Raw genomic sequence first — 43725 nt, 5'->3', positions numbered from 1 at the left:
ACCTTCTTCGTAGTTGAGGACGAACTGCAGCGCCACGCGCGCGCCGCCCGGCCAGCGGGCGTGCGGCGGGCGGGCGCCGTAACCGATGAGATCGCGTGGATAGTTATCGTTTGTCATGTGTCGTTGCTTGCTTCAGGAAACCACCCGGCACCGCCGTCCCGCTGCAGGCGCCGATCGTCACGCAATGAGCATGCCAGTCGCGCCGGCGGCGGTGCCGGTCTGCATCCGGGAACCGGACCCTTGCGGGGCCGGCCCTGCGTTGCCGGTACTTCGATTACTCGGTGCCGTGCGAGTTGGCCGCGGCGTTGCGCATGGCCTCTTCGCGCGACTGGATGCCGTTGTAGAACAGGTTCAGCGCCACCGCCACGATGGTGCCGAGCACGATGCCGCTGTGCGTGAACGGGTCGGTCCACTTGGGCAGATACTGGAAGAACGTCGGCGCCAGCGTCGGGATCATGCCGAAGCCGATCGAGATGGCGACGATGAACAGGTTGTGGCGGTTGCGGTTGAAATCGCACGAACCCAGGATGCGGATGCCGGTGGCGGCGACCATGCCGAACATCACGATGCCGGCGCCGCCCAGCACGAACTGCGGCACCGAGGCCACCACGTGGGCCATCTTGGGAAACAGGCCGAAGGCGATCAGGATGATGCCGCCGGCCGCCGCGACGTAGCGCGAGCGCACGCCAGTCACCGTCACCAGGCCCACGTTTTGCGAGAACGAGGTGTAGGGGAAGGTGTTGAAGATGCCGCCGATCACCGTGCCCAGGCCGTCGGCGCGCAGGCCGCGGGTCAGGTCCTCGTTGCTCAGCTTCTTGCCGGTGATGTCCGACAGCGCCAGGAACATGCCGGTCGACTCCACCAGCGTGATCAGCATGACGATGCACATCGACAGGATCGCGGTCACTTCGAAGGTCGGCATGCCGAAATGCAGCGGCGTGATGACCGCGACGAAGCTGGCTTCATCCAGGCCGTCGAACGACACCTTGCCCAGGCCCATCGCCACCAGCGTGCCGATGATGATGCCGAGCAGCACCGCGCAGTTGGCGACCAGGCCGCGGCCGTACTTAGTCAGCAGCAGGATGGTGATCAGCGTCAGGCCGGCGATGCCAAGGTTGGCCAGGTCGCCATAGGCCAGGTTTGGCACTTCCTTGACGACGCCGTCGATGACGGCGCGCGTGGTGGGCTGGCCACCGGCCGACCAGTTGATGGCCACGCGCATCAGCGACACGCCGATCAGCGTGATCACGGTGCCGGTCACCACCGGCGGGAACAATCCCAGCATGCGTCCCATCAGCGGCGCGATCAGGATGCCGAAGATCCCTGACGCAATCACCGCGCCATAGATGCCGAGCAGGCCGACATTGGGATCGGTGCCGATGGCGATCATCGGCGCCACCGAGGCAAAGGTCACACCCATCATCACCGGCAGGCGGATGCCGAACTTCCAGAAGCCGATCGCCTGGATCAGCGTGGCCAGGCCGGCGGCGAACAGGTCGGCGTTGATAAGGAACGCCAGCTGGTCCTTGGGCAGCTTGAGCGCGCCACCCACGATCAGTGGCACGGCAACCGTGCCGGCGTACATCACCAGAACGTGCTGCAACCCGAGCGCGAGCAGGCGCCCGGAAGGCAAACGCTCGTTGGTGAGGTCCGTCGGGACCGTGGTGCTTGCGGAATTCATTGGTGCGTCTCCTCTCCTTTGGTTTGATGGGAACGCCACGTCCGTGCCGGCAGTTTGGTCGGTGTTGTTATGGGCCCGTCGTCGCCGCGCTCTCGTTTGCACTGCCTGGGCGCGGTACTGACGACGGGCCTGCTGCCTTCTTCTTGCGGGGGCGTGACGGGAACACCGTGCTAGGTGGAGCGGCCCAGCACGCTGCGAAGATCGAAGCTGCCCGGTTCGTCCGGCTGCACGCGGTCGGCGCAGGCGCCAAGGTGGTGCGCCATGCGCGACTGGGCCAGTGCGGCATTGCCCTGTTCGAGGGCGTCGAGGATTTCTTCGTGCTCGTCGAACGAGCAGGCGTTGTTGCCCGGCGCTTCCACGCTGGCAATCATCAGAGTGGTGCGCGACACCAGGCGGCGCATCATGTTGACCAGCAGCGCATTGCCCGACAGTTCCGCCAGCGCGGTGTGGAATTCGGCGGACAGGCGGATCCACTTGGGACGGTCGTGCGTCAGGAAGGCCTGGCGCTCATTGGCCACCATCTGCCGCAGCGGCGCGATCACGGCCTTGACGTCAGGCATGGCGGCCAGCTTTTCCAGCACCGCGCGCTCCAGCATCTGGCGCAGCTCGAACATGTCGTGCGCCTCGTCGGTCGACGGGCTGGCGATAAAGGCGCCGCGGTTGGGCTCGAGGTCGACCATGCCGTCCGCCGCCAGGTGCGACAGCACCTTGCGCACGGTGTGGCGCGCGGTGGCATAGATCTCGCAAAGCGAATGCTCGGTGAGCTTGGTGCGCGGCGGCAGCCGGTGCTCCATGATCGCGTCGTAGATCTCGTGGTACATGCGCTCCTCGACCGAGCCCTTGCGCGCGGGCTTGGCGGGCTTGGCCGGGATCTCGGTCGGCGCGCCGAGCTCGGATTCGGCCTTGGATTCGGCGTTGGCGGCAATCAGCTTCAGGCTCTTGGACATCGTGGCACCAGCAGGTCAGGCAGGACACCGTAAATCCTGCGTATCAGGGTACGGTGATCCAAAAATTGTTGACAATTATTTGGTTACGGCCTCAATATTGTCAACAAAACCAACTCAGGTTTTCGACAACTCAGGGAAATCCCTGAATTGCCAACGGGGAAGTGCAGGCGCATTGTCGCCACGCACCAACCCAGCGCCGGGATGCGTTACCAGACGTACCGAGCGGGCACCATCCCACACATGGTGCTAGTGAAGGCAGCGGCGCCCCTCACAACCCAATCGCAAAAGGACAAATACGATGGGACGCTTGACCACCCATGTTCTCGACACCGCTGCGGGCACGCCCGGGCAGGGCATGTCAATTACTCTCCATAAAATTGTCGACAATCGTCGCGAAACCCTCAAGACCGTGGTCACCAACCACGACGGCCGCTGCGACCAGCCGCTGCTGGAGGGGGCCGACCTCGCCGCGGGCGTCTACGAGCTGGAATTCGCCGCCGGCGACTATTTCCGCGCCCAGGGCGTGAAGCTGCCCGAGCCGGCCTTCCTGGACGTGGTGCCGCTGCGCTTCGGCATTGCCGATGTCAACGCGCACTATCACGTGCCCCTCCTGGTTTCGCCCTGGTCGTACTCGACCTACCGCGGCAGCTGACGCGGTGGCATAGGGAAACAGGAGACAAGACATGGAAGGCTATATCGTCGACTGGGCCAATATGCTGCTGCGGTGGGTGCACGTCATCACCGCCATCGCATGGATCGGCTCTTCGTTCTATTTCGTGTGGCTGGACAACAGCCTGACCAAGCCCACCGCGCCGGACCTGAAGGAAAAGGGCGTCGACGGCGAGCTGTGGGCGGTGCACGGCGGCGGCTTCTACAACCCGCAGAAGTACCTGACCGCGCCCAAGTCGCTGCCGGAGAACCTGCACTGGTTCTACTGGGAGTCGTATTCGACCTGGATGAGCGGCTTTGCGCTGCTGGTGGTGCTGTACCTGTTCAACGCCAGCACGTTCCTGATCGACAAGAACGTGTTCGACATGTCGCCCGGCGCGGCGGTCGGCTTCGCGGTGTCGTACCTGCTGATCGGCTGGATCGTCTATGACAGCATCTGCCGCCTGTTCAACAAGAACGACCGGCTGGTCGGCATCCTGGTGGCGATCTACATCGCCGCCGCCGCCTACGTTGCGTGCCATATCTTCTCGGGCCGCGCGGCGTTCCTGCTGACCGGCGCGATGGTGGCGACGATCATGAGCGCGAACGTGCTGGCATGGATCATCCCGGGCCAGCGCAAGGTGGTTGCCGCACTGAAGGCCGGCCAGCCGGTGGACCCGATCCACGGCAAGCGTGGCAAGCAGCGCAGCGTGCACAACACCTACTTCACGCTGCCGGTGCTGTTCGCAATGCTGTCGAACCACTACAGCATGACCTACGCCCACAAGTACAACTGGGTGGTGCTGATCCTGATCATGCTGTCGGGCGTGCTGATCCGCCAGTTCTTCATCCTGAAGCACAAGGGCAAGATCAACGTGCTGTGGCCTGCCGCCGGCGTCGCCGCGCTGGGGGTTGTCGCCGTGATGATCGCGCCGCAGCCGCGCCCGGCCGTGGCCAAGGCCGATGGCGAGGCCGCCACGGCGGTCAGCTTCGCCAAGGTGCAGGAAGTGATGAACGCGCGCTGCGTGCAGTGCCACGCCGAGCAGCCGAAGATGATGCCGACCGCGGCCAAGGGCATCAAGCTCGAGACGCCCGAGGACATCAAGGCTCACGCCCAGCTGATCTACCAGCAGGCGGTGCAGCAGAAGGCGATGCCGCTGGGCAACGTGACGCAGATCACCGACGACGAACGCGCACTGCTGGGGCAGTGGTTCGAAGGCGGTGCCAAGACTACGAATTAACGTGTTTCTGAACTGAGAAGTGGTGGGGCTGGCTCTTGCAGAGCCGGCCCGAGAAATCCGAGCATCGGTGATCGACGGTCCGGAGGGTTGAGCGGTTGGCGACTGGTTGTACCGGACCGGCGAGGGTTTGGACGGGGCCTTGTGCCCCGTTTTTTTTTTGCCTGGTGTTTTATCCGCCAATATTCAGCAGCGCCAGCACCCCCAGCACCAGGAAGATCCCGGCCGCAATCTTGTGCACCAGCCCGATCGGCATCTTGTTGGCAAACCTGTCCCCCAGCAACACAGCCGGCGCATTGGCGACCATCATGCCGAAGGTCGTCCCCATGACCACCGCCAGCACCGCATCGCTGAAGCGCGCCGCCAGCGCTACCGTGGCGATCTGGGTCTTGTCGCCCATCTCGGCAAAGAAGAAGGCAACGAGGGTGGTGCCGAGGATGCCGATGAAGCCCTTGACCGGCTTGGCCTGCTCGGCGTCGTCCAGCTTGTCGGGGATCAGCATCCACGCGGCCATCGCGATAAAGCCCAGGCCGAGGATCCAGCGCAGCAGGCTTTCGCCGACCACGTGGGTGATCCAGCCGCCGAGCGCGCCGGCGAAGCCGTGGTTGAACAGCGTGGCGATCAGGATGCCGAGGATGATGGGCGCCGGCTTGCGGTAACGTGCGGCCAGCACCAGCGACAGCAATTGCGTCTTGTCGCCCATTTCTGCAAGGGCGACGATGCCTGTGGAGACGAGGAAGGCTTCCATATTGGTCTTGTGGGGTAACCGGGCCGCAATGCATCGCGAGATGCCAATGACGCAACCCTTTCCCGGCCCGGCCAGAAAGGGATGGTCATCGGTCTCGCCAGGCATGGACGCTGCCTGTGCCATTCTGGCCAGGCGGGTCCGGAGCTGCGCACGCCATAACCGCAAGCGGTCAAGTCTGTTGACGTACGCCCCTGTCTGCCGAAGTCCGCATTGCGCGGCGCGGTGAGAGCAGGGCGGCTACTCCCCAATGGAAGCAGCGATTATAACCGCGGCGGCGGTGGCTCGTCCACCGCCGCTGGCGGCCGGCAGGGCGCTCAGGCCGGTACCGGCGCGTTCTCGCTGGTCTGGCGGCCGCGGAAATCGGTCCAGCACAGCGCCTTGAAGTCATAGAGCTTGCAGCGGCGCGCGGTGTCGAAATACCAGCGCCAGGAGAAGTTCTCGATGATGATGCGGCCCGGCAGCGCGTGCTCCAGCAGCGCCTGCGCGCGCTTGAGGCGGTACAGCGGCACGCTCATGTCGACGTGGTGCGCGGTGTGTTCCATGATGTGGTGCAGCGCCGCGCCGATGCCATGGCGGAAGCGCAAGTGCACGGTGGTCGAGACGAACGGCTGGGCCCGGGCCCACATGGTCTTGGTGTCGTACCAGGCCACGCTGGTGTGGGTATGGTGCACATACAGCACGAAGCCGACGGTGACGTTCCACACCAGGAAGGGCAGCACGAAGCCGGCGCCGATCAGCATCCAGACGGACTGCTGCGTGGCCAGCGCCAGGCCGACCAGCGCGCCGATCCAGGCCAGCCCGAACGCCGCCACCAGCACGCAGTCGCCGGTGAAGATCGAACGGCGCGTGGCCATCTGGCGCTTGCTGGGGAAGAACAGCTTGCACCACCAGATCTCGACCAGGTAATACAGCCCCGGGCCGAAGCCGGTGCGGTAGATGCGCTCCATCGCGCGGCGCCAGCGCGGCAGCGCGTTGAATTCTTCCAGCGAATACGGCGCCCAGACGAAGTCGAAGCCCTTCAGGTTGGTGTAGCCGTGATGGACCACGTTATGGCCGACTTCCCACAGGCTGTACGGCGTCAGCGATGGCAGGAAGGTCAGCCGGCCCAGCCACTTGTTCAGGCCGCGGCGCGGGGTCAGGCTCTGGTGGCAGGCATCGTGGCCGATGATAAACAGGCGCGCGATCACCAGCCCGGCCAGCACGCCCAGCGCGAGCTTGGCGGCCCAGTGCGGCGCCAGCACCACGCCGGCCAGCACGGTGCCGAACAGCAGGTAATCGAAACCGAACAGCATCAGCGCGCGCGGCGTGCTGCGCTGGCCCAGCGGGATCAGCCAGCCGCGGATGATCTTGCGCGACGGCAGCGGCGCGTCCGGCGCGATCGGTTCAGGAAGCGGAGCCTGGTGCGGCGCATGGGCGCGTGCGCCGGCACGCGCCTGGGCGTGCCCGGGGGCGGGCTCGACGGATTGGGCGGATTGATATGCGGTCATGCAGAACCTTCTTATTGCGGTCGATGGGTATCTGTGCGCGGCAAGGCAGAGTGGCCGCGGCGAAACCGCAAGGTTAGAAGGCTTTGTCGAGGGCAGTCTTGACGGTCGTCAAGCCGGTGGGACGGCGGAAGCGGTAAAGGGCGGGCCCGCCGCGGGCGCGGCGGGCAACGGGATGCTGCCGTGTGGCGGATCAGGCTGCCGGGATGTTGGCGGCCTCGCCCATCACGTAGACGCTGTCGATCACGCGGTCGTCGCCCAGCATGGCAAAGGCGAACAGTTCTTCTTCCAGCGTTTCCGAGCGGTTGCTGCGGCGAGCGATCAGCGGCGTGGCCTTGGGGTCGAGCACGATGAAGTCGGCCTCGCAGCCTTCGCTGAAGCTGCCGACGCGGCCGGTCCAGCCCAGCGCCTCGGCCGCGGCGCGGGTGGCCAGGTAGAACATGCGCAGCGCGGTCAGGTAGTAGCCGCCCATGCGCGCCACCTTGTGCGCGGCGTTCATGGTGCGGAACATCGAGAACGAGGTGCCGCCGCCGACGTCGGTGGCCAGCGTCACGTTCAGGCGGTTGGCATCGGACTGGTGGAAGTCATAGAAGCCGCTGCCCAGGAACAGGTTGGAAGTCGGGCAGTGCGCCACCGCGGCGCCGCTGTCGGCCAGCCGGCGGCGGTCGTCCTGGTCCAGGTAGATGGCGTGGCCGTACATTGCGCCGGGACGCAGCAGGCCATAGCGGTCGTAGACGTCCAGGTAGCTGCGCGCGTCCGGGAACAGCTCGGCCACCCACTTGACCTCATCACGGTTCTCCGCCACGTGGGTCTGGATAAACGCGTCCGGATAGGCGCGCGCGAGTTCGCCGCAGGCGGCCAGCTGCGCCTCGGTCGAGGTCGGCGCGAAGCGCGGCGTGATCGCGTACGACAGCCGTCCCTTGTTATGCCAGCGCGACAGCAGGTCGGCGGAATCCCGGGCGCCGCTTTCGGCGGTGTCGCGCAGGAACTCGGGGCAGTTGCGGTCCATCATCACCTTGCCGGTGACCATGCGCAGGTTGCGCGCCTCGCTCTCGGCAAAGAGGGCGTCGGCCGAGGCCTTGTGCACCGTGCTCCAGACCACCGCGCTGGTGGTGCCGTTGCGCAGCAGTTCCTCGGTAAAGAAGCCGGCCACGCCGCGCGCGTAGTCGGGATCGGCGAAGCGGCGCTCTTCCGGGAAGGTGTAGGTGTCGAGCCAGTGTAGCAGCCCCGGCGACGGCGACGCGATCATGTCGGTCTGCGGGTAGTGCACGTGGGTGTCGATAAAGCCGGGCACGATCAGCTTGCCGCGGTGGTCGATGACCTCGGCGCCGGCCGGGATGCGCGCGGCCAGCTGGGCGTAGTCGCCGGCGGCGGCGATGCGCCCGTCGGTGACGATCAGCACCCCGTCGTCCCAATACTGATACGCGTCCTCATGGAATTGCGGGTCGCGCAGGAAATGCAGCACGCGACCGCGGATGGCGCGGGTACGGGAGTCAGTGGTGGGGTGGGTCGTCATGGTTTGTCTCTCGTGGCCGGCCCGCGCGGCACCGCATGGTGCAAGCAGCAGGCCGGGCTATTGGCATGCGCCGTGCTCAGGCCGCGGGGGCCGTCGCGGGCGGGGACTTGGGTGGAGCGGACCAGAAGTGGTCGACTTCCGCCAGGAACTCGGCCTTCTGCATGGCAGGCAGGAAGGCCGCTTCAAAACTGTTGCGGGCCAGCTTGTGCGCGTCGGCCGCGTCCAGCGGCAGCGCGTCGAAGGTGGCTTCCCAGTTCGCATTCATATAGCCGCCGAAGTAGGCCGGGTCGTCCGAATGCAGGGTGATGGCCACGCCCGCATCCAGCATGCGCTTGAGCGGGTGGTCGCGCAGGTCGGGATAGACCTTGAGCTTGACGTTCGACAGCGGGCACACCGTGAGCGCCACGCGCTCGCGCGCCAGGCGTTCGACCAGCGCGGCATCGTCGATGGCGCGCACGCCGTGGTCGATGCGCTCGGCCTTCAGGATGTCGAGCGCATCGGCGACGTATTGCGCCGGACCTTCCTCGCCCGCGTGCGCCACCAGGTGCAGGCCGAGCTCGCGCGCCCGGGCGAACACGCGCGCGAATTTCTCCGGCGGGTTGCCTTTTTCCGACGAATCGAGCCCGACGCCGACGAAGCGGTCGCGGTACGGCAGCGCCGCTTCCAGCGTGGCGAATGCGTCTTCCTCCGACAGATGGCGCAGGAAGCACAGGATCAGGCTGCTCGAGAAGTCGTACTCGGTGCGGGCCTGCGCCAGCGCATCGGCAATGCCGTCGATCACTACGCCGATCGGCACGCCGCGCGCGGTATGGGTCTGCGGATCGAAGAAGATCTCGGCGTGGCGGACGTTGTCGGCGACGGCGCGCTTGACGTAGTCCATGGTCATGTCGAAGAAATCTTCCTCGGTCAGCAGCACGCTGGCGCCGGCGTAGTAGATGTCCAGGAACGACTGCAGGTCGGTAAAGGCATAGGCGGCGCGCAGCGCGTCGACGCTGGGGTAGGGCAGAGCCACCTGGTTGCGCTGCGCCAGCCGGAAGATCAGTTCCGGCTCAAGCGTGCCTTCGATATGCACATGCAGTTCGGCCTTGGGGGTGCGGCGGATCTGTTCCGCGAGCGCGGCATCGATGGTCATGGGGGCCTCGTTTCTGGGCTTTTCTGTGCCGGCCGGCAGCACCGGCGGCACGGGTTCAGGGATGCACCGCCTCCGTGCGGCCCGCACGCAGCGCGGCAAGGCGCTGTTCGCGGACCTGGAGCAGCTGGGCGACGATGGCTACCGCAATCATAGCCGGAGCTTTGTCGGTAATCCCGGGAACCCCCATGGGGCATGTCATTTCCGCAAACCGGGCCGGGTCGATGCCGTGCTCGGCCATGCGGTGTTCAAAGCGCGCGCGCTTGGTCTTGGAACCGATCAGCCCGAAGTAGGCAAAGTCGGTGCGCTTGAGGATTTCTTCGCACAGGGTCTGGTCCAGCGCATGGCTGTGCGTCATGACCAGGAAGTAGCTGCCCGCGGGCGCCTGCGCCACTACCGCTTCGGGCGTGTCGCTGGCCTCGGCCTCGACATTGTCGGGCAGCCCGCCGGGGAACAGCGTGTCGCGCTCGTCGACCCAGTGCACGCGGCACGGCAGCGTAGCCAGTACCTTGACCAGTGCATGGCCGACATGGCCCGCGCCAAACAGCACCACGTGCATGGTGTCGGGCACCAGCGTGTCGGTCCAGCTGCCGTCCGCTTGCAGCTCCACGCCGGCGAGCACCGCGCGGCTGTCGCAAAAGGTCACCGCGCCGCGGGCCGGCACCTGCCGCTGCAGCGCACGCTGCGCGGTGAAATTGCGCTCGACCGCATCGAGCCAGGCCAGGTCGGCCTGGCCCAGCACTTCGAAGGCAAGCTGCACCACGCCGCCGCAGCACTGCCCCAGCGCCGGGCCCAGCGGAATGCGCTCGATCCGGCGCGGCTCGCCGCGCACCAGCATCTCGCGCGCGATGTCCATGCCGCGCCATTCCAGGTGGCCGCCGCCGATGGTGCCGACCAGGTCGTCGGCGCTGACCAGCATGCGGATGCCGGCCTCGCGCGGCGCGGAGCCCTTGACCTCGACGATGGTGACCATCGCCACCGGCACGCCGGTGCGCACCAGGCGGGCGGCGTCGGCGAAGCGGAAGGGTTTGAGCGGTGCGTCCTGCATTGTGGGGGCCTTTGGTGATGCGTGGTATTGCTTGGGTCAGAGGTGGCGCGCGCCTGCTTCTGCCACCGGCCCCTCGCCTGTCAACGCAGTCGAGGGGGGAAAGTCCGGGGCCTCCGCAGGCGCGCGCTTCCTTGCCACCGTTCAGGCTGCCTGCGCAGCCCGTTGCGCCGCCGCCGCGCGCACTGCATCGACGGCATCGAGGATCGCTTCGCTGGTGGCCGGGGCCTTCAGCGGCGGGTTGATGCGGTAGTCGCCCAGCGCTGCCACGGCGTCGCGGATGGCGAAGAACACCGAGAACGGCAGCAGCAGCGGCGGCTCGCCCACGGCCTTGGAGCGGTGGATGCTGTCTTCGACGTTGCGGTTCTGGAACAGGCGCACGTTGAATTCCTCGGGGCAGTCGTTGACCGTCGGGATCTTGTAGGTGGACGGGGCGTGCGTCATCAGCTTGCCGTCCTTGTTCCACCACAGTTCCTCGGTGGTCAGCCAGCCCATGCCCTGGATGAAGGCGCCTTCGACCTGGCCGATATCGATCGCCGGGTTCAGCGAGCGGCCGGCGTCGTGCAGCGCGTCGGCGCGCAGCAGCTTCCATTCGCCGGTGAGCGTGTCCACCAGCACCTCGGAGCATGCGGCGCCGTAGGCGAAGTAGTAGAACGGACGGCCCTGCAGCGACTTCTGGTCCCAGTGCAGCTTGGGCGTGGTGTAGAAGCCGTCGGACCACAGCTGCACGCGCGCCACGTAGGCTTCGCGCGCCAGCTCGCCGAACGACAGGCGCAGCTCGCCGGCACTGACCAGGTCATCGTTGAAGCGCACCTCGGACGGCTCCACGCCAGCCTTGCGCGCGGCAAACGCGGCCAGGCGCTCGCGGATCTGGCGCGCGGCGTCCTGGGCGGCCTTGCCGTTCAGGTCGGCGCCGGTCGACGCCGCGGTGGCCGAGGTATTGGCCACCTTGCTGGTGTCGGTCGCGGTCACGCGCACCCGTTCCATGCGGATGCCGAGCTCGTGCGCCACCACCATCGCCACCTTGGTGTTCAGGCCCTGGCCCATTTCGGTGCCGCCGTGGTTGACCAGCACCGAGCCGTCGTTGTAGACGTGCACCAGCGCGCCGGCCTGGTTGAAGTGGGCCACGTTGAACGAGATGCCGAACTTCACGGGGGTGATGGCGATGCCCTTCTTAAGCACCGGGCTGCTGGCGTTGAACGCGCGCGTGGCCTCGCGGCGGGCGCGGTATTCGCTGCTGGCCACCAGTTCGTCGATCAGCTCGTGGATGACGTTGTCTTCCACGGTCTGGCCGTAGGGCGTGACGTTGTTGCCGGTCTTGCCGTAGAAGTTGGCGCGGCGCACGTCGAGCGAATCCTTGCCGACCGTGCGGGCGATATTGTCGAGGATGTACTCGACCGCGAACGCGCCCTGCGGGCCGCCGAAGCCGCGGAAGGCGGTGTTGCTCTGCGTGTTGGTCTTGCCGCAGTAGCCGTCGATCTGCACGTTCGGCAGCCAGTAGGCGTTGTCGAAGTGGCAGATGGCACGGGTCATCACCGGGCCCGACAGGTCGGCCGAAAAACCGGCGCGCGACACCATCTCGACCTTGACGCCTTCGATATGGCCTTCGTCGTCGTGGCCGACGCTGTAGTCGAACACGAAGTCATGGCGCTTGCCAGTGATCATCATGTCGTCGTCGCGGTCCGGGCGCAGCTTGACCGGGCACATCAGCTTCCAGGCTGCCAGCGCGGCGCAGCAGGCGAACAGCGCCGACTGCGATTCCTTGCCGCCGAAGCCGCCGCCCATGCGGCGGCATTCCACCAGCACCTGGTGCGCCTGCCAGCCCAGCATATGGCACACGGCGTGTTGCATTTCGGTGGGGTGCTGGGTCGAGCACCACACTTGCATGCTGTCGTTCTCGCGCGGGGCCGCGTACGAGATCTGGCCTTCGAGATAGAACTGCTCCTGGCCGCCCAGGTGGATCGTGCCGCTGTCCTGGTGGGCCGCGCCGGCAATGCGCGCGGCCGGTTCGCCGCGTGTCAAGTGCATCGGCGGCAGCACATAGCTGCCGGCCTCGTGCGCGGCCTGCGGCGACAGCACCGGCGGCAGGTCTTCATAGTCGATCACGCCGAGGCGGGCGGCGCGGCGGGCCGCGTCATGCGAGGTCGCCACCACGATAAAGACCGGCTGGCCGACGAACTGCACCACGCCGCGCGCCAGGATCGGGTCGTCATGGATGATCGGGCCGCAATCATTGGTGCCGGGGATGTCGTCCACCGTCAGCACGTCGACCACGCCCGGCGCGGCGCGCACCTTGTCGAGCGAGACCGACTTGATGCGCGCGTGCGCGCGGGTGCTCATGCCGAGCGCGGCATGCAGCGTACCGGCCAGCTCGGGGATGTCGTCGGTGTAGGTGGCGGTGCCGGCCACGTGCAGGTGGGCGGATTCGTGCGGACGCGAGATGCCGACCTGCGGTACCTGTTCGGCGGCGGCGTCGAGCAGGAAGGGTTCGGTTTGCTTGTTCATGCCGATTTCGTTCCTTGTTCTCCGGCTCAGGCCGTGGCGGTTTCGTTGATGCCGGCGCCGGGAGCGCGGACATTGACGGCTGCGGCGGGCAGCGCGTCGGCGTTGGTTTCCAGCCAGAACCGGTACAGCAGGTTGGCGGCGCCGCGGCTGCGGTACGACGCGGTCGCGCGCATGTCGGACAGCGGCGTGTAGTCCTGTGCCAGCGCGGCCATGCCGGCGCGGGCGGTGGCTTCGTTCCACGGCTGGCCGGTCAGCACCGCCTCGGTGGCGGCGGCGCGCTTGGGCGTCGCCGCCATGCCGCCGAAGGCAATGCGGGCCTGCGTGACGATGCCGTCCTGCACGGTGATGCCGAATGCGGCGCACACGGCGGAAATATCCTCGTCAAAGCGTTTGGACAGCTTGTAGGTGCGGAAGTGCTGCGGGCCGGCCACCGGCACGCGCAGCGCGGCGACGAACTCGCCCGGCTGCATCGCCGTCTTCTGGTACGCCAGGTACAGGTCTTCAAGCGGCAGCGTGCGGCGCTTCTCGCCGTGCTGCAGCACCACTTCCGCGCCCAGCGCGATCAGCGCCGGCATCGAGTCGCCGATGGGCGAGCCGTTGGCGATATTGCCGCCCAGCGTGCCGGCATTGCGGATCGGCAGCGAGGCGAAGCGCTTCCACAGTTCTTCCAGCTCGGGATGTGCGGCGTTCAGCGCCGAGTAGGCCTTTTCCAGCGTCACCGCGGCGCCGATCTCGATCATGCCGTCGCGTTGCTCGACCTGGTTCAGGTCTTCCACCTGCCCCACGTAGAGCAGGTTGCCCAGCTCGCGGAACTGCTTGGTGACCCACAGGCCCACGTCGGTGCTGCCGGCCAGGATGCGGATATCGGGTTGCGCCGCCTTGATCGCGCCGAACTCGGCCGCGGTGCGCGGGGCGAAGAACTCCTGGCCCTGGGCGCGGTAGCGGAAGGTTTCGCCGCGCTTGAGGTTGCGCAGCGTGTCGGCGATCTGGCGCGGGTTGAGCTTGTCAGCGGTGGGGGCGGGCAGGGCCATCATGCGTTCGCCGGCATCGATGATCGGGCGGTAGCCGGTGCAGCGGCACAGGTTGCCGGTCAGCGCGTCACAGATGGCCTGGCGCGAGGGGGGCTCGGCGCCCGGCGTGTGCTGCTGGTACAGCGCCCACAGCGACATCACGAAGCCGGGGGTGCAGAAGCCGCACTGCGAGCCGTGGCATTCGACCATGGCTTCCTGCACCGGGTGCAGGTTGCCGTCGGCCTGGCGCAGGTCCTCGACCGTGATCAGGGCCTTGCCATCGAGCGTGGGCAGGAACTGGATGCAGGCGTTGACGGCCTTGAACTCGACGTCGCCGCCGTCCTGCAGCTCGCCGACCACGACGGTGCAGGCGCCGCAATCGCCTTCGGCGCAGCCTTCCTTGGTGCCGGTGCAGCGCGCGTCTTCACGCAGGTACTGCAGCACGGTGCGGGTAATTGGGGCGTCGGATACTTCCTTGACCTGGCCGCGGTGGAAAAAGCGGATGGTTTGCGTCTCCATGGTCTTCTCTCTCTTGGGGATGGCGGAAACATAGCATCGCTACGTTTCATGCAATATTCGACCCAGGTGATATGCGCCATCAGCGGGCACGCCCGTCGGTGCCCGGCCGCACTGAGCGGTATGCTGATTTGACCAATTGTGGGGTGCCTGTCATACACTATGCGCCGTTCCCATCCCCCACGCCACCCAATCCGGCCCCCGCCGGAGGGCCGCCATCGCCATGCACGGACGCGACCATCTCGATACCTATTTGCTGCGGGTGCTCCACACCCTGCTTACCGAGCAGAGCGTGACCCGCACCGCCGTGCGCCTGGGCCAGTCGCAGCCCGCCATCAGCAATACCCTGAAGCGCCTGCGCGAGATCACCGGCGACGCCATTTTGGTGCGGGGCAAAAACGGCATGGTGCCGACCGAGCGCGGCCGCGAGCTGCTGGCGCTGGCCGAGCAGAGCCTGGCCGCGATGGACCGCATCGCGCGGCCGCCGCAGCAGTTCGACCCGGCCACCACCACGCGCACCTTCCACCTTGGCGCGCCCGACTACCTGGACGCCTTCTTCCTGCCCAATATCGTCGAGCGCGTGCGCCGGCTGGCGCCCGGCGCCAAGCTGTTCGTGCACCCGATGACATCGTCGTCGGACTTCCTCGACGACCTCGAGCAGGGACAGCTGGATATCGTGGTCGGCAACTGGCTGTCGCCGCCGGAGCACCTGCATATCTCGCCGCTGTTCGACGACGAGGTGGTCTGCATGCTGGGCGCGCAGCACCCGCTGGCGCGCAAGGGGCTGACGCTCAAGCACTACCTGGAGATGCCGCACCTGGCGCCGGCGCCATACGCGTCGATGCAGCGCAGCATGATCGACCAGGCGCTCGCCGAGCAGGGCTACAAGCGCAATATCCAGGTCACGCTGCCGTACTTCGGGCTGGTTCCCTATGTGCTGATGAAGACCGACATGGTCTTCACCACCGGCCGGCAATTTGCCGCGCACTACGCGCAGTACCTGCCGATCCGCATGGTGCCGTCACCGGTGTCGTTCCCGCGCATGCGCTTCTACCAGCTGTGGCACGAGCGCTGCCATGCGGCGCCGGATGTGATGTGGATCCGGCGGATGATTGCAGAGGTGGCGGCGGATCTGCCGCAGTTGCCTAGGCTGGAGGCGGAGGCAGGATGAGGCGGCCAGATGTCCGAGGACGGCGCTGAACTGCTGCGGCTCGACCCTTCCGAGCTGAGCGGCGTCGCCGCGGAGCGCTTGTTCCGGGCGCTCCGGCGACGCCTTGCCGCGGTCCTGCCCGCCGACGCCGTCATTGAGCACGTCGGTGCCACGTCGGTGAGCGGCTGCCTGACCAAGGGTGACCTCGACATCTGCGTGCAGGTGAGCGAGGAAACGTTTGCCGAGGCCGATCGGGTGCTGGGCGCGCTATATGAAAGGAACCTGGGCTCGGTGCGTACGGCTGGGTTTTCTGCCTTCAAGCACGACGAACTACGGCCACCGGTGGGCATCCAACTGGTGGCGCGCGGCGCGCCCCTCGACGTATTCGTTCGCTTCCGTGATTGCCTCCGGGCCGATCCGGGGTTGGTCGACCATTACAACGCACTGAAGCGCAGCTACGACGGTGCGGCAATGAGCGACTACCGCGTGGCTAAATCGGCGTTTATCGAGCAGGTGCTGGGCGCAGCGGGCCAGGTGAGACCCTCTCAATAGGACGTCACTTGGCCTTGTAGTCCGGGAAGAACAACTGCTCCCCATCCACCTTGTACCCCGCAATCGCGTCCTGTCCTTCCTTCGACGTGATCCACTCCACCAGCTTCATCGCATCCTTGTAGTTGGTCCCCGGATGCCTGGCCGGGTTGACCGCGATGATCCCGTACGGGTTGAACATCTTCGCATCGCCCTCGATGGCGATCGCCAGGCCGGTCTTGGCGCGGTAGGCGCCATAGGTGGCGCGGTCCGACAGCGTATAGGCCGGCATCTGCGCCGCCATGGTGAGCACCTCGCCCATGCCCAGGCCGGCGTTGACGTACCACGGCTGGCCCTTGGGCTCGATGCCGAGCTGCTTCCAGTAGTCCTTTTCCATCACGTCGGTGCCGGAATTGTCGCCGCGCGAGATGAACTTGCTGCCGCTGGCGGCAAGCTTGCGGAAGCCGGCCAGCACGTCCTTGCCGCCCTTGACCCCCGCCGGGTCGCTGGCCGGGCCGACCACGATGAAATCGTTGTACATGACGTCGCGCCGGTTGACGCCGTAGCCGGCGGCGACGAAGGCATCCTCCATCTTGCGTGCGTGCACCAGCAGCACGTCGACATCGCCCATCTCGCCCATCTTCATGGCCTTGCCCGAGCCGACGGCGATGACTTTTACCGTGACGCCTGATTTGTGCTCGAAACGCGGCAGCAGGTACTTCAGCAGGCCTGAGTTCTCGGTGCTTGTGGTGGTGGCAAGCTTCAGCTCGCCGGCATGCGCGGCCGACAGCAGGCCGACGCAGAGCAGCGGCGCGACCAGGGGGCGCCAGAAGAGGTTATGGCGGGACATGGGCGATCTCCTCGATGTTATGTTTTTGTGAACATAATTGATTTTGCCTTCGAGTCTCAGCGAGAATGCGGCAAAACAACATAAGAAACGGGGTATTCATTGTGGTCCAGCCCAGATCGACAAGTAAATATGTAGCGGAGAACCTATGAGCTTCCGCTTCGACCTGTTTCCGGTGATCGCCCCGGACGACAATCCGCGCGCCAATGCCAAGGTGTTCCAGCTGCTCAAGGCGGTGCGCGAAACCGGATCGCTGCACCGCGCCGCGAGCGAGATCGGCCTGTCGTACCGCCACGCCTGGGGTGTGATGCGGTCGTGGGAAGAGATGCTTGGCCGCAGCATGCTGGATATGGAGCGCGGTCGCGGCGCCTCGCTGACGCGCTTCGGCGAGCGCCTGCTGCGCGCCGAGCTGCGCCTGCGCGACGCCATCGAGCCGGCAGTGCAGCGCGCCATGGCGGAGTTCATTGCCGACCTCGACGAGGCCCAGCAGCCGCAGACGTGCGTGCATTTCACCGGCAGCCATGACCCTGCGGTGGAAGTGCTGGCCGCCGCGCTGGGCGCGGCAGGAAGTCCGCTGCAGCTCGACACGGTGTTCTGCGGCAGCGTGGAAGGGTTGATCTGCCTGCAGGAGCGCCAGTCGGAGCTGGCCGGGTTCTATGTGTCGCCGGTGCAGACCGCGGGCTCGGTGGCGCACGTGACCTTGCGCAAGTGGCTGCGGCCCGGCGCGGTGCGGCTGCTGCGGCTGGCGTGGCGCGAGCAGGGCCTGATCCTGGCGCCCGAGCTGGCGCGCGAGGTGCACGACCTGCGCGGCCTGGCGCGCAGCCAGGCGCGTTTCGTCAACCGGCAGCGCAGTTCGGGCACGCGCATGCTGTTCGACCAGCTGCTGGCCGCCGAGGGCCTGTATCCCGACCTGGTCAACGGCTACGACGAGACCGAGTTCAGCAATGAAAAAGTGGCCGAAGCCGTGCACAGCGGCCGCGCCCAGGCCGGTTTCGGGCTGCGCATGAACGCCGAGGCCCACGGGCTGGCGTTCGTGCCGCTCACGCGCGAGGCCTATTACCTGGCGCTGCGCAAGAACGACCAGACCGCCGGCTGGATGGCCGCGCTGCTGGCCCTGCTGGCCGATCCGGCCTTTGCGCGGCGCATCGAGGCGCTGCCGGGCTATACCATGGCCGAGCCGGCGGGCATCCTGACCCCGCAGGAGGCGCTGCCGTGGTTCGGCCCGGACGGCAAGGAAGGCAGCTGAGCCAAGGCCGGGCTGGTCCCGGACCGGTCGGGCCGGTCCGTATTACACTGCCTGCCAGGGCGCGCCGGTCTCTGCGCCGGCCCGCGCCGGACCCTTGCAAGGAGCGCCATGCTGGAAACCGCCGCGCTGGCCGCGGGCATGTCCTGGGCCAGCGGATTTCGCCTGTATCTGGCCGTGCTGGCCGCCGGGGTGCTGGCGCGGCTGGGCTGGCTGGAGTTGCCGCCCGGGCTGCAGCCGCTGGAGTCCTGGTGGGTGATCGGCGTGGCCGCGGCGCTGGCCGTGGCCGAGTTCGTCGCCGACAAGGTGCCGGCCTTCGACACCGTCTGGGACGGCATCCATACCTTCATCCGCATTCCCGCGGGGGCGATCCTGGCCGCCGCCGCGTTCGGCCAGCTGGATCCGCAATGGGTGGTGGCGGCGGGCCTGGTCGGCGGCACGCTGGCCGGCACCGCGCATGCCGTCAAGGCCGGCACGCGCGCGCTGATCAACGTGTCGCCGGAACCGTTTTCCAACTGGACGGCCTCATTCACTGAGGACCTCACCGCCACCGGCAGCCTGCTGCTGGCCTTCTTCGTGCCGGTGCTGTTCCTGGTCTTGCTGGCGGTGTTCCTGCTGGGCTCGGTGTGGCTGCTGCCGAAGTTGTGGCGCGGGGTGCGCCGCCTTCATGCCAGCCTGCGCGGCGGAGCCCGGCATGACGCGCCGCGCTAGCGGGGCGGCCGTTCCTGCCAGCTTTTTTGCATTGCCCGACTGACCCGAGGCGCACCGGCGCCAGCAACCAAGAACCAACCAACCGATGCCCTCCGAGTCCGCCATCGACGTCCCGGCCACTGCCGCCCAACCCGCCGGACTGCACGCCGCCACCGGCGGCAAATTTTCAGCCTGGCGCCAGGCGCTGCGCATGGCCCGGCGCGACTGGCTGGCGGGCGAGCTCTACCTGCTGCTGTTTGCGCTGGTGCTGGCCGTGGCCGCGCTGACCAGCGTGGGCTTCATGGCCGACCGCATGCGGCTGGGCCTGGAGCGCGACGCGCGCCAGATGATCGCGTCCGACGTGCTGCTGGTCGCCGACCAGCCCTTCGATGCCGCCTTCGCGCAGCGTGCGCAAGCGGCGGGGCTGGCCGTGGCCCAGACCGTCACCTTCCCGAGCATGGCTACCGCCAACGGCAAGGCGCCGGCCGGCGGCGACGCCCCCAGCCAGCTGGCCGCGCTCAAGGCAGTGACCGACGGCTACCCGCTGCGCGGCAAGCTCAAGGTGGCCAGTGCGGCGGGGGCGCCGGATGCGCCCGCCGAAGGCATTCCCGCGCCGGGCACCGTATGGGTCGACGAGGCGCTGCTGGGCGCTCTCGGGGTTGCCGTGGGCGACACGTTGCAGCTGGGCAGCCGCAGCTTCCGCATCGACCGCATCATCACGCAGGAACTCGACCGCGGCACTGGCTTCATGAACTTCGCGCCGCGCGTGCTGATGCCGCTGGCTGACCTGGACAGCACCGGGCTGATCGGCTGGGGCAGCCGCGTGACCTACCGGCTGCTGGTGGCCGGTCCCGACGCCGCCGGCGCGGCCTTCCAGAAATGGGCCCAGGACGAGATCGAACGCCGCAAGCTGCGCAACACGCGGGTCGAGTCGCTGGAATCCGGCCAGCCCCAGATGCGCGCCACGCTGGACCGCGCCGAGCGCTTCCTGTCGCTGGTGGCGGTGCTGTCGTCGATGATCGCGGCGGTGGCGATCGCCATGTCGGCGCGCCGCTATATGCAGCGCCACACCGATGCCTGCGCGGTCTACAAGTGCCTGGGGCTGTCGCGCGGGCAGATCCTGCGGGCCTTCGGACTGGAATTCCTGCTGGTCGGCGCGGCCGGCGCGCTGGCCGGCGTGCTGCTCGGCTACCTGGCGCACTATGGGCTGCTGCTGTCGCTGGGCGGGCTGCTCAAGGTGTCGCTGCCGCAGCCGTCGCTGCTGCCGGCGCTGGTGGGCGTGCTGGCGGGCCTGGTACTGCTGGCCGGGTTTGCGCTGCCGCCGCTGCTGGCGCTGACGCGGGTGGCGCCGCTGCGGGTACTGCGGCGCGATATCGGGCTGCCGCCGGTGTCGGCCTGGGTGGCGTACGCGCTGGGACTGGGCGCCTTTGTCGCGCTGCTGCTGGTGGCGGCGCGCGACCTGCGGCTGGGGCTGACCACCGCCGGCGGCTTTGTCGCCGCGGGCGTGGTGTTCGGCGTGCTGGCGCTGGGCCTGCTGACGCTGCTGTCGCGGCTGCTGCGGGGCCGCCTGCGCGGGCGCGCGGCGATGGGATGGCGCTTCGCGCTGGCGGTGCTGGAGCGCCGCCGCGCGGTCACGGTGCTGCAGACCGTGGCGCTGGCGGTGGGGCTGATGGCGCTGCTGCTGCTCGGCATGACCCGCAACGACCTGGTCGATTCCTGGCGCAACGCCACGCCGGCCGACGCGCCCAACCGCTTCATCATCAATATCCAGCCGGACCAGCGCGAGCCGCTGCGCCAGATGCTGGCCGGCGCCGGCATCACCGACCTGCTTTACCCGATGGTGCGCGGGCGCCTGACCCATATCGGCGAGCGCACCATCCGCGGCGACAGCTTCGAAGACGGGCGCGCGCGCAACCTGGTCGAGCGCGAGTTCAACCTGTCCTATACCGATGCGCTGCCGGAGGGCAACCGCGTCATCGCCGGACGCTGGTCGAATGGGTCCGACGGCGCCGAGGCGGGCGCGTCGGTGGAAGAGGGCATCGCCAAGACGCTGGGGATCCGGCTGGGCGACACGCTGCGCTTCGACGTGGCCGGCCAGCCGGTGCAGGCGCGCGTGACCTCGCTGCGCAAGCTGGACTGGGGCTCGATGCGGGTCAACTTCTTCGTGATCCTGCCGCCGCGGGCGATGCAGGGCATGCCCGAGACCTATATCACCTCGTTCCACCTGCCGCCCGCCAGCGCCGCGCTGGGCAACCGGCTGATCGCCGCCTTTCCCAACATCACCGTGGTCAACACCGACATGATCCTGCGCCAGATCCAGGACATCCTGGACCAGGTGATCGCGGCGGTGGAGTTCCTGTTCGTGTTCACGCTGGCCGCCGGGGTGACGGTGCTGTACGCCGCGTTGTCCGGCGCGCGCGACGAGCGCATGCGCGACGCGGGCCTGCTCAAGGCGCTGGGCGCTTCCGCGGCGCTGGTGCGGCAGACGCAATATGCCGAGTTCCTGGTGGTGGGCGGGCTTGCCGGCCTGCTCGCCAGCCTCGGCGCGATCGCGGTGGGCTGGGGGCTGTCGCAGTTCGTGTTCGACTTCCCGTACCGCTTCAATGCGTGGATCGTGCCGGTCGGCGTGGTTTCTGGCATGCTGTGCGCTTTTGCCGGCGGCTGGCTGGGCCTGCGTGAAGTGCTGCGCCAGCCTGCGCTGGCGACCTTGCGCGATGCCTGAGCCAGCGTGCCGGCGCCGCCGCAGACCGAGTGTGTGATGAGTACTGAATCCGACGACAAGCCCGGCAATGCCGAGGTCACTGCCTTTGAACTGGTTGGCGGCGAGGCGCGCGTGCGCGAACTGGTCGACCGCTTCTACGACCTGATGGACCTGGAGCCGCAGTTCGCGGGGCTGCGCGCGCTGCACCCGCCGTCGCTCGACGGCTCGCGCGACAAGCTGTTCTGGTTCCTGTGCGGCTGGCTGGGCGGCCCCAACCACTTTATCGAGCGCTTCGGCCATCCGCGCCTGCGCGCGCGGCATATGCCGTTCGAGATCGGCGTCAGCGAGCGCGACCAGTGGATGCGCTGCATGGCGCTGGCGATGCAGGACATCGGCCTGTCCGAAGACCTGCAGCTGCGCCTGATGCAGGCCTTCTTCCAGACTGCCGACTGGATGCGCAACGTGGCGCGCTAGGGCGCCAAGGCTCCCGTTTCTACACCGAGAGGTTTCCCCTGCCGATGACAGCCCAACTGCCTGAAGACGCCCTGCGTGTGCTGGATTTCTGGTTCGACCGCCCCGGCTCGGCCGCCTGGAATACCGCGCGGCCGCAGTGGTTCACCAAGTCGGATGCGTTCGACGCGCAGATTCGCGCAAACTTCCTGTCCGACTGGCAGGTCGCCTGCGACGGGGCGCCTGACGACTGGTCGGTCACGCCCGAGGGCGCGTGCGCGCGCGTGGTGCTGCTGGACCAGTTCCCACGCAACATGTTCCGCAACGATCCGCGCAGCTTCGGCACCGATGCGCAGGCGCTGGCACTGGCCCGGCGCATCGTCGCCTCCGGCATGGACCGCGCGCTGCCCACCGACTATCACCGCATGTTCTGCTACATGCCGTTCGAGCATTCGGAGGCGCTGGAAGACCAGGACGAGGCGGTGCGACTGATGACGCAGTTGCGCGAGGCCAGCGGTGGCGCGGTCGACGTGGTGGAATGGGCCGACAAGCATCGCGCGATCATCGCGCGCTTTGGCCGCTTCCCGCATCGCAACGCGGTACTGGGCCGGCCCGTCACGGCCGAGGAACAGGCGTTCCTGCAGCAGCCGGGCTCATCGTTCTGAGCCGGGCCGGGAGGCCCGGCCGACGGGGCGCGCTCAGGTCTTGTCGCGCGCCTCCTGCCACTTGTCGACGGGCACGCGCGGCGCGGCGGCCAGTTGCGCCAGCAGGCCCGCGGGCGTGTCGCCGACGTGCAGCAGGTCGGCGTGCACCTGCTTCAGGAAGCCTTCGCGCACCGCGTGCGACAGGAAGCCCAGCATGCCGTCGTAGAACCCGGCCAGGTTCAGCAGGCCCACCGGCTTGGCGTGGTAGCCCAGCTGCAGCCAGGTGAAGGTCTCGAACAGTTCCTCGAAGGTGCCCACGCCGCCGGGCATGGCGACAAAGGCGTCGGCGCGGTCGGCCATCATCTGCTTGCGTTCGTGCATGTTGCGCACCACGTGCAGCTCGGTCAGGCCGCGATGGCCGACTTCCTTCTGCATCAGCGCTTCGGGGATGATGCCGACGGCTCTGCCGCCATGTTCGAGCACGGCATCGGCGACGATGCCCATCAGGCCCACCTTGCCGCCGCCGTACACCAGCGTCAGTTCGCTTTCGGCCAGGGTGCGGCCGAGCAGGCGCGCGCCCTCGGCATATTCGGGACGGTTGCCGGGGCTGGACCCGCAATACACGCAGACGGATTTCACTTGGCTTCCTTTGCCGCGCTGGCGGCGGCCTTGGCTGCCGCGTAGTCGCGCGCCAGCTGGTCGAATGCCTCCCGCGCCCGGCCGCGCAGATACGGGGCCAGGATCGAGAAGATGTGGTAGCTCGAGCCGTGCAGGTAGCCGCGGATCTGCTCGGGGTCGTTGTACTGGCGCGGATGCTGCACGAACTGGAACGACAGCCAGTAGGTGGCCACCACCACCATGTTGGTGCAGATGGCCTCGACCTGTTCGGGCGTGGCTTCCATCTCGCCGTCCTCGATGAACTGGCGGCAGATCTCGTGCGCAAAACGCTGCTTCTGCTCGACGATGCGCTTGAAGTTGGTTTCCAGCATCCGGTTGCGCGCCAGCAGGTCGTTGATGTCGCGGTACAGGAAGCGGTAGTTCCACAGGAACTCGGACATGTACTGCAGGTAGCCCCAGCTTTCGTCGAGGGTGGCCTTGTGGTCGTCCGGCATCTTCAGGCGGCGCTCCATCTCCTGCTCGAAGCGCACGAAGATCGAGTTGATGATGTCGTCCTTGTTGCGGAAGTGGTAGTAGAGATTGCCGGGGCTGATCTCCATCGCTTCCGCGATCGTGGTGGTGGTGACGTTGGGCTCGCCGACTTCGTTGAACAGGCGCAGCGAGACGTCGAGGATGCGGTCCCTGGTGCGGCGGGGGCCGGTTTGCGGTTTCGGTTCCATGGGCGTCCGGGCGATCGGTGCGATCGGTAAGTCGGGGCAGGGTAGCGATTATAAGCAATCGGCCTGCCGTGCCCATCCTGCGCCCCCCTCGGTCCGCCGCTGGCCGGCTCAGCCCGCCAGCGCCTGCAGCCACCGCGCCACATGCGGCCCGGCGATGGTGATCCAGGTGCCGCCGCACAGCACCAGCGCCAGCATCACCGCGGCGCTGCCGAAGTCCTTGGCGCGCTTGGACAGGCTGTGCCGCTCCAGCGAGATGCGGTCGACCGCGGCCTCGACGCTGGAGTTGAGCAGTTCGACAATCAGCACCACCAGCAGCGTGCCCAGCAGCAGGATGCGCTCGACCGCCGTCACCGGCACCAGGAAGGCGCACGGCGTCAGCAACACCACCAGGGTCAGCTCCTGGCGGAACGCGCTCTCCTCCAGCACCGCATAGCGCAGCCCCGACAGCGAATTGATGGCGGCATGCCAGGCGCGCGCCAGGCCCCGGTTGCTTTTGTGCGGATTCTGGTCGACGGAGTAGTCAGCGCTCTGCATGGCGGGCGGCGGCCTCTGCATTGGCGGGTCGGACGGCAGTTCCGGATGCGGTTTCGGCATGGGTTTGCGGGGCGGAAGGCTGGGCTGTGGCGGGTTGGGCCGCTGCGCCGCCCCGGCCTGGCCGGGCGGCGGCGAACGGCCGCAGGTGGGCCAGGAACTGCTCGGACGCGGCGCGCCACGAGAAGCGCTCGGCATGGGCCCGGGCCGTGGCGCGGTCGATGCGCAGCGCTTCCAGGCAGGCTTCGCGCAAGTCTTCGTGCATCACGCCGGCGGGGCTGTCGCCCAGCACGTCGATCGGGCCCGTGACCGGATACGCGGCCACCGGCAAGCCGCTGGCCAGAGCTTCCAGCAGCACCAGCCCGAAGGTGTCGGTGCGGCTGGGGAACACGAACACGTCAGCGGAAGCATACACCCGCGCCAGTTCGGGCTGGTTCAGCACGCCCAGGTAGTTGGCGCCGGGATAGCGCGCGCGCAGCGCCGGCAGCGCCGGGCCGTCGCCGACCACCCATTTGGAGCCGGGCAGGTCCAGCGCCAGGAACGCCTCGACGTTCTTCTCCACCGCCACCCGGCCCACGTACAGGAAGATCGGGTGGGCGGTGTTGAGCACATTGGCGCGCTGCGGCGTGAACACGTCGAGGTCCACGCCGCGCGTCCACAGCACGGCGTTGCCGATGCCGTAGCGGCGCAGGTCGTCGAGCACCGCCGGCGTCGGTGCCATTACCGCCTGGGCGGGGCCGTGGAACCAGCCCAGGAAACGATAGGTCCACGCCAGCGGAATGCCGAAGCGCGCCTGCACATATTCCGGAAAGCGGGTGTGATAGGCGGTGGTGAAGGGCAGCTTGTGGCGCAGCGCGTGGCTGCGCGCCGCCAGCCCGAGCGGTCCTTCGGTGGCGATGTGCAAGGCGTCGGGGCCAAAGGCCTCGATGCGCCGCCGCACGCGCGCGCCCGGCAGCAGCGACAGCCGGATCTCGGGGTAGGTCGGGCAGGGCACCGTGCGGAATTCCAGCGGCGTGATCATGTCGACCGTGTGGCCCAGCGCCTCCAGTTCGCGGCGCGTCGACTTGAGCGTGCGCACCACGCCATTGACCTGCGGTTCCCAGGCATCGGTGACGATCAGGATCTTCATGCGGCCTCCTTGGGCGCGGTGGAAGGGCAATGCGGATGGCGGGGGGGCGGATGGAGCCATGCAAAATCAGCGTGACCGGCGCGGCTCAGCCGGCCACGGCAGCGCGGCGCCGGCGGCGCAGGGCGGGCGCGGGCGCGTCGAGCAGCGTGGTCCAGTAGACGATCTTCAGTTCGCCTTCCAGGGTTTCCACCAGCGCCGACAGGCTTTCGACCCAGTCGCCGTCGTTGCAGTAGAGCTGCCCGTTGACCTCGCGGATCTCGGCCTTGTGGATATGGCCGCAGACCACGCCGTCGCAGCCGCGGCGGCGCGCCTCGTCGACCATCGCGCTCTCGAACGCGCCGATGTAGTTGACCGCGTTCTTGACCTGGTGCTTCAGGTACTGCGACAGCGACCAGTACGGAAAGCCCAGGCGCGCGCGCAGCCGGTTGAAGTGCCGGTTGAGCGCCAGGATCATGGTGTAGAGCGAATCGCCCAGGTAGGCCAGCCAGCGCGCGTGCTGCACCACGCCGTCGAACAGGTCGCCGTGCACCACCCACAGGAGGCGCCCGCTGGCGGTGACGTGGATCGCTTCTTCGCGCACGGTGATGTCGCCGAAGGCCATGCCATCGAACTGGCGCGCGGCTTCGTCGTGGTTGCCGGGCACGTAGATCACCTCGGTGCCCTTGCGCGCCTTGCGCAGCAGCTTCTGCACCACGTCGTTGTGGCTTTGCGGCCAGTACCAGCCGCGGCGCAGCTGCCAGCCGTCGATGATGTCGCCGACCAGGTAGAGCTGGTCGGATTCGTTGTGCTTGAGAAAATCAAGCAGGTAGTCGGCCTGGCAGCCGGGCGTTCCCAGGTGGATGTCCGACAGCCAGATGGCACGGTAGCGCTGGATCGGGTGCGGCTCGGGGGGATAGGTTTCCTGCGCTTCGCGCGGCGGCGCCAGCGCGGCGCCATCGAGTGCCGGCGCCATGAAGGCGGTCATCGGCGCGGCGGGGCCGCTGTCAGCGCCGCGGCGCAGCCATGGCGCCAGTTGCGAGGCCTTCGACAGATACCTGCGGGAAGATCGGATTGCTTGCACCATGCCAGTCCCGGTTGCGGCGATGGCTGCATTCAGCCAGCCAGCAATGACGCGACGGTGACGAAAACATGACTGACATGTGAATCGTTGCAGCTGCGGGACAACCGCTGCATGGGCCGACTCGCGGCCGGCTCAGCGGCCGCGTGCGGACAACTCGGCCAGTGCGTCGAGCACCGCACGCACCGCGGCGGGATGGCGCAGCAGCGACACATGGCCGATGCCGGACAGCGCGATGTGGCCGGCGCCATCGAGCCACCCGGTGCAGGGCGGCCCGGCGATCGAATCGTGCCAGCTGAAGATCGAGATCATGCGCGCGCGCAGCCGCGGAGTTTCCGCGGCCGCCAGCGCGCGCAGCCAGGGGCTGCCGCAGCGCATCTGGCGCGCGTTGTGGCCGCCGCCAAAGCGCGCCAGCGCGCTGCCGTGGTGCGGGCTGCCCAGCGTCACGATGCCGGCGCAGAGGTCTTCGTCGCCGGCCAGCTGCAGCGCGGCGCGCGCGGCCAGGCCGCCCATGCTGTGGCAAAGCAGCAGCGGCGCGCGCCCGCTTTCGGCGCGGATGCGCCGCATTGCGGCCAGCAGCGCGTGCGCGTAGTCGTCGATGTCGCCGAACACGGGTTCCAGGTCGATCCCGTGGCAGCGGTAGCCGGCGGCGGCCAGCGCCGGCTGCATGTCGAGCCAGATCGCCTGCCCGCAGGCGTAGCCGTGGACCAGCAGCACCGGCGGGGCATCGCGGCCGGGCCGGGCATGGTCGGCCGGCGCAAACGGCGCCCGCGCGCGGAAGGGTTGCAGCCAGTCGAACATGCGCAGCACCGCCAGGCATTCGGCGCCGTAGCAGCGCAACGCCTGCGCCAGCCGCAGCGGCTTGCGGGTGGCGGCAAGTTCAGCGGGCGGCGCGGGCGGGTGATCGCCGCGTGCGACCCACAGGCCGCGTCCGCTCAGCGCGAAGGCGATGGCGATGCCGGCGGCGAAGCCGCCCAGGATCAGCCCCGCGCCGGCGGCGAGCGCGCCGGGCCACGGCCATGCGGCGCTGCGTACCAGCGCCGCGGCAATGCCCAGCGCCGCGGCCGCCTGCACGGTCACCGCGACGCGGCGGATGCCGGCGGCGCCCAGGCTCATGGCTTGGTGCGCAGGTCCGTCAGGCGCGTGCCGGCCAGGCGGTCGTGCAGGAACTGGCGGCGCGGGTCCAGCCAGGCCAGCAGGATCCAGATCAGCAGGCCGGCGCACAGCACGCCGACGAACGGGCCCTTGACCAGCCCGAGCAGATGGCCGACGGCTGCCGACGGCGGCAACCACAGCCACGCCAGCACGTAGCGCAGCGCCGCCTGCGGCCAGCGCGGCGGCACGCCGGCGGCGTTTTCGACGCGCATGCGCCAGGTCTGCATCGCCAGGGTCTGGCCGTTGCGCTGCCAGAACCAGGTGAAATACAGCCCCATCACGATGAAGCTCCACAGCTGGATCACCAGCGGCCCGTCCGCGCCCAGTTTCTGCAGCAGCGGCCGCACCAGCAGGTAGGCGGCGGTCGAGGCGCTCAGCACGCCGAACAGCAGCACGCCTTCATAAAGCATGCAGGCGATGCGGCGGCGCAGCGGCGGGGCGGCTGGCGCGGACGCGGCAGGGGGTACGGGGTCGAGGGTGGCAGCGGGCATCGATGGCGTTCTGAACAGGGCGCCGGCGCGTGGCATGCGGATGCCGGTGCGGGCCTGGCGAAGCTGGCCCGCGTGTGGCGGCCAGCCTCAAACGGCCATTATGCCAAATGGCCTGCGAATTACTCGCGCACGGTCGCGTCGGACGCCGCGGCCGTCGCTTCGGTGGGAGCCTGGGCTGGCGCGGTGGCCGGCGCGCTGGCCGCGGGAAGCGCGGCGCTTGCGGACGTTGCCGGAGTGGCAGCGGCAGGGGCGGACGCCACTGCCATGGCAGCAGCCGCGGCTGCCGCGGCTGCGGGTAGCGCTGCGCCCTCGCTGGCCGGCGTACCGGCCGGATGGGCAGCGTGGCCCGCGCCCGTCTTGCGTTCATGGCGCAGCTGGCGGCCGGTGTCGCTGGGCAGGCGCTTGCCGCTGGGCAGCGCGCTGACGGCGCCGGGGCGGCGCGGCACGTGGTCGGTGGCGGCCAGCTTTTTCTTCTGCTCTTCGGGGAGTTGCTGGTACTTGTCCCAGGCCTCGGCCTTCTTCTCGGTCGGCAGCGAGCGGGTGATCTGGTAGTTTTCGCGCGCCAGCCGGCGTTGCTGAGGGGTCATCCGGACCCACTCCGCCATGCGCGCCTGCAGCCGGGCCTGCTCGGCCGGCGAATACTTCGGATAGCGCGCGGCGATGCGCAGCCATTTGTGGCGGTTCAGCTCCGGCAGGCTGTCCCACAGCGGCTGCAGTGGCGCCAGGATGCGCTGGTTGACCGGGCTCAGGTCGGCCCAGGCGGGTTTGGCGCCGACCGGCTGGGCCGCATGGGGGGCAGCGGCTGCGTCCACCGCGGAAGCCCCCTGTGCCTGCGCCGTGGCGGGAAGCAGCAGGCAGCAGGCGGCTACGCCCGCCAGCAGGGCGGCCAGCCGGCGGCGCAGGGAGTCGGGGTAGGGAAGCGGGGGCGCCATGCTATTGCCCGTGCTTCAGGAACACGTGGAAGCCCTCGTCGGCGTAAGCCGTGGGCGGCAGGTCGTCGAGCAGCATCGCCGCGTCGATATCGGCCAGCTCCTCGATGCGCTTCTGCTCCTGCCAGTGGTAGATGCCTGCCAGCCCGGCGCCCAGCGCGACCAGCGTCCAGACCAGCCCCAGCCGGCGCAGCCAGGCGCCGGCGCGGTGCAGCGGCGAGGTGTCGTCGTCGAACAGCGGCGCCTGCGCGCCCGGCATGGCAAGCTGCGGCACCAGCACGGGCGCTTCGGCCTTCTTGCGGGCAACCGCCATCCGGCGCGCGGCGGCGAGCCGTTCGGAAATGTCGGCCGGCAAGGCTTCGGCGCCGGCGTCGAGTGCCGCGCGAACCTCATGCGCGAACCGGCGTTCGCGGATTTCTTTGTCGTTTCTGCTCATAGTCGGACCCCCCGTGCGCGCAGGGCCTGCGCAAGTGTGTGCGTGGCACGGGAACAGTGCGTCTTGACGCTGCCTTCGGAACAGCCCATCACGGCCGCGGTCTCGGCGACGTCCATATCTTCCCAGTAACGCATCAGGAATGCCTGGCGTTGACGCGTGGGCAGGCGCTGGATCTCCTGCTCGATGATGTGCATGACCTGCGCGCGCTCGACCTTGTCGGCGCTGCTTTCGGCCGATTCCGAGCCGGCCTGGGCCTCGAGCGTCTCCAGCAGGTCGCTGTCGTCGCCACCGTCGCGGTCGTCGCGCAGGCTGGAAAACAGCGAGACCCAGGTGTTGCGCACCTTCTGGCGCCGGAACCAGTCATGGATGGTGTTCTGCAGGATGCGCTGGAACAGCGGCGCGAGCTCCGCGGCACCCTTGTCGCCATACTTCTCGGCCAGCTTGATCATGGCGTCCTGGACGATGTCCAGCGCGGCCTCGTCGTCGCGCACGGCGAACACGGCCTGCTTGAAGGCGCGCCGCTCGACGCTGGCAAGAAAGGCGGACAGTTCCTGGTCGGTTGCCATTCAGGCGGTTGGGGCTTGTTGCACCGGGACCAAGTGCCCGGTTTTGGTGAATGTGCTGCAGGGGGCGCGCAGGGCCCCAATGTGCTGCGATGCTAGCAAAATTTCGCCGCGCTGTACCGTTTTGTATGGCGGGAAATACATGGCAGTGCGGAAAACTTTTTTGCCGGTCCCGGGAACTTGCCGGCGCCGGCGGCGCAAACAACCGTAGACCGCGCTGGTGCATTGCAGTATCATCGACGGTTCACACGACATCAGTGGTTGTCTCATCCGGCCGCTTATGAGGCGGTCTTCCATGCAGACGCGCACCGCTTGAACCCGAGCCACAAGTTCGGCAGAGAGCATCCAAACAATTTTTTGCCGAAAATTGCAAAGGACTGAAATGAACATGCCCAGCGCGGAATTCTCCCACGCCGACAGCAATTCATCTGCCGCACCCGAAATGATCGGGGCGGAAATTCTCGTTCACGCACTTGCCGAAGAAGGCGTCGAGTACGTCTGGGGCTACCCCGGCGGCGCAGTGCTGTATATCTACGACGAGCTCCACAAGCAAACCAAGTTCGAGCACATCCTGGTGCGCCACGAGCAGGCCGCGGTCCATGCCGCGGATGGCTACGCACGCGCAACCGGCAAGGTGGGCGTCGCCCTGGTGACCTCGGGCCCCGGCGTGACCAATGCCGTCACCGGTATTGCCACCGCCTACCTCGACTCGATCCCGATGGTGGTGATCACCGGCAACGTGCCGACCCACGCCATTGGCCAGGACGCCTTCCAGGAGTGCGACACCGTCGGCATCACCCGTCCGATCGTCAAGCACAACTTCCTGGTGAAGGACGTGCGCGACCTCGCCGCGACCATCAAGAAAGCGTTCTTCATTGCCTCGACCGGCCGTCCCGGCCCGGTGGTGGTGGACATCCCCAAGGATGTCTCGCGCAATGCCTGCAAGTACGAGTACCCCAAGTCGATCGACATGCGCTCGTACAACCCGGTCAACAAGGGGCACTCGGGCCAGATCCGCAAGGCGGTGGCGCTGCTGCAGAACGCGGAGCGTCCGTACATCTACAGCGGCGGCGGCGTAGTGCTGGCCAATGCCAGCGATGAACTGCGCCAGCTGGCCGCGATGACCGGCCATCCGGTGACCAACACGCTGATGGGCCTGGGCGCGTTCCCCGGCACCCACAAGCAGTTCGTCGGCATGCTCGGCATGCACGGCACGTATGAAGCCAACATGGCCATGCAGAACTGCGACGTGCTGATCGCCATCGGTGCCCGCTTCGATGACCGCGTGATCGGCAACCCGTCGCACTTCACCTCGCAGGCCCGCAAGATCATCCATATCGATATCGACCCGTCGTCGATTTCCAAGCGCGTCAAGGTCGACATCCCCATCGTCGGCAACGTCAAGGATGTGCTGCAGGAACTGATCGCCCAGATCAAGGCCAGCGACGTCAAGCCCAAGCGCGAGGCCCTGGCCAGGTGGTGGGAGCAGATCGAGCAATGGCGCTCGGTCGACTGCCTGAAGTACGACCGCAGCTCCGAGATCATCAAGCCGCAGTACGTGGTTGAAAAGATCTGGGAACTGACCCACGGAGACGCCTTCATCTGCTCCGACGTCGGCCAGCACCAGATGTGGGCCGCGCAGTTCTACAAGTTCAACGAGCCGCGCCGCTGGATCAACTCCGGCGGCCTGGGCACGATGGGCGTGGGCCTGCCGTACGCGATGGGCATCAAGAAGGCATTCCCGGAGAAGGAGGTCGTCACCATCACCGGTGAAGGCTCGATCCAGATGTGCATCCAGGAGCTGTCGACCTGCCTGCAGTACGACACCCCGGTGAAGATCTGCTCGCTCAACAACGGCTACCTCGGCATGGTGCGCCAGTGGCAGGAGATCGAGTACGACAACCGCTACTCGCACTCCTACATGGATGCGCTGCCTGATTTCGTCAAGCTGGCCGAGGCCTATGGCCACGTCGGCATGCGGGTCGAGAAGACCTCAGACGTCGAGCCGGCGCTGCGCGAGGCGTTCCGCCTGAAGGACCGTACCGTGTTCCTGGACTTCCAGACCGATCCCACCGAAAACGTCTGGCCGATGGTCCAGGCCGGCAAGGGCATTTCCGAAATGCTGCTCGGCGCGGAGGACCTGTAATGCGACACATCATTTCGGTCCTGCTGGAAAACGAAGCCGGTGCGCTGTCGCGCGTGGTGGGGCTGTTCTCGGCCCGCGGCTACAACATCGAGACGCTGACCGTGGCGCCGACCGAGGACTCCTCGCTGTCGCGCATGACCATCGTCACCACCGGTTCGGATGACGTGATCGAGCAGATCACCAAGCACCTGAACCGCCTGGTGGAAGTGGTCAAGGTGGTCGACCTGACCGAAGGCGCGCACATCGAGCGCGAGCTGATGCTCGTCAAGGTGCGCGCGGTGGGCAAGGAGCGCGAGGAAATGAAGCGCACCGCCGACATCTTCCGCGGCCGCATCATCGATGTTACCGAGAAGACCTACACCATCGAGCTGACCGGCAACGGCGTCAAGCTCGATGCGTTCCTGGACGCGATCGACCGTACCGCCATCCTCGAGACCGTCCGTACCGGCGGCTCGGGCATCGGCCGCGGCGAGCGCATCCTGAAGGTCTGACCGGCCCCGGCTCGCCCAACGGCTTCACGCAGTATCCCCGGGGCGGCGCGATCCGCACGCACACGATGCGCGCGAGGATGCCGCTCCTCTCATACAAAAGACAGAGATTGAAGGAATCATCATGAAAGTGTTTTACGACAAGGACGCCGACCTCTCGCTGATCAAGGGCAAGAACGTCACCATCATCGGCTACGGCTCGCAGGGCCACGCCCACGCGCTGAACCTGAAGGATTCGGGCGTCAACGTGACGGTCGGCCTGCGCAAGAGCGGCGCGTCGTGGAACAAGGCCGTCAACGCCGGCCTGCAGGTCAAGGAAGTGGCCGAGGCCGTCAAGAACGCCGACGTGGTCATGATCCTGCTGCCGGACGAGCAGATCGCCGACGTGTACAAGAACGAAGTGCACGCCAACATCAAGGAAGGCGCCGCGCTGGCCTTCGCCCACGGTTTCAACGTGCACTACGGTGCCGTGATCCCGCGCGCCGACCTGGACGTGATCATGATCGCGCCGAAGGCCCCGGGCCACACCGTGCGCGCCACCTACACGCAAGGTGGCGGCGTGCCGCACCTGATCGCCGTGCACCAGAACAAGTCCGGCGCCGCCCGTGACATCGCGCTGTCGTACGCCACCGCCAACGGCGGCGGCCGTGCCGGCATCATCGAGACCAACTTCCGCGAAGAAACCGAAACCGACCTGTTCGGCGAGCAAGCCGTGCTGTGCGGCGGCACCGTCGAGCTGATCAAGGCGGGCTTCGAGACCCTGGTGGAAGCCGGTTACGCTCCCGAAATGGCCTACTTCGAGTGCCTGCACGAGCTGAAGCTGATTGTCGACCTGATCTACGAAGGCGGCATCGCCAACATGAACTACTCGATCTCGAACAACGCCGAGTATGGTGAGTACGTCACCGGCCCGCGCGTGGTGACCGAGGAAACCAAGAAGGCGATGAAGCAGTGCCTGAAGGACATCCAGACCGGCGAATACGCCAAGAGCTTCCTGCTGGAGAACAAGGCCGGCGCCCCGACGCTGATCTCGCGCCGTCGCCTGAACGCCGAGCACGAAATCGAAGTGGTGGGCGAGAAGCTGCGCGCGATGATGCCGTGGATCGCCAAGAACAAGATGGTCGACCAGTCGAAGAACTGATCTGCAGCGCTGCCTGATGGCCCGCGCCGCACGGCGGCGGGCCAAAGCCGTTCAGCGTTCCGTGCCACGCCCTTCTATCATCGGAAGGGAATAAGCCGGAACCTGAACGGCTTTTTGTTATCCTTGTCGAACTTTCCAGGCAAGGCGTGCCGGATGCTGCTCTCCGGGCGCAAGACGGCTGCTGTTTCCGCCGCCCCTATGGGCTTGCCACGCGGCGTCCTGGCCTGGCTTTGACTCCATCGAAATTCGTACTGCATGAACTATCCTCATCCGCTGATCGCCCGTGAAGGCTGGCCGTTCCTGGCCGGCGCCTTTGTCATCTCGCTGCTGGTGCATGCCAGTGCGGGCTTCTGGTGGGCGCTGCCGCTGTGGATCATCACGGTGTTCGTGCTGCAGTTCTTCCGCGACCCGCCGCGCCCGATCCCGTCGGCGCCCAATGCCGTGCTGGCGCCGGCCGACGGCCGCATCGTCGTGGTCGAGAAGACGATGGACCCGTACGCCAACCGCGAGGCGCTGAAGATCAGCGTCTTCATGAACGTCTTCAACGTGCACTCGAACCGCGTCTCGGTCGACGGTGCGGTGGAGAAGGTCGAATACTTTCCCGGCAAGTTCGTCAATGCCGACCTGGACAAGGCCTCGACCGAGAACGAGCGCAACGCCGTGCTGATCCGCCGCGCGGCCGATGGCCAGCTGGTCACGCTGGTGCAGGTGGCGGGCCTGGTGGCCCGCCGCATCCTGTGCTACACCAAGGCCGGCGACAACCTCTCGCGCGGCCAGCGCTACGGCTTTATCCGCTTCGGCTCGCGTGTCGACGTGTACCTGCCGCTCGACGCACGCCCGCGCGTGACCATCGGCGAGAAGGTCTCGGCCTCGTCGACCATCCTCGCCGAACTCGACGTGCAGTGAGCGGCGGCCTGACCGGAGGACAGTGATGGTTGCCTTCCATCGACGTAACAAGCGCGGCAGCAACGGCAACGTGACCCACCTGCGGCCGTTCCGCCACAACCAGCTGCGCGGCACCGACGACTTCGACGACGAAGCCGCCGACGACCACGACATCGTCTACCAGCGTCCGCGCCGGCGCGGCATCTACCTGCTGCCCAACGCCTTCACCACCGCGGCGCTGTTTGCCGGCTTCTTCGCCATCGTGCAGGCCATGAACATGCGCTTCGACGCCGCCGCCATCGCCATCTTCGCGGCCATGGTGCTCGATGGCATGGACGGGCGCGTGGCGCGCATCACCAATACGCAAAGCGCGTTCGGCGAGCAGTATGACTCGCTCTCGGACATGACCTCGTTCGGCGTCGCGCCGGCGCTGGTGATGTACGAATGGATCCTGCATGACCTGGGCAAGTGGGGCTGGATCGCCGCGTTCGTCTACTGCACCTGCGCGGCACTGCGGCTGGCGCGCTTCAACGCCAATATCGGCGTCGTCGACAAGCGCTTCTTCCAGGGGCTGCCGAGCCCGGCCGCGGCGGCGCTGGTGGCCGGCTTTGTCTGGCTGGTGATCGACAACAAGCTGCCGGTCAAGGAGTTGTGGATGCCGTGGGTGGCGTTCGGCATCACGCTGTACGCGGGGCTGTCGATGGTGTCCAACGCGCCGTTCTACAGCGGCAAGGCGCTCGACGTGCGCTACCGCGTGCCGTTCGGCATGATGGTGCTGGTCCTGGTGCTGTTCGTGGTGGTCTCGACCGATCCGCCGGTGGCGCTGTTCGGGCTGTTCGTGGCCTACGCGATTTCGGGCTATGTGCTGTGGGCCTGGCGGGCCATGCATGGCAAGCCGGCGATCGAGAAGAAGCCGCGGGAATAAATCGCAGAAGGGCGCTCAGGCGCCCTTCATGCATTGCGGGATTCACCATTGTTTCCATGCCGCGGCCAGAGAGTCGTGGCACTCTGCAGTGTTTTCCACCCACCGTCAGGAGGATGTCATGGGCATGTTCGACTTCATCAAGGAAGCGGGAGAAAAGCTGTTCGGCACCGGCGAGGCCAAAGCCGCGCAGGCAGCGGCCGCGGCGGATGCATCGGCGGAGAAGGTCGATGCCGCCAATCGCGCCGCGGGCGACGCGATCGAGGCGTATATCAGGAAGATGGGGCTGGACGCGACCGGGCTGATGGTGCAGGTCGACGGCTCGCAGGGCCTTGTCACCGTGTTCGGCGTGGCACCCGACCAGGCCACGCGCGAGAAGATCATCCTGTGCGCCGGCAATGTCGAGGGCGTCGACAAGGTCGAGGACAAGATGTCGGTCAATGTCGAGTCGGCCGAGTCGCAATGGCATACCGTGGTCAAGGGCGACACGCTGTGGGCGATCGCGCAGGCCGCCTACGGCAACGGCGCCGAGTACAACAAGATCTTCGAGGCCAACAAGCCGATGCTGAGCCACCCGGACAAGATCTATCCGGGCCAGAAGTTGCGCATTCCGCCCAAGGGCTGAAGCCGTCGCCGGCGGCGCGTGCGGCAAAACCCTGTGTTGCGCGTGCGCGCCAAGTCGGCTATAGTCGCAGCCATGATTTCGCGCCAAGTCCTAATCGCCCGCACCACCCTAGGTGGCCTACTAGGCCATCAGGTCGGGACGCGCGCGCGCTAAGGACGGACTTACCCCTTAGCGCGGAATCCGCAAGGAATTTTCCAACGCCCCGGCCTGCTTCATGCACGCCGGGGCGTTTTGCATTCCACAGCCGTGGAGCGCGGAACAGGCGGTAAAGCCCGGACGCAGCATGCCGGGGACAGCACACCATAAGCAATCAGGAGCTCCACACCATGTCTGACAAACTCATCATTTTCGACACCACCTTGCGTGACGGCGAGCAGTCGCCCGGCGCCTCGATGACGCGCGAGGAGAAGATCCGCATTGCGCGCCAGCTGGAACGCCTGAAGGTCGATGTGATCGAGGCCGGTTTCGCGGCGAGCTCCAACGGCGACTTCGAGGCGATCCGCGCGATTGCGCAGGTGGTCAAGGACTCCACCATCTGCTCGCTGGCGCGCGCCAACGACAAGGACATTGCCCGCGCGGCCGAGGCGCTCAAGCCGGCCAACTCGTTCCGCATCCACACCTTCATCGCCACCTCCGCGCTGCACATGGAGAAGAAGCTGCGCATGACGCCGGACGAGGTCTACCAGCAGGCGCGCCTGGCGGTGCGCTTTGCGCGCCAGTTCACCGACGACATCGAGTTCTCGCCGGAAGACGGCAGCCGCTCGGACATGGACTTCCTGTGCCGCGTGCTCGAAGGCGTGATCGCCGAGGGCGCCACCACCATCAACCTGCCCGATACGGTGGGCTACGCCGTGCCGGAAGGCTATGCCGAGCTGATCCGCTCGGTGCGCGAGCGCATCCCCAACTCGGACAAGGCGGTGTGGTCGGTGCACTGCCATAACGACCTCGGCATGGCCGTGGCCAACTCGCTGGCGGCGGTCAAGATGGCCGGCGCGCGCCAGATCGAATGCACCATCAACGGCCTCGGCGAGCGCGCCGGCAACACCAGCCTGGAAGAGGTGGTGATGGCGGTAAAGACGCGCCGCGACTACTTCAACCTGGACCTTGGCATCGACACCACGCAGATCGTGCCGGCGTCCAAGCTGGTGTCGCAGATCACCGGCTTCGCGGTGCAGCCGAACAAGGCCGTGGTCGGCGCCAACGCCTTCGCGCATGCCTCGGGCATCCACCAGGACGGCGTGCTCAAGGCGCGCGACACCTACGAGATCATGCGCGCCGAAGACGTGGGCTGGACCGCCAACAAGATCGTGCTGGGCAAGCTGTCGGGCCGCAACGCCTTCAAGCAGCGCCTGCAAGAGCTGGGCATCGAGCTCGATAGCGAGAGCGAGGTCAACGCCGCCTTCACGCGCTTCAAGGAGCTGGCCGACCAGAAGGCCGAGATCTTCGACGAGGACATCGTCGCCATCGTCTCGAACGAGGCCCAGCACGACGCCAACGAACACTTCCGCTTTATCTCGCTGTCGCAGCGCTCCGAGACCGGCGAGCGTCCGCATGCGCGCGTGGTGTTCAGCATGGACGGCCAGGAGCAGAGCGGCGAGGGCGAGGGCAACGGCCCGGTCGACGCCACGCTGCATGCGATCGAATCGCGCGTGGCCAGCGGCGCCGAAATGGTGCTGTATTCGGTCAACGCGATCACCGGCGGCACCGAGGCCCAGGGCGAAGTCACGGTGCGCCTGTCCAAGGCCGGCCGCATCGTCAACGGCGTGGGCACCGACCCGGATATCGTCGCGGCCTCGGCCAAGGCCTACCTGGCCGCGCTGAACAAGCTGCACGACAAGGCGGTGCAGAAGATCAACCCGCAGATCTGATCCAGGCCCCTGCGCTGACGGCGGAAGGCCTACCCGGCCCTAACGTACGGACCAGGCCCGCCCTTCCCGACCCGGGGACGGCGGGCTTTTTCATGGGCACGCAGCGGCTTACACCGCGCGCGCATCAGAAAAAGCGGCGTTCGTCGGGGTCGTAGAGCGGGTCGGGCGTGATCTGGGTCCGGCGCAGCACGCCGGCATCGTCGAAATAGAAGTGGAACAGCGACGGCCAGACGTCTTCGTGGAGGAAGCGGTAGGACCAGACCTCGTTGCGCATGCGCGGGTAGTAGCTGACCGGCAGCCGCGTCACGCCAAAGTGCTCGGCCACGTCGCGCTTGGTCCAGGTGTTGACCTGCGCCTTGTACAGCTCCGGCGTCGACAGCATGTTGCGGAACGCGGTCAGGTTGCCGTTGCGGTCGAAGTCGGCGCCGTAGGCATACTGGCCCATCGGCTGCTTCGAGTAGATCCAGCGCGTGGTGCCGTCGCGCAGCGGGAATACTTCGGTGGGCGGCCCGAACATGGCCTGCACCGCGGCCTGCGGCTGGCCCACCAGCCGGCTGCCTTCCTGCACCGGCATCAGCGTGGCGCAGGCGGACAGCATGGCGACGCCCAGCGCCAGCACGAGACGGCGCGCGCCCTTGGCGATGACGGAATTCATGGCTGGACCTCGATCGATGGATGGGGTATGGATACCGCCAGTGTAGTCCGGCGGCGGCCGGTGTGTGCATCCAACGCAGCTTTTGTGCGGATCTGCCGATAACCGGCAGGTTCTCCCCGGAACTGGCGGTGCGGATGCGCTCCGCGCCGGTATTTGCCCGCAACCGGACGCTGCCGTACTATCCAGCGCTTTCCAGGAGAGACGAATGACGGTTGCGGCGCGGTGGCGGGGATGGCTGGGCGGGTTGTTGCTGGCGGCAGCGGCGGGCGCCTCGGCGCAGGAGCCGATCCGGCTGGGCATGATCGACGGCCTGTCCGGCCCGTTCGCCAATGCCGGCGAAGCGGTGGCGCGCAACCTGCGACTGGCGATCGAGCGCATCAACGCGCGCGGCGGCGTGAAGACCGCCGAAGGTGTGCGGCCGCTCGAGCTGGTCACCTTCGACAGCAAGGGCAATGTCGACGAAAGCCTGATCCAGCTGCGCGCGCTGACCGACAAGCGTATCCCGTTTGTGCTGCAGGGCAACAGCTCGGCGGTGGCGGGGGCGCTGGTGTCGGCCATCAACCGCCATAACGCGCGCCAGCCCGACGCGCGCGTGCTGTTTTTGAACTATTCGGCGGTCGATCCCAGCCTGACCAACGAGAACTGCAGCTTCTGGCATTTTCGCTTCGATGCCAGCGCCGACATGCGCATGCAGGCGCTGACCGAAGTTATTCGCCAGGACCAGGCGGTGCGCCGCGTGTACCTGATCGACCAGGACTACAGCTTCGGCCACCAGGTGGCACGCTCGGCGCGCGAGATGCTGGCGGCGCGCCGGCCCGATATCCAGATCGTCGGCGACGAGTTCCACCCGATCGGCAAGATCAAGGATTTCGCGCCCTATATCGCCAAGATCAAGGCCAGCGGGGCCGATGCGGTCATCACTGGCAACTGGGGCAACGACCTGACGCTGATGGTCAAGGCCGCGCGCGAGGGCGGGCTGCGGGCCAAGTTCTATACCTTCTACGGCAATGGCCTGGGCGCGCCGGCGGCGATGGGCGATGCCGGGGTCGGGCGCGTGCTGGCCGTGGCCGAGTGGCATCCCAATGTGGGCGGGGCGGCGTCCGATGCGTTCTACCAGGAATTCCGGGCGCGCTATCCTGAGCCCAAGGACGACTACGTCCACCTGCGCATGCAGATGATGGTCGAGATGCTGGCGCGCGCGATTACGCAGGCCGGCTCCACCGACGCGGTCAAGGTGGCGCGAGCGCTCGAGCACATGCGCTACGTCAACGACTTCCACGAAGCCACGGTGCGGGCCGACGACCACCAGGTGCTGCAGCCGCTGTACGTGTCGGTGATGGAGCGCCAGGGCGGCGCCGTGCGCTTCGACAACGAGGGCTCGGGCTATGGCTTCCGCACCGTGCGCAAGCTCAAGGCCGCGCAGACCACGCTGCCGACCACCTGCAGGATGGACCGTCCATGAGCGGCGGGGCGCCGGGTACTCCTGCACCGGCTTTTCGGCTATAATCCGCGGCTGTCGTTACCTGGCCCCGGTCCGGTGGCGGCAACAGCCAGTCAATTACATGGCACGACGCATGCGGCGCATCCCGCGCTGTAGCGTTCGCAAGTGAAAGGAAATCATCATGGCAGTCGCCGATATCAACAAGTCCGAAGTCATCAAGCAGTTCGCCCGTGGCGCCAACGACACTGGCAGCCCCGAAGTGCAAGTGGCCCTGCTGACCACCCGCATCAACGAACTGACCCCGCACTTCAAGGCCAACATGAAGGACCACCACAGCCGCCGCGGCCTGCTGCGCATGGTGAGCCGCCGTCGCCGCCTGCTGGACTACCTCAAGTCCAACGATGCCGACCGTTACCGCGCCCTGATCGAAAAGCTGGGTCTGCGCAAGTAAGGTTGCGTCCGATGGCAGCGCGATTCCTGGGTTTGCACGGTTTCGCGTGAGGCCTCGATGCCTGCTTCAGCATTGCTGAGCAGGCATTTTGCATTTCTGGCGGGGCAAATCCGTGCCGCCGGAATGCAGGCTGTGAACGGAGTGATTTTTGCTTCACGCCGCCCGGCCATGTCGATGGCGCGGGCGCCGTTGCGGCAAGCCGCGCAACGGAGTAAGTTGTTCTTTTTATCTAACACCCGGATCGGGCAAGGAAACAGGGCTTTGTGTCATTCCAGCACGGCATCGGCAACGCCGGTGCCGTGCTGGAATGGCATAGCACTTCCCTGCGACCGCGACCGGCAACCCGGCAGTTTGCCTGCGGCTGAGAACGCAGGCGTCGCAGGCCGCGCGCGTGTCATTGCGTGAATCGCGCGGCCAGCACGCAAGTCAAGGAATGCACATGTCCATGTTCAACAAGGTCGTCAAGGAATTCCAGTGGGGCCAGCACAAGGTCCGCATGGAAACCGGCGAGATCGCCCGCCAGGCCGGCGGTGCCGTGCTGGTCGATGTGGAGGACACCGTGGTGCTGGCGACCGTGGTCGCCGCCAAGAACCCGAAGCCGGGCCAGGACTTCTTCCCGCTGACCGTCGACTACATCGAGAAGACCTACGCCGCCGGCAAGATCCCCGGCGGCTTCTTCAAGCGTGAAGGCCGTCCGTCGGAAAACGAGACCCTGACCTCGCGCCTGATCGATCGTCCGCTGCGTCCGCTGTTCCCGGAAGGCTTCTACAACGAAGTGCAGGTGGTGGTGCACGTGGTGTCGCTGAACCCGGATGTGCCCGCCGACATCCCCGCGCTGATAGGCGCGTCGGCCGCGCTGGCCGTGTCGGGCATCCCGTTCAGCGGCCCGGTGGGCGCCGCGCGCGTCGGCTACAAGGACGGCCAGTACCTGCTCAACCCGACCCGCTCGCAGCTCGCCACCTCTGATCTGGACCTGATCGTCGCCGGTACCGAGCGCGCCGTGCTGATGGTGGAATCGGAAGCCAACCAGCTGTCGGAAGACGTGATGCTGGGCGCCGTGGTCTATGGCCACGAGCAGATGCAGACCGCCATCAACGCCATCCATGAACTGGTGCGCGAAGGCGGCAAGCCGGAGTGGGACTGGGCCCCGGCCGCCAAGAACGAGCCGCTGATCGCCAAGGTCACCGAAGTCGCGCTGCCGCTGCTGCAAGAGGCCTACCAGCTGCGCCAGAAGTCGGCGCGCAGCCAGAAGCTGAAGGAAGTGTCGGCCAACGTGGCCGCCGCGCTGGCCGAGGCCGGCGTCGAAGCCGACAAGGTGGAAGTCGGCAACATCATGTTCGACCTGGAAGCGAAGATCGTGCGCGGCCAGATCCTGAACGGCGAGCCGCGCATCGACGGCCGCGACACCCGCACCGTGCGCCCGATCGAGATCCGCTCGTCGGTGCTGCCGCGCGCGCACGGCTCGGCGCTGTTCACCCGCGGCGAGACCCAGGCGCTGGTGGTGGCAACGCTGGGCACCAAGAGCGACGAGCAGATCATCGACGCGCTCGCCGGCGAATACCGCGACCGCTTCATGCTCCACTACAACATGCCCCCGTTCGCCACCGGCGAGACCGGCCGCGTGGGCAGCCCGAAGCGCCGCGAAATCGGCCACGGCCGCCTGGCCAAGCGCGCACTGATCCCGGTGCTGCCGAAGGACGATGAGTTCGCCTACACCATCCGCCTGGTGTCGGAAATCACCGAATCCAACGGTTCGTCGTCGATGGCTTCGGTGTGCGGCGGCTGCCTGGCGCTGATGGACGCCGGTGTTCCGGTCAAGGCGCACGTGGCCGGCGTGGCCATGGGCCTGATCCTGGAGGGCAACAAGTTCGCGGTGCTGACCGACATCCTGGGCGATGAAGATCACCTGGGCGACATGGACTTCAAGGTGGCGGGTACCGACAACGGCATCACCGCGCTGCAGATGGACATCAAGGTGCAGGGCATCACCAAGGAGATCATGCAGGTCGCGCTGGCGCAGGCCAAGGAAGGCCGCCTGCACATCCTGTCGAACATGCAGGAAGCGATGGGCCACGCCCGCACCGAGCTGTCGGCGCACGCTCCGCGCATGATCACCATGAAGATCCATCCGGACAAGATCCGCGAAGTGATCGGCAAGGGCGGCTCGACCATCCAGGCGCTGACCAAGGAAACCGGCACCACCATCGACATCCAGGAAGACGGCACCATCACCATCGCCTCGACCTCGACCGAAGGCATGGCCGAAGCCAAGCGCCGTATCGAGGGCATCACCGCGGAAGCCGAAGTGGGCAAGATCTACGCCGGCACCGTGCTGAAGCTGCTGGACTTCGGCGCCATCGTCAACATCCTGCCGGGCAAGGACGGCCTGCTGCACATCTCGGAAATCGTCAACGAGCGTGTCAAGGACATCAAGGACTGGCTGAAGGAAGGCCAGCAGGTCCGCGTCAAGCTGATCCAGGCCGACGAGAAGGGCCGCCTGCGCCTGTCGCTGAAGGCCGCACTGGCCGAAGAGGGCGGCAGCATCAGCCCGATCAACGCTGGCGAAAGCGCCGCGCCGGCAGCGCCGGCCGGCGGCTCGGAGCAGCAGCAGTAAGCGGGGCACTGCTGTCCCGAAGGTGCCGCCGCAAGGCGGCGCCGCGGAAGAAACGGCCGGGCGATGCCCGGCCGTTTTTTTGTTTACACTGCGGCAACCCATCGAGCGAAGGCTCACACCGAGCAAAGACAAGGAGCAAAG

General features: G+C 67.3%; 40 protein-coding genes, 1 pseudogene and 1 riboswitch. Of the genes and pseudogenes, 19 read left to right on the top strand and 22 right to left on the bottom strand.

The window, feature by feature from the left end; genetic code table 11:
- The 3 genes and pseudogenes from MKD50_RS14395 to MKD50_RS14385 form a co-directional block, all read right to left on the bottom strand.
- Positions 1-117 (bottom strand): annotated as a pseudogene (locus tag MKD50_RS14395) (allantoinase); the annotation flags it as partial.
- 157 nt (positions 118-274) lie between these two features.
- Complete coding sequence (locus MKD50_RS14390; RefSeq protein ID WP_115706376.1) at positions 275-1681, bottom strand: nucleobase:cation symporter-2 family protein; 1407 nt, start codon at positions 1679-1681, stop codon at positions 275-277.
- A 170-nt stretch (positions 1682-1851) separates the two neighbouring features.
- Positions 1852-2628, bottom strand: a complete 777-nt coding sequence (locus MKD50_RS14385) for a GntR family transcriptional regulator (protein ID WP_115706377.1) — start codon at positions 2626-2628, stop codon at positions 1852-1854.
- Between the two features lie 298 nt (positions 2629-2926).
- Between MKD50_RS14385 and uraH the strand changes: the two genes are divergently transcribed.
- Positions 2927-3280 (top strand): hydroxyisourate hydrolase, encoded by a 354-nt coding sequence (gene uraH, locus MKD50_RS14380; RefSeq protein WP_012352291.1) that lies wholly within the window; start codon positions 2927-2929, stop codon positions 3278-3280.
- 31 nt (positions 3281-3311) lie between these two features.
- Complete coding sequence (locus MKD50_RS14375; RefSeq protein ID WP_252667397.1) at positions 3312-4517, top strand: urate hydroxylase PuuD; 1206 nt, start codon at positions 3312-3314, stop codon at positions 4515-4517.
- Between the two features lie 169 nt (positions 4518-4686).
- Here MKD50_RS14375 and MKD50_RS14370 read toward each other — a convergent pair whose 3' ends face one another.
- The 7 genes from MKD50_RS14370 to xdhA form a co-directional block, all read right to left on the bottom strand.
- Positions 4687-5262, bottom strand: a complete 576-nt coding sequence (locus MKD50_RS14370; RefSeq protein ID WP_115706379.1) for a TMEM165/GDT1 family protein — start codon at positions 5260-5262, stop codon at positions 4687-4689.
- A gap of 27 nt (positions 5263-5289) precedes the next feature.
- Positions 5290-5520, bottom strand: a riboswitch (yybP-ykoY riboswitch).
- A gap of 56 nt (positions 5521-5576) precedes the next feature.
- Positions 5577-6749 carry a fatty acid desaturase gene (locus tag MKD50_RS14365; protein WP_252667396.1) on the bottom strand — a complete coding sequence of 391 codons (1173 nt, stop codon included), beginning with the start codon at positions 6747-6749 and terminating at the stop codon, positions 5577-5579.
- Positions 6750-6939: 190 nt separating this feature from the next.
- A complete protein-coding gene (guaD, locus tag MKD50_RS14360) occupies positions 6940-8262 on the bottom strand; it encodes a guanine deaminase (RefSeq protein WP_115706381.1) in 1323 nt (440 codons plus the stop codon).
- 76 nt (positions 8263-8338) lie between these two features.
- The gene (locus MKD50_RS14355) at positions 8339-9394 is read right to left on the bottom strand and encodes an adenosine deaminase (protein ID WP_012352296.1); all 1056 of its coding nucleotides are present in this window, start codon (positions 9392-9394) and stop codon (positions 8339-8341) included.
- A gap of 55 nt (positions 9395-9449) precedes the next feature.
- On the bottom strand, positions 9450-10439 hold the full coding sequence (gene xdhC, locus MKD50_RS14350; RefSeq protein ID WP_252667395.1) for a xanthine dehydrogenase accessory protein XdhC: 990 nt from the start codon (positions 10437-10439) through the stop codon (positions 9450-9452).
- A 141-nt stretch (positions 10440-10580) separates the two neighbouring features.
- Positions 10581-12941, bottom strand: coding sequence for a xanthine dehydrogenase molybdopterin binding subunit (xdhB, locus tag MKD50_RS14345; protein ID WP_252667394.1), 2361 nt, complete (start codon positions 12939-12941; stop codon positions 10581-10583).
- A 26-nt stretch (positions 12942-12967) separates the two neighbouring features.
- Positions 12968-14470, bottom strand: a complete 1503-nt coding sequence (xdhA, locus tag MKD50_RS14340; RefSeq protein ID WP_252667393.1) for a xanthine dehydrogenase small subunit — start codon at positions 14468-14470, stop codon at positions 12968-12970.
- Between the two features lie 220 nt (positions 14471-14690).
- Here xdhA and MKD50_RS14335 point away from each other — a divergent pair, with 220 nt between their 5' ends.
- Complete coding sequence (locus MKD50_RS14335; protein ID WP_010809162.1) at positions 14691-15638, top strand: LysR substrate-binding domain-containing protein; 948 nt, start codon at positions 14691-14693, stop codon at positions 15636-15638.
- A 9-nt stretch (positions 15639-15647) separates the two neighbouring features.
- Positions 15648-16169 (top strand): GrpB family protein, encoded by a 522-nt coding sequence (locus MKD50_RS14330; RefSeq protein ID WP_252667392.1) that lies wholly within the window; start codon positions 15648-15650, stop codon positions 16167-16169.
- A 4-nt stretch (positions 16170-16173) separates the two neighbouring features.
- Here MKD50_RS14330 and MKD50_RS14325 read toward each other — a convergent pair whose 3' ends face one another.
- On the bottom strand, positions 16174-16995 hold the full coding sequence (locus MKD50_RS14325; protein WP_252667391.1) for an ABC transporter substrate-binding protein: 822 nt from the start codon (positions 16993-16995) through the stop codon (positions 16174-16176).
- A 145-nt stretch (positions 16996-17140) separates the two neighbouring features.
- Between MKD50_RS14325 and MKD50_RS14320 the strand changes: the two genes are divergently transcribed.
- The 5 genes from MKD50_RS14320 to MKD50_RS14300 all read left to right on the top strand — a co-directional run bounded on the left by MKD50_RS14320 (position 17141) and on the right by MKD50_RS14300 (position 22741).
- Positions 17141-18238 carry a substrate-binding domain-containing protein gene (locus MKD50_RS14320; RefSeq protein WP_252667390.1) on the top strand — a complete coding sequence of 366 codons (1098 nt, stop codon included), beginning with the start codon at positions 17141-17143 and terminating at the stop codon, positions 18236-18238.
- A 108-nt stretch (positions 18239-18346) separates the two neighbouring features.
- Positions 18347-18946 (top strand): DUF4126 domain-containing protein, encoded by a 600-nt coding sequence (locus tag MKD50_RS14315; protein WP_240073941.1) that lies wholly within the window; start codon positions 18347-18349, stop codon positions 18944-18946.
- Positions 18947-19031: 85 nt separating this feature from the next.
- Positions 19032-21647: an ABC transporter permease gene (locus MKD50_RS14310; protein ID WP_252667389.1), complete on the top strand. Its 2616-nt coding sequence runs from the start codon at positions 19032-19034 to the stop codon at positions 21645-21647.
- 36 nt (positions 21648-21683) lie between these two features.
- Positions 21684-22100, top strand: coding sequence for a group II truncated hemoglobin (locus MKD50_RS14305; RefSeq protein WP_115679806.1), 417 nt, complete (start codon positions 21684-21686; stop codon positions 22098-22100).
- Positions 22101-22144: 44 nt separating this feature from the next.
- A complete protein-coding gene (locus tag MKD50_RS14300) occupies positions 22145-22741 on the top strand; it encodes a DUF924 family protein (RefSeq protein WP_115706392.1) in 597 nt (198 codons plus the stop codon).
- A gap of 33 nt (positions 22742-22774) precedes the next feature.
- Here MKD50_RS14300 and MKD50_RS14295 read toward each other — a convergent pair whose 3' ends face one another.
- The 10 genes from MKD50_RS14295 to MKD50_RS14250 form a co-directional block, all read right to left on the bottom strand.
- Positions 22775-23359 (bottom strand): LOG family protein, encoded by a 585-nt coding sequence (locus tag MKD50_RS14295; protein WP_252667388.1) that lies wholly within the window; start codon positions 23357-23359, stop codon positions 22775-22777.
- Positions 23356-24057, bottom strand: a complete 702-nt coding sequence (locus tag MKD50_RS14290) for a TetR/AcrR family transcriptional regulator (protein WP_252667387.1) — start codon at positions 24055-24057, stop codon at positions 23356-23358. Before MKD50_RS14290 ends, MKD50_RS14295 begins: the two co-directional genes overlap by 4 nt.
- A gap of 108 nt (positions 24058-24165) precedes the next feature.
- Entirely contained in the window at positions 24166-24651 is a 486-nt protein-coding gene (locus MKD50_RS14285; RefSeq protein ID WP_115706395.1) for a diacylglycerol kinase, read from the bottom strand.
- A complete protein-coding gene (locus MKD50_RS14280; protein ID WP_252667386.1) occupies positions 24578-25717 on the bottom strand; it encodes a glycosyltransferase family 4 protein in 1140 nt (379 codons plus the stop codon). Before MKD50_RS14280 ends, MKD50_RS14285 begins: the two co-directional genes overlap by 74 nt.
- 85 nt (positions 25718-25802) lie before the next feature.
- Positions 25803-26780, bottom strand: a complete 978-nt coding sequence (locus MKD50_RS14275; RefSeq protein ID WP_240073947.1) for a UDP-2,3-diacylglucosamine diphosphatase — start codon at positions 26778-26780, stop codon at positions 25803-25805.
- A 129-nt stretch (positions 26781-26909) separates the two neighbouring features.
- Entirely contained in the window at positions 26910-27890 is a 981-nt protein-coding gene (locus MKD50_RS14270) for an esterase/lipase family protein (protein ID WP_252667385.1), read from the bottom strand.
- Positions 27887-28420, bottom strand: a complete 534-nt coding sequence (locus MKD50_RS14265) for an RDD family protein (RefSeq protein WP_252667384.1) — start codon at positions 28418-28420, stop codon at positions 27887-27889. Before MKD50_RS14265 ends, MKD50_RS14270 begins: the two co-directional genes overlap by 4 nt.
- 119 nt (positions 28421-28539) lie before the next feature.
- Positions 28540-29352, bottom strand: a complete 813-nt coding sequence (locus MKD50_RS14260; RefSeq protein WP_252667383.1) for a DUF3106 domain-containing protein — start codon at positions 29350-29352, stop codon at positions 28540-28542.
- Between the two features lies 1 nt (position 29353).
- Positions 29354-29785 (bottom strand): DUF3619 family protein, encoded by a 432-nt coding sequence (locus MKD50_RS14255; protein ID WP_115706401.1) that lies wholly within the window; start codon positions 29783-29785, stop codon positions 29354-29356.
- Positions 29782-30351: an RNA polymerase sigma factor gene (locus tag MKD50_RS14250; RefSeq protein WP_115706402.1), complete on the bottom strand. Its 570-nt coding sequence runs from the start codon at positions 30349-30351 to the stop codon at positions 29782-29784. Before MKD50_RS14250 ends, MKD50_RS14255 begins: the two co-directional genes overlap by 4 nt.
- 379 nt (positions 30352-30730) lie before the next feature.
- On the opposite strand from MKD50_RS14250, the gene MKD50_RS14245 reads away from it, so the two are divergent.
- From MKD50_RS14245 to MKD50_RS14215, 7 genes are all read left to right on the top strand, one after another.
- Positions 30731-32494: an acetolactate synthase 3 catalytic subunit gene (locus MKD50_RS14245; protein ID WP_115706403.1), complete on the top strand. Its 1764-nt coding sequence runs from the start codon at positions 30731-30733 to the stop codon at positions 32492-32494.
- A complete protein-coding gene (gene ilvN / locus MKD50_RS14240) occupies positions 32494-32985 on the top strand; it encodes an acetolactate synthase small subunit (RefSeq protein WP_012352317.1) in 492 nt (163 codons plus the stop codon). The genes MKD50_RS14245 and ilvN overlap by 1 nt, the downstream gene beginning before the upstream one ends.
- 121 nt (positions 32986-33106) lie before the next feature.
- Positions 33107-34123, top strand: coding sequence for a ketol-acid reductoisomerase (ilvC, locus tag MKD50_RS14235; RefSeq protein WP_012352318.1), 1017 nt, complete (start codon positions 33107-33109; stop codon positions 34121-34123).
- Between the two features lie 255 nt (positions 34124-34378).
- Complete coding sequence (locus MKD50_RS14230) at positions 34379-35029, top strand: phosphatidylserine decarboxylase (protein ID WP_115706405.1); 651 nt, start codon at positions 34379-34381, stop codon at positions 35027-35029.
- Positions 35030-35054: 25 nt separating this feature from the next.
- Positions 35055-35933, top strand: a complete 879-nt coding sequence (pssA, locus tag MKD50_RS14225; RefSeq protein WP_115706406.1) for a CDP-diacylglycerol--serine O-phosphatidyltransferase — start codon at positions 35055-35057, stop codon at positions 35931-35933.
- Between the two features lie 118 nt (positions 35934-36051).
- Complete coding sequence (lysM, locus tag MKD50_RS14220) at positions 36052-36555, top strand: peptidoglycan-binding protein LysM (protein WP_062797740.1); 504 nt, start codon at positions 36052-36054, stop codon at positions 36553-36555.
- Between the two features lie 326 nt (positions 36556-36881).
- On the top strand, positions 36882-38423 hold the full coding sequence (locus tag MKD50_RS14215) for a 2-isopropylmalate synthase (protein ID WP_115706408.1): 1542 nt from the start codon (positions 36882-36884) through the stop codon (positions 38421-38423).
- Positions 38424-38547: 124 nt separating this feature from the next.
- On the opposite strand, the gene MKD50_RS14210 is transcribed toward MKD50_RS14215, so the two are convergent.
- Positions 38548-39078 carry a hypothetical protein gene (locus MKD50_RS14210; protein ID WP_115706409.1) on the bottom strand — a complete coding sequence of 177 codons (531 nt, stop codon included), beginning with the start codon at positions 39076-39078 and terminating at the stop codon, positions 38548-38550.
- Between the two features lie 205 nt (positions 39079-39283).
- Here MKD50_RS14210 and MKD50_RS14205 point away from each other — a divergent pair, with 205 nt between their 5' ends.
- From MKD50_RS14205 to pnp, 3 genes are all read left to right on the top strand, one after another.
- Positions 39284-40540, top strand: coding sequence for a branched-chain amino acid ABC transporter substrate-binding protein (locus MKD50_RS14205; RefSeq protein ID WP_115706410.1), 1257 nt, complete (start codon positions 39284-39286; stop codon positions 40538-40540).
- Positions 40541-40700: 160 nt separating this feature from the next.
- The gene (gene rpsO / locus MKD50_RS14200; protein ID WP_010809136.1) at positions 40701-40970 is read left to right on the top strand and encodes a 30S ribosomal protein S15; all 270 of its coding nucleotides are present in this window, start codon (positions 40701-40703) and stop codon (positions 40968-40970) included.
- A gap of 439 nt (positions 40971-41409) precedes the next feature.
- On the top strand, positions 41410-43584 hold the full coding sequence (gene pnp / locus MKD50_RS14195) for a polyribonucleotide nucleotidyltransferase (protein WP_115706411.1): 2175 nt from the start codon (positions 41410-41412) through the stop codon (positions 43582-43584).
- Positions 43585-43725: the final 141 nt, after the last annotated feature.

Source organism: Cupriavidus mimosae (assembly GCF_023952485.1).
GTDB lineage: Bacteria > Pseudomonadota > Gammaproteobacteria > Burkholderiales > Burkholderiaceae > Cupriavidus > Cupriavidus taiwanensis_C.
The sequence above is the reverse complement of the archived record's forward strand: the minus strand, read 5'-3'. Positions and strand labels throughout refer to the sequence as shown.

Excerpts from the sequence above, each read along its gene's own strand:
- MKD50_RS14385 (WP_115706377.1), bottom strand. The coding sequence starts at position 2,628 with ATGTCCAAGAGCCTGAAGCTGATTGCCGCCAACGCCGAATCCAAGGCC.
- MKD50_RS14375 (WP_252667397.1), top strand. The coding sequence starts at position 3,312 with ATGGAAGGCTATATCGTCGACTGGGCCAATATGCTGCTGCGGTGGGTG.
- MKD50_RS14325 (WP_252667391.1), bottom strand. The coding sequence starts at position 16,995 with ATGTCCCGCCATAACCTCTTCTGGCGCCCCCTGGTCGCGCCGCTGCTC.
- rpsO (WP_010809136.1), top strand. The coding sequence starts at position 40,701 with ATGGCAGTCGCCGATATCAACAAGTCCGAAGTCATCAAGCAGTTCGCC.
- MKD50_RS14365 (WP_252667396.1), bottom strand. The coding sequence starts at position 6,749 with ATGACCGCATATCAATCCGCCCAATCCGTCGAGCCCGCCCCCGGGCAC.
- MKD50_RS14330 (WP_252667392.1), top strand. The coding sequence starts at position 15,648 with ATGTCCGAGGACGGCGCTGAACTGCTGCGGCTCGACCCTTCCGAGCTG.
- MKD50_RS14285 (WP_115706395.1), bottom strand. The coding sequence starts at position 24,651 with ATGCCGAAACCGCATCCGGAACTGCCGTCCGACCCGCCAATGCAGAGG.
- uraH (WP_012352291.1), top strand. The coding sequence starts at position 2,927 with ATGGGACGCTTGACCACCCATGTTCTCGACACCGCTGCGGGCACGCCC.
- MKD50_RS14250 (WP_115706402.1), bottom strand. The coding sequence starts at position 30,351 with ATGGCAACCGACCAGGAACTGTCCGCCTTTCTTGCCAGCGTCGAGCGG.
- MKD50_RS14260 (WP_252667383.1), bottom strand. The coding sequence starts at position 29,352 with ATGGCGCCCCCGCTTCCCTACCCCGACTCCCTGCGCCGCCGGCTGGCC.
- MKD50_RS14210 (WP_115706409.1), bottom strand. The coding sequence starts at position 39,078 with ATGAATTCCGTCATCGCCAAGGGCGCGCGCCGTCTCGTGCTGGCGCTG.
- guaD (WP_115706381.1), bottom strand. The coding sequence starts at position 8,262 with ATGACGACCCACCCCACCACTGACTCCCGTACCCGCGCCATCCGCGGT.
- MKD50_RS14215 (WP_115706408.1), top strand. The coding sequence starts at position 36,882 with ATGTCTGACAAACTCATCATTTTCGACACCACCTTGCGTGACGGCGAG.
- MKD50_RS14320 (WP_252667390.1), top strand. The coding sequence starts at position 17,141 with ATGAGCTTCCGCTTCGACCTGTTTCCGGTGATCGCCCCGGACGACAAT.
- MKD50_RS14265 (WP_252667384.1), bottom strand. The coding sequence starts at position 28,420 with ATGCCCGCTGCCACCCTCGACCCCGTACCCCCTGCCGCGTCCGCGCCA.
- lysM (WP_062797740.1), top strand. The coding sequence starts at position 36,052 with ATGGGCATGTTCGACTTCATCAAGGAAGCGGGAGAAAAGCTGTTCGGC.
- MKD50_RS14230 (WP_115706405.1), top strand. The coding sequence starts at position 34,379 with ATGAACTATCCTCATCCGCTGATCGCCCGTGAAGGCTGGCCGTTCCTG.
- MKD50_RS14280 (WP_252667386.1), bottom strand. The coding sequence starts at position 25,717 with ATGAAGATCCTGATCGTCACCGATGCCTGGGAACCGCAGGTCAATGGC.
- MKD50_RS14390 (WP_115706376.1), bottom strand. The coding sequence starts at position 1,681 with ATGAATTCCGCAAGCACCACGGTCCCGACGGACCTCACCAACGAGCGT.
- xdhC (WP_252667395.1), bottom strand. The coding sequence starts at position 10,439 with ATGCAGGACGCACCGCTCAAACCCTTCCGCTTCGCCGACGCCGCCCGC.
- MKD50_RS14290 (WP_252667387.1), bottom strand. The coding sequence starts at position 24,057 with ATGGAACCGAAACCGCAAACCGGCCCCCGCCGCACCAGGGACCGCATC.
- ilvC (WP_012352318.1), top strand. The coding sequence starts at position 33,107 with ATGAAAGTGTTTTACGACAAGGACGCCGACCTCTCGCTGATCAAGGGC.
- MKD50_RS14270 (WP_252667385.1), bottom strand. The coding sequence starts at position 27,890 with ATGAGCCTGGGCGCCGCCGGCATCCGCCGCGTCGCGGTGACCGTGCAG.
- MKD50_RS14255 (WP_115706401.1), bottom strand. The coding sequence starts at position 29,785 with ATGAGCAGAAACGACAAAGAAATCCGCGAACGCCGGTTCGCGCATGAG.
- MKD50_RS14310 (WP_252667389.1), top strand. The coding sequence starts at position 19,032 with ATGCCCTCCGAGTCCGCCATCGACGTCCCGGCCACTGCCGCCCAACCC.
- MKD50_RS14300 (WP_115706392.1), top strand. The coding sequence starts at position 22,145 with ATGACAGCCCAACTGCCTGAAGACGCCCTGCGTGTGCTGGATTTCTGG.
- xdhB (WP_252667394.1), bottom strand. The coding sequence starts at position 12,941 with ATGAACAAGCAAACCGAACCCTTCCTGCTCGACGCCGCCGCCGAACAG.
- MKD50_RS14305 (WP_115679806.1), top strand. The coding sequence starts at position 21,684 with ATGAGTACTGAATCCGACGACAAGCCCGGCAATGCCGAGGTCACTGCC.
- MKD50_RS14335 (WP_010809162.1), top strand. The coding sequence starts at position 14,691 with ATGCACGGACGCGACCATCTCGATACCTATTTGCTGCGGGTGCTCCAC.
- MKD50_RS14245 (WP_115706403.1), top strand. The coding sequence starts at position 30,731 with ATGAACATGCCCAGCGCGGAATTCTCCCACGCCGACAGCAATTCATCT.
- pnp (WP_115706411.1), top strand. The coding sequence starts at position 41,410 with ATGTCCATGTTCAACAAGGTCGTCAAGGAATTCCAGTGGGGCCAGCAC.
- MKD50_RS14275 (WP_240073947.1), bottom strand. The coding sequence starts at position 26,780 with ATGGTGCAAGCAATCCGATCTTCCCGCAGGTATCTGTCGAAGGCCTCG.
- MKD50_RS14205 (WP_115706410.1), top strand. The coding sequence starts at position 39,284 with ATGACGGTTGCGGCGCGGTGGCGGGGATGGCTGGGCGGGTTGTTGCTG.
- MKD50_RS14355 (WP_012352296.1), bottom strand. The coding sequence starts at position 9,394 with ATGACCATCGATGCCGCGCTCGCGGAACAGATCCGCCGCACCCCCAAG.
- ilvN (WP_012352317.1), top strand. The coding sequence starts at position 32,494 with ATGCGACACATCATTTCGGTCCTGCTGGAAAACGAAGCCGGTGCGCTG.
- MKD50_RS14370 (WP_115706379.1), bottom strand. The coding sequence starts at position 5,262 with ATGGAAGCCTTCCTCGTCTCCACAGGCATCGTCGCCCTTGCAGAAATG.
- MKD50_RS14315 (WP_240073941.1), top strand. The coding sequence starts at position 18,347 with ATGCTGGAAACCGCCGCGCTGGCCGCGGGCATGTCCTGGGCCAGCGGA.
- xdhA (WP_252667393.1), bottom strand. The coding sequence starts at position 14,470 with ATGGAGACGCAAACCATCCGCTTTTTCCACCGCGGCCAGGTCAAGGAA.
- pssA (WP_115706406.1), top strand. The coding sequence starts at position 35,055 with ATGGTTGCCTTCCATCGACGTAACAAGCGCGGCAGCAACGGCAACGTG.